The sequence below is a fragment of the Billgrantia montanilacus genome (genome assembly GCF_003336675.1).
Classification (GTDB): Bacteria; Pseudomonadota; Gammaproteobacteria; order Pseudomonadales; family Halomonadaceae; genus Halomonas; species Halomonas montanilacus.
In genome coordinates this window covers 400,070-456,358 of the sequence record NZ_QPII01000002.1, presented here as the reverse complement: position 1 = coordinate 456,358, position 56,289 = coordinate 400,070, and the positions used below count along the sequence as shown (strand labels likewise).

The following is a 56,289-nucleotide window of genomic DNA, read 5'->3' as shown; positions in this document are numbered from 1 at the left end:
CAGGCCGGCATAATATTCGATGACATCGGCACCGGTGACGATATCCACGGCGGCGGTTTCGCTAATCGGCTTGCCGGTATTGCGTGTCTCCAGCTCGGCGATCTCGTCATTACGCTCGCGTAGCAAGGCGACCGCACGGTTGAGGATGCGTCCGCGCTCCATGCCGGTCATGGCCGCCCAGACGCGCTGGCCCTTGCGAGCCGCAGCGACGGCGCTGTCCACATCCGCTTGTGAAGCCTGCTGCACCCTGGCGAGAAGGCTGCCGTCATAGGGGTTATGGACGTCGAAGGCCTCGCCGGAAGTGGCGTCCACCCGGCGGCCGTCGATATAGAGTGTTTCGGTGTCGAGGCTTGCCATGGTTGCTCCTGTCAGGAAACGGGTGTGGATTCGTAGTTGGCCAACAGCTGATTGATGTAGCCATGGGCCAGGCGTCGTGCACCGTCGGCATCCAGCCCTTCCGGCGTCAGGGCGCCGCGCAGCCAGAGGCCGTCGATCGTTGCTGCCAGGCCATGCGCGGCCTGGCGAGCCTTGGCTCGGGGCATGAGACGGCGGAACTGGCTGCAGAGGTTGGAGTAGAGGCGTCGATCGTTGACCTGCTGGAGGCGCTGCAGCTGGGGCTTGTGCATGCTGCTGGCCCAGAATGCCAGCCAGGTCTTGGCCACCGGACCGGAGACCTGGCTGCGGTCGAAGTTGCCGTCGATGATGGCCCCGATATGGGCGCGGGGCGACGCATCGCCCAGAGCGCGACGACGAGCGGCGACGGCATCGCCGAGATCGGTGAGGATCTGTCGCATGGTGGCTTCCAGCAGCCCGTCCTTGCCGCCGAAGTAATGGCTGATGATCCCGGCGGAGACGCCGGCATGCCCGGCGATGCGGATGACCGTCGCATCGGCAAGGCCGACCTCGTCGATGGCCGCCATGGTGGCCTGTATCAGTTGCTGACGCCGAATGGGCTCCATTCCAACCTTGGGCATCAGGCACTCCTTGTATCATGGTGACGACTGCCACCGATGACGTCGTCGGTCGCTGGCGGCACTAGTGAGTATGACTTTCAGCATGCCATTTTTTTATTGAACGTTCAATCAATAAAAAACTCGCGACAACCACAGCTTGCCACCGTTACATGCTTCGGGCATAATTCCGCCCCGTCGACCGGGCATTGGTAATGGCTCGGCACCGGAAGGCTACGTAGCTCAGCTGGTTAGAGCACATCACTCATAATGATGGGGTCCCCTGTTCGAATCAGGGCGTAGCCACCAGAATACCTGAAGGCGCCCGCACGAAGAGCTCGTGCGGGCGCCTTTCGTTGTGCAGAGAAGCGGCCGGGGCGGGGAATCCGCCCTTGACCTGATCGAAGCGATCCGTATACTACGCACCGTGTTCAGGGCCATTCCCCGATAGCTCAGTTGGTAGAGCAAATGACTGTTAATCATTGGGTCGCAGGTTCGAGTCCTGCTCGGGGAGCCAATGAACACGTGCTGATCGCACTAGCATCTGATTGAAGCGCCATTCCTCGATAGCTCAGTTGGTAGAGCAAGTGACTGTTAATCACTGGGTCGCAGGTTCGAGTCCTGCTCGAGGAGCCATCAGCTCCGCAATACGCAGCGCATGTCCCGGCTGCATCAGCATACCCCCGTAGTAAATGCCATTCCCGGATAGCTCAGTTGGTAGAGCAAGTGACTGTTAATCACTGGGTCGCAGGTTCGAGTCCTGCTCCGGGAGCCATTAGGCCTCACCTCCGGCCTGCTTCACCCCATCTCTACGTTTGAACCGCCCCGTTCCTTCTTTCGATGGAGCGCCAATGGACTATGTCTCCTGGTCCGGAGCGGCGAATCGGGCCGGCACCAAAGGCGCCCGGCCCTGCTACCCCACTGCATTCAGTCGAGAGCCTCCTGAAGGCGCTCCAGGCCACGTCGAGCGAGTTGCACGGGGCGCGAGTCACTTATCGTCCATGCGGCCATGGAGCCGTCATACATCGCGACGTTATCGAATCCGGCAACCTCGCTGAGCACGAACCAGTCCGTTGCCGCCCAGTGTCCGGTATTGCAGAAGGTGATGGTGCGAGCATTGCGATCCAGCTCGGCAGTGTTGATACGTGAGGAGAGACCTTCCTTGTCCAGGTAATAGGCACCCGCACGGTCGCCGAAGTGGCTGTGATGGGGAAGGCTCCTGGCGCCGGGTATGGAGCCGGCAGTTCTCACGGCCGGTGATATCGTTTCGCCGGTGAAGTAGTCCGATGGACGGGCATCGACCAACTGGGTCTGGGATTGACGTGCCTGCTCAACCTGCTCGGTCGTGGCGATCAGCTCCTCGCGCAGGGTGGTATGAAACTGTTTGGCTTCAGTGGCGGGAACGGGACCGCTGGCGACGTCGAAGCCTTGTTGCTGCCAGCCGGCGAAGCCTCCATCGAGAATGGCGACTTCGTCATGGCCTAGAATCTTGAAGGTCCAGTAGACGCGTGCCGCGCTGCCGAAATCCGTGGGTCCGGTCCCGGCGGGGACGATCACGACCGTCGTATCGTTGTCGATACCCAGGCTTCCGATCAATTCCTGCAGAGGTTCGATCTCCGGCAACAGGCCCGCTACGTCGTCACGCTCTTCGCGCCAACCATCGTCGGTGTAGCTGCTGTAACGGCTGCCGGGGATGCGGGCGGCCTCGAAGCTTTGGCGATCACCACCATCATCGATGGAGGAGCGAACATCGAGGACGACCAGGTTCTTGTCATTCAGGTGCTGGTCGAGCCACTCGGCCTCGACCAGCGGGGAAATCTCCGAGGCCTGGACCTGCGCCGATAACCACAGAGCACTGAAGGCCAGTACGAGAGTGCGTAACATAAGCTTGACCTCGTTTGTCGGGTTTATCGTGAGCCTATGCCGTCGGCCAGGGAGCGGTAAAGGTTCAATAAGACCGAATACCACCTAGTACAGCACGCTCGGCAATAAGCGACAGCGCATGATCCATGCACTGTCGCGATTTCGGTGAGTATCGCCCCGACACTGCATGTCGGGGCGGAGACTCACTTCTTCCAGGCGTGGCCAGCGAAAGCCTCGTCGAGCTCCGGGTGATTGAGGTGGTTGGAATAGTTGGACAGCGTCTTCACGGCCAGCGCTAGCACGATTTGCAGCACATGCTGCTCCTCGAAGCCGGCGTCAAGGAATGCCTTGACGTCTTCACGGGTCGGCATGCCACGGGTGTCGAACATGACACCAGTGAATTCGCTAAGCGCAGCCAGGCGAGAGTCTGGAATCTCCCGATCCTCACGGATCGCCTCGAGCACGTCGGCGGGCACCTGAGACATTTTCTCTGCCAGCATGCTGTGGGCGGCCATGCAGTAGCTGCAGCCGTTGAGTTGACTGATGGTCAGGAATACCACTTCCTGCTCCGGGGGGGTGAAGCCGGAATCCTCTCGGAAAAGCTCATAGCCGTGCAGGTAGGTGTCAAGGACGCCGGGCGCCTTGGCCATGCCCTTGTACATGTTGGGCACGAACCCCAGCTTGGCGTTGGCCTTCTCGAGCAGTGGCCGTGCCTTGGCATCGGCATTTTCGAGTGTCTGCGGGGGGAGTTGTAGTTGATAGTCGGCAGTCATGTTGAGTCTCCTGTATTCCTGTCATTAGCGTAGGGGACACCGTGGGGTGTCGGCTTATATATGGATCGATCGGTCCATATATGTCGTAAAAAATCACCTCGATCGTTCAGCGTAATGTGTCGAGCAGCAACTCGGCCGCGGCTTCAGTCTGTGCGGGTGCGGCGCCGGACTTGAGCAAGGTGCGCAGGCCGGCCATGCCCAGCGTGAGATAGGTTGCGAGCGCCAGTGCGTCACGATCTGAGGCGATATCGCCTTCGGCCTGTGACCGAACGACGGCTTCGTGGAACAGGGCAGTGATGGCTTGGACGCTGCGTCTGGCCTCGATGGCCGCGATGTCGCCACGTTGGCCAAGCTCACTGGCGGAATTGAAGATCAGACATCCCAGCGCAGCTCGCTCGCTGCCGGACTCCTGAGCCGTCTCCACGAACAGCTCCCGAAGAAAGCCCAAGGCTGAGGGCGACGCTTCCAGCCGGTGGTTGAGCCGATCGATCAGATTGCCGCGATAGCGGCGCAGTGCCTCGAGAAACAGCTGTTCCTTGTTGCCGAAGGCCTGGTACAGACTGCTGCGCGATATTTTCATCGCCTCCAGCAGGTCGCGGGTCGAAGCGCTGTCGTAGCCTCTGGCCCAGAAGACCTGCATGGCGGCGCTCGCGGCCTCGTCGGGGCTGAATGCAATGGGGCGTCCACGTGTCATGCCTTGAATTTAGAACCAATCGGTACATAAATCAAGCCTGGTGAAGTTCATCTTTCGACAAAGAATGCTGTATGGACTGGAGGCAAGCGCCGACAGAGTCATCACGGCAAACCAATAAGGGAGCAGCCTGCGGAAGCGCCGAAAGAGCGGAACAAGCGCGGATGACGGAGCAGTCGAGGCGCCATCGGCAGTTGGAGGCGCCGATAAGAAGCCAGCCGTAAGGGCTGACTTCTCTGCACGATGACATGCCATCGCATGTCTCTTCATGACACTACGGAGGTCATTATCATGACATTACAAGACGAGAAGCGCCGCAGCCTGCTGGGAAGGCTCAGCAAGCAGCTGGGTTATGCAGCCCCGGCACTGGTGCTGGTAGCCAGTGGTGCCACCTTTCAGGCCGTGGCCAGCGAGTCATCAACGGAGCCTACCTACACCAGTGGCGTGGAAGCGCCTCTGATGCTGGCAGAAGCCCATGCCGAAGGCGAAGCGGAAGCCAAAGCCGAGGGGGAGGCGGAAGGCGAAGCTGAGGGAGAAGCGGAAGGTGAAGCTGAGGCCGAAGCAGAAGCCGAGGGTTAATGGAACGTTATATCCCTGAGTGGGTGGTCGGGCCGGCAATCCTGGCGCCGGCCCCGGCTTTCTCACTTGCGATCAACAGGTAAACCGCCATGTCATCCATAATAAATCAGGCATATCCTCCCCAGGCGGGTCTCATTGAAGAGAACCTCCTGGCATTGTCACAGTTGGAGGAATTCGTTGATGCGCTCACGCCGGAGCAGTACCGGCACAACTTTGGCCACGATGGTCGCCATACGCTCGGCAAACACATACGACACATCATCGATCACTATAATGCCTTGCTGAGCAGCCTGGACGATGCTGTGATCGACTACGAAGATCGTCATCGGGATGAACGTCTGGAGCAGTGGCCGCAACAGGCCGCTCATCGTCTGATTGACATCAAGGCTGCACTGACCGCCCTGGTCGGGCACTGTCCGACTGCCTGCTTGAGCCTGAATTATCCCCTTGGCGCTGGCGTGCAGGTGCTGGACACCAGCCTGGCGCGCGAACTCGCTTTCCTGACCAGCCACACTATTCATCACATGGCGATACTTGGCCTGCTTGCCGAGCAGCTCGGTTTCACCTTGCCCGAGGCGTTCGGCGTTCATCCCTCTACGTTGAGGCATTGGCAGCGAGACATCTCTCGCCCTGTCGCCGCATGGCCCGCATGATGGCCCGCATGTGGCGGTCTACCTGGTCTCTGTTGCATTGCTGCTGGTGGTGGGGCCGTAGTTCAGCCTGTAACGGCTGGCAGGGGAGGGCTGCCCTGACTTGCCGTCGGAGAAAACTTTGACGAGGCTGAAGGCTCCTCTCGCAAGCTTATCGCTCCAGGAGAGCATCGACCATGAACAAGATTTTCGCTTTTTTCGGCGTAGCCGCTTTCATGGCCGCCCTTGGCAGTGCTCAGGCCGATGTCGTCGGCAAGGGTATCGAGCAGGTCAGGAGCGATGATGGAATAGATCGCGTCGAGGAGCGTCTACGCACGGCCCTGGACGAGCGAGGCATGGTGTTGGTTACCATGGTGGATCACTCCGCCAACGCTGAGCGAGTCTCGCTGTCCTTGCCTCCTACCCGCATGTTCCTGTTCGGCAACCCCGAAGTGGGGACGCCCATGATGCAATGCCAGGGCAGTCTCGCACTGGACCTGCCCCAGAAGATGTTGCTGCGTGAGGAGGACGGTACGACCTTGATCGAGTGGAACGATCCCCATTACCTGGCTGCACGCCATAACCTAGAACATTGCGACTTGCCCTTGGGACGTGTGGCTGACGCCTTGTCGGGCATCGCCAACCAGGCCGCGGGTGGCTGAACGGCGGGGCAGTTCCACGATCCGTGCTTAGGAGACGGAATCCCCCCTTGATGTGGCTCGCCTGGATAGACGGATACTGCTCCCTTCTATATACGACTTTCGCTGCTTGGCGTCACGAATCGAGGCCAGGTAGGGTGTGATTGCGGCTATCCTCATGGCCAAGGGAGGCGGTGTGCGTCTACCTGGGTCATCTCACGCCTGGAGCGACGATGAAAATTACCCGTTTGAAGACCTGGCAGGTGCCACCACGCTGGCTCTTTCTCAAGATCGAGACCGACGAGGGGGTGTTCGGCTGGGGCGAGCCGGTGGTCGAAGGGCGTGCCGCCACCGTGGAGGCCGCCGTCCATGAATTCGCCGACATGCTGGTGGGTGAAGACCCGCATCGCATCGAGCATCTCTGGAACCGTATGTACCGCGGGGGCTTCTACCGCGGTGGACCGATATTGATGAGCGCCATCGCCGGCATCGACCAGGCGCTCTGGGACCTCAAGGGGCGTGACCTGGGTGTGCCGGTACATCAGTTGCTGGGTGGTGCCTGCAGGGATCGAATGCGTATGTACGCCTGGACCGGAGGCGACCGGCCCAGCGAAGTGGGCAAGGGCGCCCGCGAACTCGTCGACCAGGGCTTCACCGCCTTCAAGATGAACGGCACGGCGGAAATGGCCATCGTCGACTCCCATGCGCGCATCGACGAGGCGGTGGCTCGGGTCGCCGAGGCGCGCCAGGCGGTGGGGCCTGAAGTCGGCATTGCCATCGACTTCCACGGCCGGGTGCATCGACCCATGGCCAAGGCGTTACTCCGGGAACTCGAACCCTTCCACCCGATGTTCGTGGAAGAGCCCGTGCTGCCGGAGCATCTCCCCTGCCTCAAGCAGATCGCCGGTGGGCTCGGCTACCCCATCGCGACGGGAGAGCGGCTGTTCACACGCTATCAGTTCCGCGATCTGCTGGCGGATGGCATGGTCGATATCGTGCAGCCGGATGTCTCCCACTGTGGCGGCATCAGCGAGGCCCTGCGCATCGCCAGCCTGGCCTCCTGCCATGACGTGGCCCTGGCGCCGCACTGCCCGTTGGGGCCGCTGTCCCTGGCTGCATCGCTTCAGGTCGACGCGGTCAGCCACAACGCCTTCATCCAGGAGCAGAGCATGGGCATTCACTACAATCGGGACAATGACGTGCTCGACTACCTCGTCGACAAGTCGGCCTTGGCCATCGAAGAAGGCTGCTGCGCGATTCCCCAGGGGCCTGGGCTCGGCGTGGAGATTGACGAGGCCTTCGTCGAGGAGCGTGCCAAGGTCGGACACCGGTGGCGCAATCCCCTCTGGACCCATGCCGACGGTTCGGTCGCGGAATGGTAGCCGCAATGTCAGGGAGACTGTCATGACCTCGAATCCGCTTCGCTTGCAGCAGGTTCTGGCGGAGTGTCCGCTGGTGGCGATCCTGCGTGGCATACACCCCGACGAGGTGCTGGATGTCGCCGACGTGCTCATCACCAGCGGGCTGCGCCTGATCGAGGTGCCGCTCAACTCGCCGCAGCCCTGGGAGAGCATTGCACGGCTCAAGGCCCACTGCCCCGATGAGGTGCTGGTGGGTGCCGGCACGGTGCTGTCGTCAGCCGATGCGCGGCGCCTGGCGGGTCTCGACGCCGCGCTGCTGGTGACGCCCAACTGCGACCCGGAGGTGATCCGTGCCGGGCGCGAGGCGGGCATGGCCTCGATGATCGGCTGCATGACTCCCACCGAGGCCCTGGCAGCCCAGGGTGCCGGGGCTTGTGCGCTGAAGCTGTTCCCTGCCGCCCATCTGGGGGTCGGTTACTTCAACGACCTGCGTGCCGTGTTGTCGCCCGAGCTGCCGGTACTGGCCGTGGGCGGCATCGATATCCCGAACATGGCGACCTGGCACGCGGCGGGTATCGATGGTTTCGGCCTCGGTGGCAGTCTTTATGCGCCGGGGCGTCCCGTTCAGGAGGTCGAGCGGCGTGCCCTCGCCCTGGTTGCCGAATGGCGACGCCTGCAGGCGAGTGGGGCCAGCCAGTGATGGACGCGTTCGTTGCCGTCGACTGGGGTACCAGCAATTTTCGCGCCTTTCTGGTGGATGCTGTTACCGGGCGATGCCTTGACGAGACACGCTCGAGCTCGGGGCTGCGTAACCTGAGCCACAGTGACTTCCCCGTGTACTGTCGCCAGCAGCTGTCGGACTGGCTCGATGCTGCGGGCGGCCATGACCGCCTGCCGGTTTATCTCGCAGGGATGGTGGGTGCGCGTAGCGGCTGGGCCGAGGCCCCCCAGCCGGCGCTGCCCCTCTCGCTCCAGACCCTGGCCGCGGGGCTGACGTCCGCTCCCGACTTCCCGAATGCCTGGCTGGTGCCGGGGGGCAAGATCGTCACGCCGGACCATGTCGACGTGATGCGTGGCGAAGAGGTGCAAGCCTTCGGGGCGCTCTCGCTGTTGGGCCAGACGGGCGGGCTATGCTGCCTGCCGGGCACCCACAGCAAGTGGGCCAGCCTGCGTGCCGGTGTGATGGAACACTTCACCACGCTGATGACCGGTGAGCTGTTCCATGCCGTGCGCTGCCATACCCTCCCGGGTGAGCCGGTTCCCGAGGATGACCGCTTCGACCTGGAGGGGTTCGAGCGCGGTCTTGTGGCCGCGGAGCATCCCGCCGGGGTGCTGCATGCGCTGTTCGAAGCCAGGAGTCGCCATCTGCACGACGGTCTGGCGGCCGGGCAGGTGGGCAGCTTTTTCTCGGGTGTGCTGATCGGCACCGAATTACTGGCGATGGGCAGCCTGATCGAGTCCCATGGGGAAGTGGTGGTCATCGGCTCGCATACCCTCGGCGAGCGCTATCGCCAGGCGCTTGGCAGCCGCGGAATTCCTGTGCGCGAAGTCGGAAGCGATGCCGCCAGTATTGCCGGCATACAGCTGTTGCATGATATTCACGCCAGGGCGGGCGGCTCGCTCGATCCTGGGCCCCGCCGATAACGAGGTAACCCGATGCAGATGCCCCGCAATCGCTTCAAGCAGCGGCTACTGGCTGGAGAGTGTCAGACCGGCCTATGGCTCGGTCTGTCCCATGCCTATACCGCCGAGATGGCGGCGACAGCCGGATTCGACTGGCTGCTGATCGACGGGGAGCATGCTCCCAATGACCTTCGCAGTCTGCTGGATCAGCTCCGGGCCATTGCCCCCTATGCGTCCCAGCCCATCGTCAGACCCCCGGCGGGGGACCCGGTGTTGATCAAGCAATACCTGGATATTGGTGTCCAGACCCTGCTGGTGCCCATGGTCGAAAGCGCGACACAGGCCACTGAGCTGGTGGCGTCGATGCGCTATCCGCCGGCGGGCTTTCGCGGCGTTGGCCACGTGCTCGGCCGGGCCGCGCGCTGGGGACAGGTGGCGGACTACCTGCAGCATGCCAATCAGGAAATGTGCTTGCTGGTGCAGGTGGAGACTCGCGAAGGGCTGGACAACCTCGATGAGATTGCCGCAACCCCAGGTGTCGATGGCGTCTTCATCGGTCCGGCGGATCTTTCCGCGGCCATGGGACACCTGGGAAACGCCGACCATCCCGAGGTGCGTGCCGTCATCGATGACGCCATCGAGCGGGTGCGTACTGCCGGCAAGGCCGCGGGCATCGTGACCGTGGACGAGGAGGCGGCCCGCCGCTATCTGGCGGCGGGCTGCACCTTCGTCGGGGTCGGCATCGATACACTACTGCTGGTCAATGCGATGCGCAGCCTGGCCGAGCGGTTCGGGACGGAGTGAGCCGGGGCAGGGCGCGTCAGCGAGGCGGCAGCAGCCGGCCAGCGTTCATGACCCCGGCCGGGTCGAATAGTGTCTTGATGCCCTCGACCAGCTCCCGCTCGGCCGGCGAGAGGCGGGCCAGATAGGCGCTCTGCTTGCTGCGCCCGATGCCGTGCTCGGCGCTGATGCTGCCGTTGAATTCGTCGAGCACCTCGAACAGCAGCGCTTCCAGCTCGTGCAGGTGGCGGTACTTCTCCGCTTCGGCCATGTCGACGGGGGGCAGTATGTTGAAGTGCAGGTTGCCATCCCCGACATGACCGTAGGCGATGATCTCGCACTCCGGTGAGACGTGTTGCACGCGCTGAGAGGCGCGCTCGACGAAGGCGGGAATCGCCGAGATCGGCACCGCGATATCGGTTCGCAGATGCTCGCCGCGCAGCCGCTGCCCCTCCAGCATGCTCTCGCGAAACTGCCACAGCTGCCCTGCCTGGGCTTCGCTCGAGGCCAGGGCGCCATCGAGTACGAGCTCGCGCTCCATGCCATCTTCCAGCAGCTGTTCGAGCATGGCGCCGAGATCCACCGGGCCGGTGGCGGCCACTTCCATCAGCACGTACCAGGGGTAGGCGCTGTCCAGCGGGTCGCCTAGCGTCGGTGTCGCCTCCATCGCCAGCTCGATGCAACGCCGCGGTATCAGCTCGAAGGCGGTGAGCAGGTCGCTGCAGCCGCGGCGGGCCAGGCCGTAGAGCGCGATCACGGCCTCCACGGAGGGCAGGCCGAGCAGGGCAGTGCGTGACTGATCGGGCAGGGGGACGAGCTTGAGCACGGCGCCGGTGACGATGCCCAGGGTGCCTTCGCTGCCGAGCAGCAACTGCTGCAGGGCGTAGCCGCGGTTGTCCTTGTGCAGCGACTTGAGGTTGTTCCAGATACGCCCGTCGGGCAGCACCACCTCCAGCCCCAGCACCAGCTGGCGCATCATGCCGTAGCGCAGCACGTTGAGGCCCCCGGCATTGGTGGCGATGTTTCCGCCGATCTGGCAGCTGCCCTGGGCACCCAGCGACAGCGGGAAGTCGCAGTCGTGCTCGGCGGCTGCCTGCTTGACGGTCTCGAGAATACAGCCGGCATCCACGGTCATGGTGAAGTTGACCGGGTCGATCGCCCGGATCTCGTTCATGCGCTCCAGGCTGAGCACGATCTCCTGCCCGCCCTTCTCGGGCAGTGCCCCGCCCACCAGGCCGGTGTGGCCGCCCTGGGGCGACAGGCGCATGCCGTGCTCCCCACACAGGGCGACGACCTCGGCGACGGCGGTGGTCGAGTCGGGGCGAACCACCGCCAGCGGCATGCCCAGCCTGTCACCGGCCCAGTCGCTGACGTAGCGTTCCATCTCCTGCGGGTCCTGTAGCACGCCGGTTTCGCCCAGTCGCTGCACCAGTTTGTCCAGAACGTCGGTTGCTGCGGTCATTGCGGATCCTGAAGGCCGGTTCGAGTGTATGGATGCCAGTGTTTCCCTAAGACTCAGCGGCGGTCAAGATGCTGCATCAGCGCCCGGATGCCATAGGTCCAAGGTGGCAGCTGGTCGCTCCTGCCCACGGGGTTGACCAGCGCCCCCAGCGTCGGAGTGGCGATGGTGACACGGTCGCCCAGGTGATGGGTGAAGCCCTGGCCCTTGCCGTCGCGGTCCTGGATCGGCGAGAACATGGTGCCGAGGAAGAGCATGAAGCCATCGGGGTACTGGTGATGATCGCCGATGGTCTGGCCCACCAGGTCCAGGGGATCGCGACTGATCTCGCGCATGTCGCTCTCGCCCTCGAGCAGGAAGTCGTCCTCCTCGCCTTCGATGCGCAGCGACACTTGGCAGCTGCGGATGCTATCGATATCGAAGCCGTCGTCGAACAGGCGAATGAAGGGACCCAGGGCGCAGGAGGCGTTGTTGTCCTTGGCCTTGCCCAGCAGCAGGGCGCTGCGCCCCTCGATGTCGCGCAGGTTGACGTCGTTGCCGAGGGTGGCACCACGCACCTGGCCACGGCTGTCCACCGCCAGCACGATTTCCGGTTCCGGGTTGTTCCACTGCGAGGCCGGATGCAAGCCCACGGTGGTGCCGAAGCCCACCGAAGAGAGCGGCTGAGCCTTGGTAAATACCTCGGCATCGGGCCCGATGCCGACCTCCATGTACTGGGACCAGGCGCCGCGTGCCTGAAGCGCCTGCTTGAGTGCTATGGCCTCTTGCGAGCCGGGTGCGATGCGTGACAGGTCGGTGCCGATCAGCGCCTGCAATTCGCCACGCAGCTCGCTGGCCCGGTTGGGATCGCCGCCGGCCTGCTCCTCGATCACCCGTTCCAGCAGACTCACGGCGAAGGTCACGCCACAGGCCTTGACGGCCTGGACATCGCAGGGAGCCAGCAGGTAAGGCGCCCGCTGCCTGGCGTCCAGCGAGTTGGCCAGTAGCGCCTCCAGGCTGCACAGCGTCGGGCCTTCCGCGCGCCGCACGACCGCCAGCAGGTCGTCGCGCTCCAGCAGGTCGGCCATGGTAGGGCCGGACTCGGTGATATCGATCACCCGCCCGTCACGCACCGCGACCAGCGCCGGACCAGGCCGTGGCTCATCGAGCCATACGCGTCCGACCAGCAGGGCATTGTCGAGATCATGGGGCAGGCAGTCCTGCGGGGATAAGGGGGGCATGAGTATCTCCGGTTCCGTTGGTCAGGCTGGCGGTTGGCCCACCATCGCCTATCATGGTATTCATTGTCGTGTTGTATGACAGGTATGCCAAGAGGGTCACTTTACCGCAACGCCCTGTTTGGGGTCGATAGGTTCGGGTCGATAGGCAAACTCGACGCAAGGGTGGGGTGATGGGGCTGCCTTGAACAGCAATAATCAGGAGGATGGCATGTTCAACGAGTGGAAAGGTAAGCGGGTACTGATCACCGGTGCAAGCCGAGGTATCGGGGCGGCCGTGGCCAGACAGCTGGGGGAGCTGGGTGCCCGGGTGGCGGTGCACTATCACGCCAGCGCGGATCTCGCCGAGACGGTGGCCCAGGCGGTCCGCGACGCTGGCGGCGAGGCCTTCACCCTGTCGGGCGATGTCAGTCGTTCCAGCCAGGCGCAGCGTCTGGTCGATGAGGCCGCGGAGCGGCTGGGAGGCCTGGACCTGCTGATCAACAACGCCGGCGACATGCTGGGGCGAGTCTCCCTGGACGACATGGATGACGAGCAGTACGACCGCGTGATGGATCTCAACGCGCGTTCGGTGGTCATGGCCAGCCGAGCCGCGCTGCCCCATTTCCGCCGTGCCGGGCGCGGCAATATCATCCATACCACCTCCATCGCCGCGCGCAACGGCGGCGGTCCCGGAGCCGGTCTCTACGCCTCGGCCAAGGGCTTCGTCAGTACCCTGACCCGCAGCATGGCCAAGGAGCTGGCGGGGGAGGGTATCCGGGTCAACGGTGTGGCGCCTGGCACCATCGCCACCGACTTCCACGAGCGTCACTCCAGCGAGGCCCAGATGGCGGCGGCACGCGCGTCGATTCCCATGGGGCGACTGGGCAGCGCCGAGGAGTGCGTGGGTGCCTATGTCTTCCTGGGCACCGATACCATGAGCGGCTATGTCACCGGTCAGGTGATCGAGGTCAACGGCGGACAGCTGATGCCATGACCACGCCCTCTACCTGCTATGCGATCGTCATCACCATGGGGGACCCGGCCGGCATCGGTCCGGAAATCATCTGTCGTGCCGTGGCCGCCATGTCTCCCGCCGAACGTGCCACCACCCTGCTGGTGGGGGATCCCGCCATCTACCGCCGTGCGGCGCGTTCCATCGGCGCTGAGCTTGCCTTCACCCCGCTCGACGAGGCGGGTGAAGCCACTAGCGTGGCCGTGGCCATCGTCGAGGTGCCGGAGGACGTCGAGATACCGGATGGCAGGATCAGCGCCGGCGGGGGTGACATGGCGTTTCGCTGTGTCGAGACAGCGGTCAAGCTGGTGCAGGACGGCCGCGCCCGAGTGATCGTCACCGCACCGCTCAACAAGGCCGCTCTGCACGAGGCCGGTCATCATTACGATGGTCATACCGGTATGCTGGCGGCGCTTACCGGGGCGCCGTCGTCGTTCATGCTGCTGGCCTCCGAGACGCTATCGACACTGCACGTGTCCACCCATGTCTCCTTGCGCGGGGCCATCGAGCGGGTCACCGAGACGCGTATCATCGACACGGTGGAGGCGGGCCATGCGCACCTGGTGGCCATGGGTGTGGCGAAGCCGCGCATCGCCGTGGCCGGGCTCAATCCCCACTGTGGCGAAGGCGGGATCTTCGGTGACGAGGATACCCGGGTCATCGCACCCGCAGTCCACACGCTCAAGGAACGGGGCTACGCGGTCAGCGGCCCGATATCCGCCGATAGCGTGTTTTACCGTGCCTCGAAAGGGGAGTTCGACCTGGTCGTGGCCCAGTACCACGACCAGGGTCATATCCCGGTCAAGCTGATCGCCTTCGACACGACCGTCAATGTCAGCCTCGGGCTGCCGGTGCAGCGCACCTCGGTGGATCACGGCACCGCCTTCGATATTGCCTGGCAGGGCAGGGCGGATGCCACCAACATGGGCTCGGCCATTGCCTACGCGCGTCGGCTGTCGGACGTCGCGGCCGGGGCTGAGTCGCGAGCGTCTCAGCCGTGAGCGTCTCAGCCGTGAGCGGGGCGGCCCATGATGAAGTGGGCGCTGGCAGCACCGGCTGCCGTGTCGCCATCGTGGCCGATGACCTGACCGGCGCACTGGATGCGGCTGCCCCCTTTGCCGCGCGCGGCGCCGATGCGCGGGTGGTGATCGCCCTGGAGGCGCTGGATGACGCCTTGTCCGACTGGGAGGGCACCTGGCCCGAGGTGATCGCGGTGAATACCGAGTCCCGCCATCTTTCTGCCGGCCAGGCCGCCGAGCGGGTGGCACGGGCCACCCGCTGTCTGGCCCGGACGGCGCCCACGACCTGGTTCAAGAAGGTCGACTCCACCCTGCGCGGCCAGGTGGTGGCCGAATGTATTGCCATGCGCGAGGCGACGGGCCACCCGCTGCTGTTGGCACCGGCGGTTCCCGCCCAGGGGCGGCTGGTGCGTGACGCCGCGGTGTGGGTCGACGGCGTGCCGCTAGCGGAGAGCGCCTACCGGTTTGATGCCCGTTCACCTCCTCTCCTGGGTCCGCTGGATCGGGCCTTCGGTGCCGAGGGAATGCGGCTTTTCCACCATGCCGGCCACGGCATGGCGCTGCCGGCAGGCGATTGCGTGGCCGATGCCGAGAGTGACCAGGACCTTGCCATTCTCTACGACACGCTACTCCGGGCGGGAGCGCCGCGCCTACTGGCGGGCGCCGCAGGCCTTGCCACCGCCATGGCTCAGCGCTGCTTCGGGCGACTCCAAGCGTGCCCTCGTCCGCTCGGTAGCATCCGCAGGGTGCTCTATGCGGTGGGCTCGCGTAGTCCCAGGGCAGGCGAACAGCTGGCGGTGCTGTGTGATCAGGCGCCATCCATTCCGGTACTGCAGGCACTTGCGGGGGGCGTGCCCGAGCTGCCCGGGGCCGTGGTGGTGCTGATTCCCGGCGTACCTCCCGCTTCCGGTTTGCAGGAGATTACCGCCGAGGACGTGGCCTATGCCATGGCCGAAGGGGTCGCCGCGGTTACCCGAGCCTGGTCGAACGATGGCGAGGAGCTGCTGTTCCTGACCGGTGGGGATATTGCCATGGCCGCGCTCTCGAGGCTCGGTGTCAGGTCGATTAGCGTGGAAGCGGAATGGTCTCCCGGAGTGGCCCTGGGCTTCCTGGATGGCGATCCGGCCCGCCGGGTGATGACCAAGGCCGGCGGTTTCGGAAAGGCGTCTCTGCTGGCCCGGCTGCATCGGCAGCTTTCGGCCGGCTTGGGTGCTGGCTGACCCGGCGCCGTTGGCGAAAGGTGCTGGCTCCGAGTTGCGCAATGGGCGTGGAGCGGCTAGGTTGGAATTTGATGGTATGACACGTATACAGCAGGATACCAAGCCAAGGCGGTGAGTGCCCGGCACCTCGCTCGAACACGCGAGTCGCCACCATCAACAACCCACACGTAGAACAAACTCAACAGGTCGTGAGGACAACAAGATGAGTCACAAGAGCCAACGCCATCTCAAGCTGGCCCGCATGCTGACCGCCAGCTTACTCGCTGCGGGCATCGGCTTTACCGGCGCCGTACAGGCCCAGCAAAGCCTGCGGTTCGCCCACGTCTACGAAACGTCCGAGCCGTTCCACAAGTGGGCGGAATGGGCCGCCGAGCAGATCGAGGAACGTACCGAAGGGCGTTACACCATGCAGGTGCACCCGGCGTCCTCGTTAGGCAAGGAAGAGGACATCAACGAGGGGCTCGAACTGGGTACCGTGGACGTCATCTATACCGGAACCCAGTTTGCCGGACGCTCCTATGGCCCCATGGGTATCGCCGGTGCCGCCTACATGTTCCGGGATTTCGACCACTGGCAGGCCTATGCCGAGAGCGACCTGTTCCAGGAGATCGCCCAGGGTTACCAGGACCAGACAGGTAACGTGCCGCTCGCCCTCAATTACTATGGCGAGCGCCATGTCACCTCCAATGAACCGGTGAACGAGCCCGCGGACATGCAGGACATGAAGATCCGTGTCCCCAATGCGCCAATGTACATGATGATGCCGCGGGCCGTGGGCGCCAACCCGACCCCCATCGCCTTCGATGAGGTCTACCTGGCCCTGCAGCAGGGCGTGGTGGATGCCCAGGAGAACCCGCTTCCGACGATCCGCGCCAAGGCCTTCCACGAAGTTCAGGACTACATCAACCTGACTGGCCATATCACCGACTCGCTGATCACCATCGTCGGTGGACCACGCTGGAACCAGCTCTCCGAGGAGGACCGCGAGATATTCCGTGAGGTTTTCCAGGAGGCTGCCGAGAACAATACCCGGGATATCCAGCAAGCCGAGGCGGAGCTGGTGGCCTGGTTCGAGGAGCAGGGCAACACCGTCAACGAGGTGGACCGCGAAGCCTTCCGTGAGGCCGTTGTACCCGCACATAACGGCTCAGCCGCCACATGGGATCAGGAAACCTACGATCGCCTGCAGGCCATCGGCCAGTAACCGCTACCCTGTGAGGGGCTTCCGTCGCTCTCGGGCGGAAGCCCTGGAGTCTTGCCATGAGTGAGAAGCGTGAAGATTCCGTGCCGGCTGCCGATCCCCTGATCGACTTCGAGTCGGCCTTTGACGATACCCCCTTTCGCTTGAACGACTATCGCCTGGAAGACCTGGCGACCCTGATCCTGTTCTGGGCGCTCATCCTGGTGGTGTTCGCCCAGTTCTTCAGCCGGTACGTGATGGGAAGCTCCATCGGCTGGACCGAAGAGATCGCCCGCTACCTGCTGATAGGCGTCGGCTTCTTGGGTAGCGTCATGGCCGCGCGCAATGGCAGCCACATCATGGTGGAGTTCTTCTACCACTACATGCCCGCGTGGCAGTCACGCCTGCTCGAACGCCTGGTGGGGGCAGCCAGTCTTGGCTTCTACCTGGCAATGACCTGGGTGACCTATCGCCTGGCGTCACGCACCAACAGCCTGATGGTCTCGGTAGACCTGCCCAAGAGCCTGATCTACTACACCGTCTGTGTCGCCTTCGCGCTGATGGCGATACGCACCGCACAACGGCTGTATCTCAAGTACCGGGACCGTGCTGCATGATGCCCGTGACGAGGTTTCCCTCAATGCCATCCTTATCGAGAGTCTTCGCATGTCCCGACTATCCGTGATGCGCTGGCAAAAGCCGGTCGTATCTCCGCTGCTGGCAACACTGGCCGTGCTGGGCTGCGTAATCCTGCCACTGATGGGCTACCATCTTTCCTTCCTCTTCTTTGCCCTGTTCACCATGCTGGTGCTTGGCGTGCCCATCGCCATCAGCCTTGCCGGTGCCTGCCTGATGTTCGTGCTGATCACCGGTCAGGTGCCTGACATCGTGGTGGCACACCGCATGATCAACGGTATCGACAGCTTCCCGTTGCTGGCCATTCCCTTCTTTATCTTCGCTGGTAGCTTGATGAACAACGGTGGCATCACCGAGCGCATCTTCAACTTCGCCAAGGCGCTGATGGGCTGGATGCGCGGTGGGTTGGGCCACGTCAATGTCGGCGCGAGTATCGTTTTCTCGGGCATGTCGGGAGCGGCGGTAGCCGACGCCGGTGGTCTCGGCATGATCGAGGTCAAGGCCATGAAGGATGCCGGTTACGACGAGGAATTCGCCGTTGGCATCACGGCGGCATCGTCGACCATCGGACCGATCATCCCACCCAGCCTGCCCATGGTGATCTATGGCGTCATGGCCTCGGCCTCGGTGGGGCAGCTGTTCGCCGCTGGCCTGGTGCCAGGCCTGCTGATGGGGGTCATGCTGATGCTGATGATCTTTGTCATCTCCCGTCGCCGAGGTTATACCGCCGATGCACGATTCTCGGTGCGCGTACTGGGACGGACCTTTGGCCGGGCATTCCTGTCGCTGATGACCCCGGTCATCATCGTCGGCGGTATCATCACCGGGGCCTTCACCCCCACCGAGGCGGCCGTGGCTGCGGTGGCCTACGCCTTGCTGCTGGGTGTGGTGGTCTATCGCACCCTGACCTGGCAGAAACTGCTCAAGGTCAGCATGGAGACCATCGAGACCACGGCGGTAATTCTGTTCATCGTCGGCTCAGCGTCGATCTTCGCCTGGATCCTGACCAGCAACCAGGTGACTCAGAATGTCATCGCCCTCATGGGGACCTTCGCCGACAGCAAGCTCGCCGTACTGATGATGGCCAATATCGTGCTCATCATCGTCGGCTGTTTCATGGAGACCATCGCCGCGATCACCATCCTGGTGCCAGTGCTGTTGCCCATGGCCATCGCCGTGGGGGTCGATCCGGTCCACTTCGGTGTGATCATGGTGCTCAACCTGATGATCGGCCTGCTGACACCGCCGGTGGGCATGGTGCTCTACGTGCTCTCGAGGGTCTCCAACGTCAGCTTCGAGCGCTGCATGCGCGGCACCATCCCGTTCCTCATTCCGCTGGTGGTCTGCCTGCTGCTGGTGACCTTCATACCGGCCATCTCCATGTGGCTGCCGACGCTGATTTACCGCTGAGGCTGATCGCCCTCTCTCATCACGACCGAGACCAGAAGCGAGCCGTCCATGAACGACACCCTGCACGATTTCCGCGTCGCCACCGAGGACCTCGAGCGCTTCATGCGCGAGGTGCTGGCGGCCGCCGGCGCCGACCAGGCGTCGGCGGACGCGGCGATCCGGGCGCTGGTCACCGCATCGCGCATGGGCACCGACAGCCATGGCCTGCGCCTGCTGCCCCATTACCTGAAGGCGCTCGAGGGCGGACGCATCAAGGGGGCGCCGAGGATGGTCTTTCATCGCCGCCTTGCGGCCACCGGTTTCCTGGATGCCGACGACGGTCTGGGGCATCTTGCCGGTTACACTGCCATGGAGCACGCCATGGCCATGGCCGGGGAGGCCGGCATGGGGGCGGTGGCGGTGGGCAACTCATCGCATTTCGGGGCGGCGGGGTGCTACGCCCTGGCCGCCGCCGAACGTGGCTACATCGGCATGGCCTTCTGCAACTCCGACCCTTTCGTGCTGCTGCACCAGGGGGCAGCGCCCTTCCACGGTACCAACCCGATCGCCTTTGCGGCGCCGGTGGCGGGTGACGCCCCCTACCTGCTGGATATGGCGACGAGTTCGATCCCCTGGAATCGCGTGCAGCAGTACGGTGCCATCGGTCGTGAGCTGCCCGACCAGGTGGCCGCCGACGCGGTGGGTCGGGTCACCCGCACGCCAGCCGAGGTCGCGGCACTCCTGCCCCTGGGCGGTAGCGATTTCGGCTTCAAGGGGGCGGGGCTGGGGGGAATGGTCGAGGTGTTGAGCTCCGCCCTGGCGGGGATGCAGAACGGCTTTCGCTTATTGCCCATGGGTGGGCCGGACATGGCGACGCCGCGGGGCATCGGCCACTTCTTTCTTGCCATTCAACCGGACGCCTTCGTCGAGGAGGGAACCTTCGCCCGCTGTCTCGCCGACTACCTGGCCGACTTGCGTAGCCGGCCCGCGATAGAGGGCGCCGAAGTCCTGGCATCCGGCGATCGTGAATGGCGCTGTCAGGCGAGGCGGGATGCCCTGGGCATTCCACTCGATGCGGCGAACCGACAGGCCTATGCCGAACTCGCCCGGGAGTACGGCCTTTGCCCGCTGAGCCGAATCGGCTGAACGAAAGCCGGGCAAAATACAGTAAAATAGCGGCAGATAAGCGGCTAACCAGGAGAGAGAGTGCCCATGACCAAATACCGGGTCGAGCGCAAGACGCTGTCCGAACAGGTCGCCGAACAGCTCGAGGCGGAGATTCTCGAGGGGCGGCTGGGCGAGAACGATCAACTCCCCTCCGAGCGGGAGCTGATGGAGCAGTTCGGCGTCGGCCGGCCGGCGGTGCGCGAAGCGCTGTTCCACCTGCAACAGCTTGGCCTGATCGCCATCAACAGCGGCACTCGTGCTCGAGTCATTCGACCCACGGCCGAAGCGGTGATGGCGCGACTCTCCGGAGTGACACGCCAGCTGCTCTCCAAGCCCGACGGCCAGCAATACTTTCAGGAAGCCCGGGCCATGTTCGAGATATCGCTGGCCCGCTATGCGGCCCGTCATGCCAGTGACGAGGATCTCGCCCGGCTTCGCGAGGCCCTTCAGGACAACCGCGATGCCATCGGCGACGAGGCACGCTTCAAGCGTTCCGATAACGATTTTCATGGCGTGCTGGCGAGCATCGGTCGCAATCCGATCTTCGATGCCATTCATGTGGCGCTGTCCGAATGGCTCGACGACCGCCGCGCCCAGGTGCTGCAGCAGAAGGATGAGGACAAGGCGGCGCTCACGGCGCATATCGAGATCGTCGAGTCCATCGAGTCCCGTGACCCCGACGCCGCCGAGGCGGCCATGCGCCGCCATCTGGACCGCCACTACGGTACCTATATGAAGCTCAAGAGGCGCCTGACTCCCGAAGCGGAGTGAAAAGTGACGGACTGAGCGTTTTCCTACAGCGACACGCCGCGTTTCCAGGGTATGAAGTCGTACTGGGCGAGGCCGACCGCACGGGGCTGGTAGCGCCCCGAGGCGGCGTCGATGCACAACTCCAGCAGGCGGTCGGCCAGTGCGTCGATTGGCTCCTCGCCGCGAATGATGGGGCCGGCATCGAAGTCGATGACGTCGCTCATGCGCAGGGCGAGCTCGCTGTTGCTGGCGATCTTGAGCACCGGGGTGACCGGGTTGCCGGTGGGCGTGCCGAGTCCGGTGGTGAACAGGATAAGGTTGGCCCCGGACCCTGCCAGCGCGGTGGTCGACTCCACGTCGTTGCCCGGTGTGCAGAGCAGGTTGAGGCCCTTGCGCATCAGGGGCTCGGTGTAGTCGAGCACGTCGACCACCGGGCTGTCGCCGCCTTTCTTCGCCGCCCCGGCGGACTTCATGGCATCGGTGATCAACCCGTCGCGGATGTTGCCCGGCGAGGGGTTCATGGAGAAATCGGCTCCGACCCGAGCGGCATGCTGCTGGTAGGCATCCATCAGGGCTGCGAAGCGTTCGGCAACCGCATCGTCGGTACAGCGGGCGATCAGCTCATGCTCCACGCCACACAGCTCGGGGAACTCGCTGAGGATGCCGCTGCCGCCCAGGGCCACCAGGCGATCGATGACCGCTCCCACCAGCGGGTTGGCGGACAGCCCCGAGAAGCCATCGGAGCCGCCACACTCCACGCCGATGACCAGCTCGGACAGGGGCGCGGGCCGCCGTTCGACCCGGTTGGCCTCGGCGAGGCCGTCGAAGATGGTGGTCAGGGCCTGGCGAATCAGCGCCTCTTCGCTGATGCTGGCTTGCTGTTCCAGGTAGTGCACCGGGCGCAGGCCCTGGGGGTCGCGCTCGGCCACGGCGCTTCTGAGCATCTCGATCTGCGCCTTCTGGCAGCCCAGGCTCAGCACCGTGGCACCGGCCACGTTGGGGTGGCAGATGTAGCCGGCGAGCAGTTCGCAGAGCGCCTGGGCGTCCGCGTCGGTGCCGCCGCAGCCCAGGGTATGGGTCAGGAATCGCACGCCATCCACGTGGGGGAAAAGCCGCTCACGCGGCGGGGCGACGGGCTCCTCGGAGGCCTGACCGTGGAGCAGCTCCCTGGCCAGCCGCTTGTAGTCGCGGTAGGGGTCTTCACCCAGGGCATCGGCGATACATTGGCGCAGGACCTCGATATTGCGGTTCTCGCAGAAGACCAGCGGCACCACCAGCCACACGTTGGCGGTGCCCACGCGGCCATCCGGGCGGTGGTAGCCGTCGAAGGTGGCGCCCTGGAAACGGGAGACAGCCGGCGCCTGCCAGCTGCCGCGCCTGGCCTGGGGCGAGGTGGTAGCGGTGCTGTGTTCGGTATTCTCGGTGGTGATGGCGCCGCCTCGTGCTATCGGCCGGGTGGCGCGGCCCACGGTGACGCCATACATGATGACGGTGTCGCCGGGCTCGAGGGCCGTGATGGTGAACTTGTGCTTGTGTCGAATGGCCTCGGCAAGGGGGAAGGGCTGGCCATCGTCGTCGATCTCGGTGCCGGCGGGCAGGTCCTTCAAGGCCACGCGCACGTTGTCGGCGGCATGAACGCGCAGGCTGTCCAGGTGGCCGGTGTCACTGGCAATGGTCTGGCTCATGGCTTGGCTCCGATTCAGCGCCGCGGCTCGGCGATGACGGCTTGATGCTGCTCGCCGAGGCCTTCGATGCCCAGGCGCATGCGCTGGCCCGGCTTGAGATAGACCGGCGGCTGCTGGCCCATGCCCACGCCTGGCGGGGTGCCGGTGGAGATGACATCGCCCGGCTGCAGGCTCATGAACCGGCTCAGGTAGCTGATCAGGAAGGGAATGCGGTAGACCATGGTGCGGCTGTTGCCGTCCTGGTAACGATGGCCATCTACCTCCAGCCACATGTCCAACTGGTGGGGGTCGGGCACCTCGTCCGGGGTGACCAGCCATGGGCCCATGGGGCCAAAGGTGTCACAGCCCTTGCCCTTGTCCCAGGTGCCGCTGCGCTCGAGCTGGAATTCCCGTTCGGAGACGTCGTTGATCACGCAATAGCCGGCGACATGTTCCATGGCGTCGGCTTCGTCGATGTAGCGGCCGCCCTTGCCGATCACCACACCGAGTTCCACCTCCCAGTCGGTCTTCTGCGAATCCCGGGGAATGATCACCTCATCGTCGGGGCCACAGATGGCGCTGGTCCACTTGTTGAAGACGACGGGCTCCGGTGGTACCTGGGCGCCGGTTTCGGCCGCATGGTCGGAGTAGTTCAGGCCGATGCAGATGAACTTGCCGACCCCGCCGACGCAGGGGCCAAGGCGAGTGTCGGGTGCCACCGAGGGGAGGCGCGAAACATCGAGCTCGGTCAGCCTGGCGAGACTGTCGCGGCCAAGGCGGGCCCCGGCGAGGTCATCGATATGGGCCGACAGGTCGCGGATCACGCCGTCGTTGTCGAGCAGGCCGGGTTTCTCGTGGCCCTTGGGGCCGAAGCGCAGCAGTTTCATGGGGTGTCCTTGTCTGTCATTCGTTCTCAGATGAGCCAACCACCGTCGATGACCTGGGCGGTGCCGGTGGTATAGGAGGATTCGTCGGCGGCGAGGTAGGTGGCGAGTGCGGCGATTTCATCAGGGGTGCCGAGCCGGCCCAGCGGTTGGCGCCCGATGAATTCGTCGTAGACGCTGGGCTCCTCCCGCTCCTGCTGCATCGCCTGGGCCCGAATGCGCTGGCGCAGCGAGGGGGAGTCCACGGTGCCGGGGCAGATCGCATTGCAGCGAATGCCCTGCCCGATATAGTCGGCGGCTACCGACTTGGTCAGTCCGAGCACCGCCGCCTTGGTGGTGCCGTAGGCGCAGCGGTTGGGCACGCCCTTGAGGCTCGAGGCCACCGAGGCCATGTTGATGATGCTGCCGCCGCCGTGGTCCAGCATCTTGGGAAGCAGGGCCCGTATCATGCGCATCATGGCGGTGACATTGAGCGCCAGCGACAGCTCCCAGTCCTCCTCGGTACCGCTAAGCAGTGAACCGCTGGCCACGTAGCCGGCGCAGTTGAAGAGAATATCCAGGGGGGGCAGCTCGCCGGCTAATGCCTCGATGGCAGCGGCATCCAGCACGTCCAGTCGTCGCGTCTCGACGCCCGGCGTTGAGGAAAGCTCGGCAAGTGAAGCTGCATTGATGTCGGTGGCGATGACCCGGGCGCCCTCAGCGGCGAAACGAAGCGTCGTGGCCCGGCCGATACCCTGGCCGGCAGCGGTGATCAGCGCCGTCTTGTTCTGCAGTCGCATGGGGGCTCCGGAAATCGTTGAGTGGCAGCATATAACCTGTATGACAGGATACTAGCACGACAGTCATTCCGATTATGGCGCAGTTTGCGGGGGTTGCCAAACTCGATGCGGCGTGGCGCTCAAGGAACGAGAAGGGTGGCCGGACTGAAGGGGGGAACGATAGTTGGGGGCGATGCATCGGAAGGGCTCCCTCCGGCATCGGCCGGAGGGAGAGGGTATCAGAAGCGAGAAGCCATGCGGCGCTGGGTGAGTTCGGCGTAGTCGGCGAGAATGGCAGCGGCCTCGGTCACCTGGACACGTTCCACTGGTTCGTCGTCGGCGGCGTCGAGGTCTTCTGTACGGGCATCCACCAGCTCATCGAGAAGGTCGAGGCCCAGGGCTTCGCGGCGCTGGTTTTCCAGCGAGAGCTGCTCGGCGTCCCTTGTCTCGACTTCACGCTGGCGCTGCTCGCGGTCCAGGCTCACGCTGGTATGCTCTTCGCGCAGGCGACGGGCCAAGTCGGCGCGCTGCTCCAGGAAGACGAAGTTGGGGTGGGTCTCGGCACGCTCCCTGTGACGGGAGCGCAGGGTTTCCAGATACTCCCAAGGCTCGCCGTAATGACGATACTGCACCTCCTGAACGGTATCCCACTCCAGCGCATTGTCCAGGCTGCTTTCGCCGATCCGTTCGGGGTCCACCAGGTTGGGGAACAGGATGTCCGGCTCGACGCCGCGGTGCTGGGTGCTCTCCCCGGAGATGCGGTAGAACTTGGCACGGGTGAGCTTGATCTGGCCGTGGCTCAGCTCGCTCAATGTCTGCACGGTACCCTTGCCGAAGGTGGCATTGCCCAGCACCAGGCCGCGGCCGTAGTCCTGGATGGCGCCGGCAAAGATTTCCGAGGCCGATGCCGATAGCCGGTTGACCAGTACCGCCAGCGGACCATCGTAAAGCGTGCCGGCCTCGGTGTCGCCATAGAGGCTGATGCGCCCCCGGGCATCGCGCACCTGTACGGTGGGGCCGCGGTCGATGAACAGCCCAATCAGGGAATTGGCCTCCTGCAGGGCGCCGCCGCCGTTGTTGCGCAGGTCGAGCATGATGCCATCGACACCCTCCTGCTTGAGCCGCTCAACCTCACGGGCAACGTCACGGGTAGTGCTGCGAAACTCTTCCTCGCCGGCCTGCCAGGCATCGAAGTCGACATAGAAGGTGGGTATCTTGATCACGCCGATACGCTGCATGCCGTCGTCACGCTCGACTTCGATGATTTCACCCTTGGCCGCCTGGTCTTCCAGGTCAACGGTGTCGCGGGTGATCTCGACCTCGTGGGAGCGCGTCATGTCCATGGCTTCCGCGGGGACCACTTCCAGGCGCACCACGGTGCCCTTGGGGCCGCGGATGAGGTCCACGACCTCGTCCAGACGCATGCCTATCACGTTGACGACATCTTCTCCGTCCTCCTGGCCGACACCAATGATGCGATCGGCCGGCTCCAGCACGCCGGCACGGTCCGCCGGACCCCCGGGCACCAGGCTCGAGACCTTCACGTATTCGCCATCGGACTGCAGCATGGCGCCGATGCCCTCCAGTGACAGGCGCATCTGGATATCGAAGGATTCGCCCTGGCGGGGAGAAAGGTATTCGGTGTGGGGGTCGATGCTGCTGGTCACCGCGGCCATGAGCAGGCCGAAGACGTCCTCCCCATTGGTCTGGCGAAGCCGAGAGAGTTGACCCTCGTAGCGCTGGCGCAGGTTGGTCTCGACCTGCTCTTCGTCCTGGCCGGTGATGTCGAGGGTGAGGGCGGCGTTCTTGAGACGCTTGCCCCAAAGTTGGTCCAACTCGTCCTGAGTCTCGGCCCAGTTTGCCTCGCGGCGGTCGAGTTCGAGGCGCATATCGGTGTCGTAGCTGTAGCCGAGCCCCTCGTCGATCTTGTCCAGCAGCCACTCGAAGCGCGACTCGGCACGATCGTGATAGCGCTGGTAGAGCTCATAGGCGGGGGCCAGCTCTCCCTCGAAGATCATGTCGTCGATGCGCTCCTCGAGGTGACGAAAGTCCTCGACATCGCTGCCGAGCAGAAACGCTCGCTGTCCGTCGAGCACATCGAGGTAGCGCTCGAACGCTAGCCGCGACCAATCATCGTCGAGGGGGGCGTCGGCATAGTGGCCATAGCGCAGCGACTCGGCTACCTCTACCGCCGCCTGGCGCTGAGCTTCGCTGGGCTGAATCTGCGCCAGCGCCACATTGCCGGTCAGCAATACAAGCGCCAACAGGGTGGCTGAGTGCCGAATAACGGCTAGCAGGCTCATCAATGAAGCACTCCCGGTTTCGTGTAAACTTCCTTCCCTAGACACGCGCAAGGCTTGCGAGTTGCAAAGGACGACACGGTATTGTAGCAGCTGTCTCGTCAACCACAGACCCCCCTGAAGAGGATTCTCATGTCTCAGGAAGCCCGTCTTGAGCGGCTGCTCGACTTTCTGCAGCGCTCGCCCTCTCCCTGGCACGCCGTATCGGTCATGGCCGAGCGACTCGAGGCCGCCGGCTTTCGTCGTCTGGATGAATCACACCCATGGCAGCTGGCGTCCGGAGAGCGGTTCTATGTCACCCGCAACGACTCCTCCATCATTGCCATGCAACTGCCCTGGGAGGGCCTCGACGCCCTGCGCATGATCGGGGCCCATACCGATAGTCCCGGCCTGCGACTCAAGCCCAATGCCGCCCAGACAACCTCGGCAGGCTGGCTGCAACTGGGTGTCGAGCTCTACGGCGGGGCGTTGCTGGCTCCCTGGTTCGACCGTGACCTGGGCCTGGCGGGACGCGTTCATCTGCGCAGGGCCGATGGTCGGCTGGAGGGCCTGCTGCTGCGTGTCGACCGCCCCGTGGCGATCATACCCAGCCTGGCGATTCACCTGGACCGCGAAGCCAACAACGGGCGTGCGCTGAACGCCCAGACCCAGATGGCGCCGGTCTTTCTCCAGGGAGGCGAGAAAGAGGACTTCACCCGGCTGCTGCTGGAGTGGCTCGATGCCCAGCATGGCATCGGGGACGCGGAGATTCTCGACTTCGAGCTGGGGCTCTTCGATACCCAGCCGCCGGCGCGGGTGGGGGTGAAGGGCGAGCTGATCGCCAGTGCCCGGCTCGACAACCTGCTCTCCTGCTTCATCGGCCTGGAGGCGCTGCTCGAGTCGGATGGGGCCCAGGGGGTCGTGCTGGTTTCCAGCGATCACGAGGAGGTCGGCAGCGCCAGCGCCTGCGGGGCCCAGGGGCCCTTCCTGGGGGATGTCCTGCGCCGCGTCAATGCCCAGCTCGGCGAGGTGGGCGGGGCGGGGGAAGCGAAAGACGAGGGCTTCATCCGCTTGATCCAGGCTTCGCGCATGATCTCCTGCGACAACGCCCACGCCCTGCACCCCAACTTCCCAGACAAACACGATGCGGCCCATGGGCCGGCCCTGAACGGCGGACCGGTGATCAAGATCAATGCCAATCAGCGCTATGCCACCACCAGCGCCACCTCGGCGCTGTTCCGCGACCTGTGCCGCGAGGCCGGGGTGCCGGTCCAGGCCTTCGCGACCCGCGCCGACATGGGCTGTGGCAGCACGATCGGGCCGATTACCGCCACCGAGCTAGGCGTGCCGACGCTGGACGTGGGCGTCCCCCAGTGGGCCATGCACTCGATTCGCGAGACCGCCGGCGCCCAGGACGTGGAATACCTGACGCGGGCGCTCGTTGCCTTCTGCAATCGCGCCGAGCTGGCCTGAGCGACGTACGAGAGGCGCTGGGGGCAGGGCGAAGAGGAGGTCCTACGCCAGGGGTGAGAAGCACTGCTTCGAACGGGCTGGCCATGGATGGCCAGCACCGGTCCTGCAAGCGGAGCAGGACGCGAGAGCGAAGCAGGGCGTCGGTAGCGTACAGGGATGTATTTACAGCGCCTCCTCGCAGGCTTGGTCCCGGAGCTCAAATAGCGAGGACACTTGTCATACAAAAACCCGGCGCCAATGGCGCCGGGTTTTTTGAATGCTTGGTGGCTACGCCCTGATTCGAACAGGGGACCCCATCATTATGAGTGATGTGCTCTAACCAGCTGAGCTACGTAGCCATTCAACGGAGGCGAAGTTTACGGACTCGCCTCCGGCAGGTCAAGGTTTGTGGTTACACATTGAAGCGGAAGTGAATCACGTCGCCATCCTTGACCACATACTCCTTGCCTTCCAGGCGCCACTTGCCGGCATCCTTGGCGCCCTGTTCGCCGCCGAGGGTGACGAAGTCGTCATAGGCGACGACCTCGGCGCGGATGAAGCCCTTCTGAAAGTCGGTATGAATCACGCCGGCGGCTTCCGGGGCGGTGGCACCTACCTTGACCGTCCAGGCGCGGACTTCCTTCACCCCGGCGGTGAAGTAGGTCTGCAGGCCGAGCAGACCGTAGCCCGCGCGGATCACCCGGTCGAGCCCCGGCTCTTCCATGCCCATCTCGTCGAGGAACATGGCGCGTTCCTCGTCGTCGAGCTCGGCGATCTCCGCCTCCAGTTGGTTGCACACCGGCACCACCACGGCGTCTTCCTCCGCGGCGATCTCACGCACCACGTCGAGGTAGGGATTGTCCTCGAAGCCGTCCTCGTTGACGTTGGCGATGTACATGGTCGGCTTGAGCGTGAGGAAGCCGAAGCTCTTGAGCTGGCGCTGCTCGTCATCGTCGAGGCCGAAGCTGCGCAGCGGCTGGCCTTCCGCCAGGTGGGGCAGAATGTGTTCCAGGATGGCCTTGGTGGCGATGGCTTCCTTGTCGCCGCCCTTGGCGACACGTACCAGGCGCTGGATGGCCCGCTCCACGGTGTCGAGGTCGGCCAGGGCCAGCTCCATGTTGATGATCTCGATATCGGCCCGTGGGTCGACCTGGTTGGCCACGTGTATGACGTTGTCGTTGTCGAAGCAGCGCACCACATGGGCGATGGCCTGGGTCTCGCGGATGTTGGCCAGGAACTTGTTTCCGAGGCCCTCGCCCTTGGACGCGCCCGCCACCAGGCCGGCGATATCCACGAACTCCATGGTGGTGGGCAGGACCTTCTGCGGCTTGACGATGGCGGCCAGCGCATCGAGGCGTGGGTCCGGCATCGGCACGATGCCGACATTGGGCTCGATGGTGCAGAAGGGGAAGTTCTCGGCATCGATGCCGGACTTGGTCAGGGCGTTGAAGAGGGTGGACTTGCCGACGTTGGGCAGGCCGACGATACCGCAGTTGAAACCCATGATGATGTCCTGAAAGTAATGGCGAAAATGGCGTCGGGGTCAGCCCTTGAAGCTGTGCAGCCGGCTCATGGCGCGGGCCCAGTCGCCGGCGACGGCCAGCGGCAGGGTAGCCAGACATTCACCGATGGCACCGCCGATGGCGCCGAGCTCGGCCTTGCCGGGGCGGCCCAGAACGTAGTGGGTGACCTGGCGTGAATCGCCGGGATGGCCGATGCCGATGCGCAGGCGATGGAAACCCTTGTCGTTACCCAGGGCGCTGATGATATCGCGCAGGCCGTTGTGCCCACCATGGCCACCGCCCTGCTTGTAACGAGCCGCGCCGGGGGGGATGTCCAGCTCGTCATGAGCTACCAGCAGTTCCTCGGGAGCGATCTTGTAGAACTGACACAGGGCCGCCACGGCGGCACCGCTGCGGTTCATGAAGGTCGTGGGTTCGAGCAGGTGCAATTCCTGACCGTCGAGCCTTACCTTGGCATAGAGGCCCAGAAACTTCTTTTCCGGACGCAGCTCGGTACCGGCCTGGCGTGCCAGGATTTCCACCAGCCAGGCGCCGGCATTGTGACGGGTCTCGGCATAGTCGCCACCGGGATTGCCCAGCCCGATGATCGCTTTCACCTGGGGCATGCGGGGTCTCCAAAAAAAACAAGCGCCGTAGCGCTTGGTCGGGTCGGGAAGGGGCCGCCGCAGGGCGGCCCCGACAGGGCCGATTATTCGGCCGCGCCTTCGCCTTCCTCGCCTTCACCTTCCTCGCCTTCGGTATCTTCACCGCGAACCTTGGGCTTGCTGATGGTCAGCACGGCATTGTCGTGGTCGGCGCCGTAGGAGAGCTCGACCAGGGTCACACCGGCCGGCACCTTGAGGTCGGAGAGGTGCAGGGTGGTACCCAGCTCGACCTCGGCGATGTCGACTTCCAGGAAGTCGGGCAGGTCCTTGGGCAGGCAGCTGATCTCGATCTCGTTGGAAAGCACGTGCAGCTCGCCACCGTCGTCCTTGATGCCCTTGGACTTCTCTTCGCCCACGACATGCAGCGGAACGCGAATGGTGATTTCGTGGGTGGCGTCCACGCGCAGGAAGTCGGCATGGGTGACCAGCGGCTTGTACGGGTGACGCTGCAGGTCACGCACGACGACCTGCTGCTTCTTGCCATCGACGACCAGGTTGAGCACCGAGGAGAAGAAGGATTCGTCTTCGATGGCCTTGTAGAAGGCGGCCTTCTCGACGGAGATGGGCTGCGGCGCCTTTTCGCCACCATAGATGATGGCCGGCACCTGGAGGTTCTCACGACGCAGGCGGCGGCTCGCACCTTTCCCCAGGTCGTTGCGAACGCTGGCATTGAGAGTGAAATCGGACATGATGTTGCCTCTTGCTTGAGATAAGGAAATCACGGCAGACCGCGACCTGACCACCGTGTTCCCGAAAGCCCCTTGGGGCACTTTTCCGACGCCCTGTTCTTGCTGAAAGTCGCTGAGACTCAGTGGAACATGGCGCTGACGGATTCTTCATTGCTGACCCGGCGGATCGCCTCGGCGATCAGGCCGGCTACGCTGAGCTGGCGGATCTTGCCGCTGCGTCGAGCCACGTCGGACAGCGGAATGGTATCGGTGACGACCACTTCATCGAGTACCGAGCCGGCGATGTTTTCCACAGCAGGGCCGGAGAGGATCGGGTGGGTGGCGTAGGCGACCACGCGGCGAGCGCCATGGGCCTTGAGCGCTTCACCGGCCTTGCACAGGGTGCCGGCGGTATCGATCATGTCGTCGACCACGACGCAGGTACGGTTCTCGATCTCGCCGATGATGTGCATTACCTGAGCCTGGTTGGCCTGAGGGCGACGCTTGTCGATGATGGCGAGATCGGCATTGAGTTGCTTGGCGATGGCGCGGGCGCGGACCACGCCGCCCACGTCGGGAGACACCACCACCAGGTCGTCGTAGTTCTGGCGCTCGATGTCGTCGAGCAGGATCGGTGAGCCGTAGACGTTGTCCACCGGCACATCGAAGAAACCCTGGATCTGGTCGGCATGCAGGTCCATGGTCATCACCCGATCGACGCCAGCCTTGACCATCATGTCGGCGACCACCTTGGCGGAGATCGGCACGCGGGCGGAGCGGACGCGGCGATCCTGGCGGGCATAGCCGAAGTAGGGCACCACGGCGGTGATCCGTGTGGCGGAAGCCCGGCGCAGGGCGTCTACCATCAGAATCAGCTCGAGCAGGTTGTCGTTGGTCGGCGCGCAGGTGGACTGCAGGATGAAGACGTCCTTGCCACGAACGTTCTCGTTGATCTCGACCGCGATCTCGCCGTCGCTGAACTGCCCAACCGTGGCGTTACCCATGCGGGTGTCCAGACTCTCAGCGATCTTCTGGGCGAGTTCGGGATTGGCATTCCCGGCAAAAACCATCAATTTTGACACGCGCATCCACCTATGCAGTGTTGGGGGGCTCTCGGGACTCATCGGTTCGGCACCTCGTCCGCATCGACCGGCAGTTCGTGACCCTGGCACGATCAGCGGTCCAGAGCAGCATGTAGCGGGGAGAGGTTGAGGCCGCGCGCCGTGAATGCCATGAAGCGGCTGGGCAGGTCGGCCACAATGCGCTTCGCCTCCGCGTCGGTCTCTATCCGAGCGAAGACACAGGCACCGGTTCCCGTCAGCATGGTCGGTGCGCGCCTGCCCAGCCAGTCAAGGGCTTCCGCCACTGGCGGATAAAGTGACCGGACCGTCGGCTCGCAGTCATTGTGCCAACTGGGCGCTCCCCCCTGCAGTGCGCGCGCCATGGTAATCGGGGGGGTATCGCGTGTCAATTGCGCGGCGCCGAACACCGCTGCGGTGGCGACGGCGACTCCGGGGTGGATCACCACGAACCAGGGGGTATCCAGGGTCACCGGTGTCAGTCGTTCGCCAACCCCTTCGGCCCAGGCAGAGTGGCCGCGCACGAAGACCGGCACATCGGCGCCCAGCGCCAGGCCCAGAACGGCCAATCGATCCTCGCCGAGACCCAGGCCCCATAGGCGGTCGAGCCCCAGCAGCGTCGTGGCGGCGTCGGAGCTGCCGCCGCCCAGGCCGCCACCCATGGGCAGGCGCTTGGTCAGGTGGATGTCGGCGCCGAGGCGGCAGCCGGTCTCGGCCTGTAGCAGCCTGGCCGCGCGTACGATGAGGTTTTCTTCGGCACCGATGCCACGCATGGCCGGCGCCAGGGTGACATGGCCATCGTCTCGCCGGGTCAGCTGCAGCGTGTCGCCGTAGTCGAGAAACTGGAACAGCGTCTGCAGCTCATGGTAGCCGTCGGCTCGTCGACCGACAATGTGCAGCATCCGGTTGAGCTTGGCCGGAGCCGGTAGGTTCAGCGTCGCCATCAGGATCAGTCGTCGAGGACGGGGCGCCAGTCGGTGACCACCAAGGTCACACGCAGCTCGCCGTACTCCATGATCATGCGACGCGGCAACCACAGCGACTCGACCAGCGTCCAGTCGCGGTAGTCGATCTCCCAGCCGTCCTGCTCCAGGCGCTGGGGGAAGCCGAGTTCATCGTGATCCATGTGGTATTGGCCGTGCTTCGCAGGCAGGCCGCGAATCCAGTCGGAGAGCGAACTGACCGGCAGGGTCCAGCCCAACTGCTGTTGCAGCAATGCCTCTGGGGTCTCGGCTTCGAACCGTCCCTCGGAAGTGGTGAGAGAAAAGCGGCCTTCGCGACCCTCCAGCGTATTGCGCCCGCTGCCGAAGGGGCCGCTGATGAGGATGCGATAGTAGTGGGGGTGCTGGCTCCAGTCGAGGTTGGCGCTGGTGTTCTCCTGGGGGGTGCGAAGCCCGGCCTTGCCGGCCAGCATCCAGGTGTCGAGGGTCTCGAGGCGTTCCTGCTGGGCCTCCCACTGACCTGATGCACGATCGGAGTCAGGGGCGGGCATGGGAGCGGCGCAGCCAGCCAGCAGCATCAAGGCCAGGCTCGAAAGCAAGAGTCGCAGGGCATTGGCGTGAAGCGTCATGGCAGTGTCTCGTCAGCGGGTGCGTGGCTGGGAAAGGAAAATAACGGTAGCGATCAGGGGGTCAGCTCGGGAATGCGTTCGAGCAGGTCGTCGATTACAGGATGCTCGGCAAAACGTTGCAGTGCCTCGTCGACCAGGGCACGGGCATCGTCCTGGCGATCGAGCGCCCAAAGCACCTCGGCGAGATGGGCGGCGATCTCCTGATCGGGCATGGCGGCATAGGCTCGCTCCAGCCAGGAGAGTGCGCGCTCCGGGTCACCGAGGCGAAAGTGGACCCAGCCAAGGCTATCCATGATGGCGGCATTACCCGGCTCGATCTCATGGGCCCGTTCGATCAGCTCCCGAGCTTCTTCTAGCCGATCCCTGACGTCCAGGTCGGCCAGGGTGTAGCCCAGTGCATTGAGGGCCGTGGCGTTATCCGGGTTGCGTTCGATGATACGCCCCAGGTCGCGATCCATGGCCTCGATGTTTCCATCGGCCCAGGCACGCATGGCGCGCAGATAGAGCAGCGATTCGTCGTTGGGGGTGCGGGCGAGCTCCCGGTCGAGCAGTGCGTCGGCTTCCGCCGCCATCCCGGCCTCGTCCAGCAGCTCGATCTCCAGCATGATCAGGTCGTTGAAGTGGTCTTCGTGGCGCAGCCGCTCGATGCGCAGGAAGGCGCGAGCGTCCAGCAGGCGGTCATCCTCGATCAACATACGAGCGGCACGCAGGCGAGCCCTGAGGAAGTCGTCGCCCGGTGCCACCTGGCGGTAGTAGAGGAGGGCGTTATCGATTTCACCCTCCTGCTCGGCAATGGCACCGAGGAGGTAGAACGCCGCAGGCGGAGGCTCGTCGCCGCTCACCAGGGGTAGCAAGAGGCGGCGGGCGGCCTCGGGCTGCCCCCCCTCCATGAACAGGCTGGCCAGCGTCGTGCGGAGCTCCTGATTGCCTTCGTGTTCCTCGAGCAGTGTGTCGGTGTGCGCCTCGGCGGCAGCCACATTGCCAAGCTGCAGTTCGGTCTGGGCCAGCAGCAGCAGGAATTGCGGATTATCCGGCGAGACGTCGAGGCCGCGCCGGGCGGCGTCCCGAGCCTGAGTGGTATTGCCCTTGTCCAGTGCCAGGCGGGCACGGGTCATCCACAGGGCCGGCAGCTCCGAGTGATCAAGGGCCAGGGTGTTCAGTCGGGCTTCGGCACGCTGTGTCTGCCCTGTGGCGGCCTCGAGTATCGCCATGGCCAGTACCGCATCATGGTGGTGCGGGTGATCGCTGGCGGCGGGGCGATTGAGGTGTTCGTCCATCCGCTCGCGCAGCGGGAGGGGCGGGACCCCGGCATCCAGTGCCAACTCCATGAACAGGGTGAGTTCACCGTGAGCACCCTGGTCGACCAGCAGCAGGCGTTTTTCGAGGGCGCCTACCCAGTCCCCGCGCTGCAGGGCCAGCCCTGCGAGCAATCGAAGAGGCGCCTCGGCGGTGGGCGAGAGCTGGTGCCAGCGTTCTACCGTTTCCTCGAGCAGCACGGGGTCATTGCTGAAGCGGGCCGCCAGGGTGGCGCGTTCAGCCAACTCCGCGGCCTGATAGCGTTCCGCCATTGCCAGGTAGCCACGGGTGGCACGGCGATAGTCGCCGCGTTGACCGGAGAGCTCTGCCACCAGCAGCGTGGCGAAGCTCTCAGCATCCAGGCCCCGTTGGATGGGAGGGGCGGAATCGAACGGGTCGTCATGGACCGGCATCGAGTGTATCAATGGCTTGCCTTGGCAGCCGGCCAGCAGGGCGGCAAGTCCAAGGGGCGCCAGTCCATGGCGAATGAAACGTGTCAGGGTCGGGGGCATGCGTGTCTCGTCCAGGATGCCAGCTGCCAGCATACCGACTCGGGCCCGGTGGGCAAAGGGATCGACGCCACTGTCGTCCTGTGTCAGGGAAACGACACCCCCTTGTCGTACGTCAATTGTCGCCAGGGTGTACATGGCGCCGAAGAGGTAAGGCTGTGGTAGAATGCAGCGCCACCAGCGGTGGATTTTTCTTGTTTCGGTACCGCCTGACGACACCACGCGAAGACGCCTAACGCATGACGCTTCTTGCCCTTGGAATCAACCACAAGACCGCCACCGTCGCGGTACGCGAGCGGGTTGCCTTTACGCCTACCCAGTTGGAGTCGGCGCTCGGGGAGCTGCGCCATGTCCCGCAGGTACGTGAAGCCGCCGTGCTGTCGACATGCAACCGCACCGAGCTGTATTGCGTCACCGAGTCCAGCGGCGAGGGGCTGATTCTCGATTGGCTGAGCCATTTCCATGGGCTGCCGGTGGATGACCTGACCTCGTGCGCCTATCACTACCGCGACAATGAGGCCGCCCGTCATTTGATGCGGGTGGCCGTGGGGCTGGATTCGATGGTGCTGGGCGAGCCGCAGATACTCGGTCAGCTCAAGGAGGCCTACCAGTCGGCGCGTCTGGCCAGTGGGTTGGGTGGCGAGCTGGAACTGCTGTTCCAACATACCTTTTCGGTGGCCAAGCAGGTACGCACACGCACCGGCATCGGTCAGAACCCGGTATCAGTGGCTTACGCAGCGGTGAGCCTGGCCAGTCGGATTTTCGACGATTTCGGGCGTGCTCGGGCACTGCTGATCGGCGCCGGTGAAACCATCGAGCTGGTGGCGCGACATCTGCGCGAGGCGGGTGTGCGCGACATGATCGTCGCCAACCGTACCCGTGAACGTGCCGAGGTGCTGGCCAGGGAGTTCAATGCCGAGGCGATCTCCCTCAACGAGATTCCCGATGCGCTGGTACGTTCGGATATCGTCATCTCGTCTACCGCTGCCCCGCTGCCAATCCTCGGCAAGGGCATGGCCGAAAGGGCGCTCAAGAAGCGCCGGCACCGGCCGATCTTCATGGTCGATATTGCCGTGCCACGGGATATCGAGCCGGAAGTGGGTGAGCTGGACGACGTCTTTCTCTATACCGTGGATGACCTCAACGAGGTCATCCAGGAGAATCGGCGCCATCGCCAGGCTGCGGCAGACCAGGCCGAGTCGCTGATCGAGCATGGTGTCAGCGTCTGGCTCCACGAGCGTCGCATCCGGGGTGGAGGCGAGTTGATTCGACGCTATCGCGATCAGGCCTCGGAATTGCGCCAGCGCTCGGAGCAACAGGCAATGGCGCGGCTGGCTCGTGGCGAGGATCCGGAAGAGGTGATACGCATTCTCGCGCATCAGCTCACCAATCGCCTGCTGCATCAGCCGACGGTCGCCCTGCGTGAAGCCTCGGGAAGCGAGCGTCGCGACCTGTTGACGGCGGCCGAAGCGCTGCTGCTCGACCCCTCATCAACAAAACCCTGACAGGAAACGCCATGAAAGCGACCCTGCGCCAGCGACTCGACTCTTTCGTTGAGCGCTTCGAGGAGCTCGCCGCCCTGCTGGCGGAGCCCGATGTGATTGCCGACCAGCCGCGGTTTCGCGACTACTCCCGGGAATATGCCGAGCTCGAAGCCCTCGTCGATGCCTGGCGCGACTATCGCCTCGTCGAGGCTGAGCTGGAAGATGCCGAGCACCTGGCCGGCGACAGCGATGCCGACATGCGCGAGCTCGCCGAGATGGAGCTGGTGGAGGGGCGGGAGCGTCTGGCGGCACTGGAGATCCGGCTCAAGCAGTTGCTGGTGCCACGGGACCCGGACGACAGCCGCAATGTTTTCCTCGAGGTGCGTGCCGGCACCGGCGGCGACGAGGCCGCACTGTTCGCCGGCGACCTGTTCCGCATGTACTCTCGTTATGCCGAGAAGCGGGGCTGGAAAGTCGAGGTGGTCAGTGCCAGCCACGGCGAGCAGGGTGGCTACAAGGAGATTATCTCGCGAGTAAAGGGCGAGGGGGTCTATGCTCGTCTCAAGTTCGAGTCCGGCGCCCATCGCGTTCAGCGGGTGCCAGCGACGGAGTCCCAGGGCCGCATTCACACCTCCGCCTGTACGGTGGCCATAATGCCCGAAGCCGATACGGTGGGCGATGTGGATATCAATCCAACCGACCTTCGCGTGGATACCTTTCGCTCCAGTGGCGCCGGGGGGCAGCATGTCAATACCACCGATTCGGCGATTCGCCTGACTCACCTGCCCACCGGCGTGGTGGTCGAATGCCAGGAGGAGCGCAGCCAGCACAAGAACCGCGCCAAGGCGATGTCGTTGCTGGCTGCCAGGCTCAAGCAGAGCGCCCAGGACAGCCAGCGACGCGAGCAGGCCGATACACGCCGTTCGCTGGTGGGGTCGGGGGATCGCAGTGAGCGGATACGCACCTACAACTTTCCCCAGGGGCGTTTGACCGACCACCGTATCAACCTCACCCTCTACAAGCTCGGTGAAGTGATGGCCGGCGAACTCGACGAAGTCATCGAGCCGCTGATTCACGAGCACCAGGCCGAGCAGCTGGCAGCGCTGCAGCAGGAGGCCTGATGCATATCGACAGGCTCCTCGGTCGTGCTGCTGAACGGCTGTCAGAGGCCGGCTCGGCTAGTCCGCGGCTGGATGCCGAGGTGCTGCTGGGGCATGTGCTGGGCGTCGACCGGACCTGGCTCTATACCTGGGGCGACAGGGCCGCCTCGGGGTTTGAGCGAGCCCGATTTGAAGCCTTGGTTGCGGCCCGGGCCGAGGGTCATCCCGTTGCTTACCTGATCGGGCAGCGTGAATTCTGGGGGCTGGCTCTTGCCACTTCGCCGCATACCCTGATCCCGCGCCCCGATACCGAAACCCTGGTTGAGATTGCACTGGAACTGGCTACTGCTACAGAGGGACGGTTGCTGGACCTGGGCACGGGGACCGGTGCGATTGCCTTGGCCTTTGCCAGTGAACGCCCCGGCTGGCAGGTAACCGGTATCGACCGCATCGAGGAGGCGGTGGCGCTCGCTGCCACCAATGCCGAGAGATTGAACATTGCCAACGTCCGCTTCCTGGTCAGCGACTGGTTTTCGGCCCTGGCCAATGAATGCTTCGATTTGATCGTCGCCAACCCACCCTACATCGCCGAGAGTGATCCTCACCTCATGCTCGGTGATGTCCGCTTCGAGCCCCTCAGCGCGCTGGTAGCGGGGGAGGATGGTCTGGATGATCTGCGTCGCCTTGTCAAGTCGGCCTTTCCCTATCTGCGACCGGGTGGCTGGCTGGCCATGGAGCATGGGCATGACCAGGCCGAACGCGTTCGCCAACTGCTCCAAGCGGCCGGGTATCTTGACGTCGCCAGTCATCACGACCTGTCGGGTCAGCAGCGAGTGACGCTCGGTCGCATGGCTGGCTAACGTTGAGGGTTCTCCACTGGAGGGGGGGGGCGTGCTGTGGTACACCTATTCAGGAAATATTTCCGATTGGCGTCATGATTCCATGTCTCTACACCCCCAGCGTGCTTCATAACCGCTGATTCTTGGGTGGATCCACCGACGTGGCGACATCATCCATTCACCCTGATCCGGTTTGCCAAAATACGATAATGAAAGCAAAAACCCGCTCGCTCGACCGTATCGATCTCAATATCCTGCGCTGCCTGCAGGAAAATGCTCGCATCTCCTATGTCGACCTGGCCGCCCAGGTCGGGCTCTCCACCACGCCATGCCTGGAGCGCGTCAAGCGCCTCGAGAAGGCTGGCGTCATCCGTGGTTACAAGGCGGTTCTCGACCCCAGGGCCCTCAAGGCCAATCTGCTGGTATTCGTCGAGATAAGCCTGGAAACCCAATCACCAGCGGTATTCGACGAGTTTCGCCGGGCCGTGGCGAGGCTGCCCCAGATCCAGGAGTGTCACCTGGTCTCGGGGCAGTTCGACTATATCCTCAAGTGCCGGATCCCGGAGATGGCAGCCTATCGCCAACTGCTTGGCGACGTGGTGCTGACCTTGCCGGGGGTCAAGGAGTCCAAGAGTTACGTAGTGATGGAAGAGGTAAAGGAGGAGTTCTCCCTCTACGTGCCCGACATCGAGGAGCTTGAAGGCAAGTGATGGTAATGGACGATGGCCAACTGCTGCGTTACAGCCGCCAGATCATGCTGGAGGCGATCGATATCGAAGGGCAGGAGCGGCTGTTGGCATCCCGGGTGCTGGTGGTGGGCGCCGGCGGTCTGGGCTCGCCGGTGGCGCTCTATCTTGCCGCCGCCGGCGTGGGACACCTTACCCTGGCCGATGCCGACAGCGTTGAGCTCTCCAACCTGCAGCGCCAGGTCGCGCACGGCATGAGCGACCTTGATCGCAACAAGGCCGAGTCGGCTCGCGAGTCGGCACTGGCGCTCAATCCCGGCTGCGATATTGCCGTGGTAACGCAGCACCTGGAGGGCGCCGCAATGGACGACGCCGTAGCCGCGGTGGATCTGGTGCTCGATTGTACCGACCGCTTTTCCAGCCGCTATGCCATCAACGCCGCCAGCCGCAAGGCGGGCAAGCCGCTGGTGTCCGGTGCGGCAATTCGCTTCTCGGGCCAGTTGGCGGTGTTCGATCCCCGTGACCCTGCAAGCCCCTGCTATGCCTGCCTTTATCCCCCCGGAGAGGGCGGCGACGAGGAGTTGCGCTGCGCCGAGAATGGCGTCGTCGCTCCCCTGGTGGGGCTGATCGGCTGCTTTCAGGCGCTGGAGGCGGTCAAGCTGCTCAGCGGTGCCGGCACCCCGCATCGGGGGCTCTCTACCTTTGATGGCATGAGCGGCCAGTGGCGGCATTTCCAGGTGCCGCGGGATCCCGCCTGTCCGGTATGCGCCTCGCGCTGAGGATTCGCTCATGGTCGACAGGTCGGGACTGAAGCTGGGCCAGGTCAGCGACTTCGATATTCGGCTGATACGCGTCTTCAAGGCCGTGGTGGAGTGCGGCGGCTTTTCCGCCGCTGAATCGACGCTTGGCATCAGCCGGCCGGCGATCAGTCAGCACATGAGCGACCTCGAGAAACGCCTGGGGCTGAAGCTGTGCCAGCGGGGACGAGGCGGTTTTTCTCTCACCGAGGAGGGGCGCCAGGTCTTCGAGGCGACCCTGACGCTGTTGTCGGCGCTGGAGACCTTTCGTACCGAAGTCAACGGGCTGCATCGCAACCTGCGTGGCGAGCTCAATATCGGCCTGACCGACAACCTGGTCAGCATGCCGCGGATGCATGTGACCGATGCCCTGGCCGACCTCAAGGCACAGGGGCCGGACGTGCGCATCAATATCCACATGGAGGCACCGGACAGTATCGCCCAAGGGGTCCTGGACGCCCGTCTGCACGTGGGCGTCGTCCCCGAGGTCAACCTGCCCGCCAGCGTCGATGCGCGGCCGCTCTATGACGAAACGTTGCGTCTCTTCTGTGCCGATCGTCACCCGCTCTTTCATCTGCGGGACGAGGCGTTGGACGAGACGGTACTGGCCGCGCATGAAGCGGTGCTGCCCGCCTACCCGCTGCCTGAGGCGGCCCGCCAAGCGCATGCCAGGCTGAGGGGTACCGCAACGGCCTCGGACCGTGAAGGCGCGGTGTTTCTCATCTTGACCGGCTGCTATATCGGCTACCTGCCCGATCATCTGGCGGAACCCTGGGTCATGGCGGGGCGCTTGCGTGCGCTCTGCCCCGAAACCTGCACCTACCTCATTCCTCTGGTGACGATCACCCGTCGGGATCGTCGCCCTCACCGGGTACTGGACGTCTTTCTGGCCTCCGTCGGTCGTCATGGCTAGCGGATCGCCGCCGCTCCGGAATCGCTCCTGGCAGCTAGGTCCAGTATGCCAGATTGATGGTGATTTCTTGACAGGCTGCCCTCTGCAGCTCCTCGTGCAATCCAGGTGTTTCTTGCCCTATATTCACTATAAGAGGCCTATATCATGCCGCGCAAGCAGGTGTTGGTGATTGCGCGTTGACGTCGTTCGTTATTGAATACTTGACAGGATCGGCGGGTTTGGTGCCAGACTGGTCGCATGGCTTGCCCGCCAAGGCGGCTCAACAAGAGGCTTGATCAACGCTCATCATGCCGGTTGGCCCCGGCCTCATCAGCGCAAGGACCGGTTTCATGGCTGTTGCCACTACGCTCGACATTCCGACATCCTACTACCGCGATACGGTGGCGGTAGGGCTGGACGCCTGTCCGCCGCTGGAAGGTGACCAGCGGGTCGATGTCTGTGTGATCGGCGGTGGGGTGACCGGCTGCTCGGCGGCATTGCATCTGGCCGAACGGGGCTACTCGGTGCGCCTGCTGGAAGCGCAGGCGATTGGCTACGGCGCCTCGGGGCGCAGCGGCGGCCAGATCCTCCCCGGCCTGGGCACCGATATCGCTACCGTGGAGCAAGCGCTGGGGCTCGAACGGGCCCGCGCCATCTGGGAAATGAGCCGTGAAGCGGTTCGGCTCACGGCGGGGCTCGTCGAACGTTACGCCATTCCCTGCGACCTGGCCTGGGGCTTCCTGCACGCTGCCGTCAAGCCACGCCACGTGCGCGAACTGCAGGCGTTTCAGGAACGCATGGCCCGCGATTACGAATATATGGACATGGCGTGGCTCGAGGGCCCGGCATTGCGTGAGCGGGTGGTGACCGACGCCTATCCCGGTGCCCTTTACGAGGGGGAGGGCGGCCACCTGCATCCGCTGAACTATACGCTGGGGCTGGCGCGTGCCGCCCAGCGTGCCGGTGTGACAATTCACGAAGAGAGTACCGTGCACAACATCCGCCAGGGGCAGCCCGCACGGGTGGAAACCGATAGCGGCAGTGTCACCGCCGACTTCGTGGTGGTGGCCGCCAATGCCTACCTGGGGGGGCTGGTGCCAGAGCTGAAGGGCCGGACGATGCGCGCCGCCAACTACATGGTGGCAACCGCCCCCCTGAGTGAAGCGCAGGCCGCCGCGGTGCTGCCACGCAACGATGCTCTGGCCGATGCCAACTTCGTGCTCGATTACTACCGGCTCTCTGCCGATCGGCGGCTGATCTATGGCGGCGAGGTGAGCTACGATGGCCGTGAGCCTCGCGGTTTGCGCGAGCGAATGGATGCCAAGATCGCACGGCTCTTTCCGGTGTTGGAGGGCGTGGCGATCGACTACCGCTGGGGTGGCGATGTGGCCATTACTCTCAACCGGGCGCCGGATTTCGGCCGCATCGGGCATAACCTTTACTACGCCCAGGGCTATTCCGGGCACGGCATGGCCCTGGCGGGCCTCGCCGGGCGGCTGATGAGCGATGCCATTGCCGACCAGAGCGAGCGATTCGATCTCTTCGCTGCCATGCCGCATCGACGTTTCCCTGGTGGCGACCGGCTGCGCACGCCGCTGCTGTTGCTGGCGACCAGCTTCTACAAACTGCGCGATCGACTATAACCATCAGCCCGAAACGGGGCGAAAATGAGGTTTTCATGAAAGATCTAGAGAGCTGGCTCAAGGAACGGCGCATCACCGAGGTGGAGTGCCTGGTCAGCGACATCACCGGGATTGCCCGAGGCAAGATCACCCCCGTTTCGAAGTTCATGGCAGAGAAGGGTATGCGCTTGCCCGAAAGCGTACTGCTGCAGACCGTGACCGGCGACTATGTCGAGGACGACCTCTACTATTCGCTGCTCGATCCTGCCGACATCGACATGGTGTGCAAACCCGACATCTCGGCCGTTTATCCGGTGCCCTGGGCGTTGGAGCCCACGGCCCAGGTGATTCACGACTGCTACGACAAGATGGGCAATCCCATCGAGCTTTCGTGCCGCAACCAGCTCAAGCGTGTGCTCGCCCTCTATGCCGAAAAGGGCTGGAAGCCGGTGGTGGCACCGGAGATGGAGTTCTATCTCACCAAGCGATGCGAAGATCCCGACCTGCCGCTGCAGCCGCCGATCGGTCGCAGTGGGCGGCAGGAGACCGGCCGGCAATCCTTCTCCATCGATGCGGCCAACGAGTTCGATCCGCTGTTCGAGGACATGTATGACTGGTGCGAGGCCCAGGGGCTGGATATCGATACCCTGATCCATGAAGAAGGGACCGCCCAGATGGAGATCAACTTCCGTCATGGTGACCCGTTGATGCTGGCCGACCAGATATTCCTCTTCAAGCGGACACTGCGGGAAGCGGCGCTCAAGCATGACGTGGCGGCCACCTTCATGGCCAAGCCGATCACCAATGAGCCGGGCAGCGCCATGCATATCCATCAGAGCGTGCTCGATGCCACCACGGGGCGCAGCGTCTTTGCCAACGACGACGGCTCCATGAGCCAGCTGTTCCTGCACCATATCGGTGGGCTGCAACGTTTCATCCCCGAGGCCTTGCCGCTGATGGCACCCAACGTCAACTCCTTCCGCCGTTTCCTGCCGGATACCTCGGCGCCGGTCAATGTCGAATGGGGGGAGGAAAACCGCACCTGCGGACTTCGCGTTCCCGACTCCACGCCACAGAACCGTCGCATCGAGAACCGACTGCCCGGCGCCGATGCCAATGCCTATCTGGCTATTGCCGCCAGTCTGCTGTGCGGTTACCTCGGCATGGAGCAGGGTCTGAACCCGTCGGCGCCGGTGCGGGGACGGGCGTTCGAGCGTCGTAACATGCGCCTGCCCTTTACCCTAGAGCAGGCGCTGGAGCGGATGGAGCACTGTGCGGAGCTGGAGCGTTATATGGGCCACCGTTTCGTGACCGGCTATGTGGCGGTAAAGCGGGTGGAGAACGAGAATTTCAAACAGGTGATCAGTTCCTGGGAAAGGGAGTTCCTGCTGCTCAGCGTATGAAGCGGTGGCGGGATGAAGGGCCCCGGCGTAGGGGATGCCGGGTATCAATGAAACCATGTGAATAACAACAGCGAAGAGGTGTGATGATGTCCCGACAAAGCAAGCTTTCCCTGGCCGTGGCTGCGGCATCCGTGGCGTTGATGACCGGTGCGGCTCATGCCGACGAAGTGCGGGTCTACAACTGGTCGGACTATATCGCCCCCGATACCCTCGAGAAGTTTACCGAGCAGACAGGTATCCGGGTGATCTACGACGTCTACGACAGCAACGAGGTGCTTGACGCCGCCATGCTCTCGGGGCGCTCCGGCTACGATGTGGTAGTGCCGTCCAACCACTACCTGACGCGGCAGGTCAGCGCCGGGGTCTATCAAGAGCTGGATCACGACAAGCTGCCCAACATGGCCAACCTCAACCCGGAGCTGATGGATGACCTGGAGTCCATCGACCCGGGCAGCCGCCACTCAATTCCCTACATGTGGGGCACCAACGGCATCGGCTACAACGTCGAGCGGGTCGAGGCGATTCTCGGCGAGGACGCGCCGGTGGACTCCTGGGCATTGATCTTCGATCCTGAAGTCACCGCCGCGCTGAACGAGGGTGGCTGCGGTATTGCCGTGCTGGACACGGGCGACGATATGCTCTCTGCTGGCATGGCCTACCTGGGCCTCTCGCCACTTTCCAGCGAGTCCGCAGATATCGAAGCGGCGGGTGATCTCATCGCCGCCGTGCGCGACAACATCACCTACTTCCACTCCTCGCGCTATATATCGGACCTGGCCAACGGCGATATCTGCGTGGCGGCCGGCTACTCCGGCGATATCTTCCAGGCCGCCGACCGTGCCGAGGAAGCCGGGCACGACTTCAGCATCGCCTACTCGATCCCCAAGGAGGGCGCGGCGCTGTGGTTCGACATGATGGCGATACCCGCCGACGCACCGAACCCCGACAACGCCCACGCCTTTATCAACTTCATCCTCGAGCCAGAGATCGCAGCCGCGATCACCGAATACGTCGTCTATGCCAACCCCAACGTGGCCGCCAACGAATTTCTCGATCCGGATATTCTCAATGATACCTCCATCTATCCCGACCAGGAGGTAATGGACAATCTCTTTGTACAGGAAGAGAAGCCCCTGGCGGTTCAGCGCGTGCGTACCCGCACCTGGAACCGGGTGAAGTCGGGTATCTGACATGACACGCCGGCCCGCCCGGGCCGGCTCCCTCCGATTGGCTGCCAGGAGACGCTGTGATGCCCCAATCCCAGCCGCATGCCACGGGCCAGGTTCGACGCGCCGAGCCTGTGTCTTCCGAATTTGATTCTGCAGGAACACTGACTTCCGGACAGCCCTCGTCGGCCCCTTCCGCCTCCGGCAGGCCGAGGCCGGCCCCCGGGGAAGCGCTGATGGAGATTCGCCGGGTCAGCAAGCGCTTCGATGGCGCCCTGGCGGTGGACGACGTTTCCCTCTCCATTCGGCGGGGGGAGATATTCGCCCTGCTGGGCGGCTCGGGGTCGGGCAAGTCGACGCTACTGCGCATGTTGGCGGGCTTCGAGAAGCCCAGCGAGGGCGAGATCATCCTGGACGGCGAGGACATCACGTCCATGCCGCCCTATGAGCGGCCGATCAACATGATGTTCCAGTCCTACGCCCTGTTCCCGCATATGAGCGTGGAGCAGAACATCGCCTTCGGTCTCAAGCAGGATCGGCTGAAGAAGGACGAAATCGCCCAGCGCGTGGCGGAAATGCTCAAGCTGGTGCACATGGAGGCGTTTGCCCGGCGCAAGCCGCACCAGCTGTCGGGGGGGCAGCGTCAGCGCGTGGCGCTGGCCCGCTCGCTGGCCAAGCGGCCCAAGTTGCTGCTGCTCGACGAGCCGATGGGAGCACTGGACAAGAAGCTGCGCACCGAGATGCAGCTGGAGGTGGTGCAGATTCTCGAACGGGTCGGCGTCACCTGCATCATGGTCACCCACGACCAGGAGGAGGCCATGACCATGGCCGACAGGGTGGCGATCATGGCGGATGGCTGGATCGCCCAGGTGGGCACCCCCATGGACGTCTATGAGAGCCCGGCGAGCCGCATGGTGGCCGAGTTCGTGGGCACTGTGAACCTCTTCGTCGGTGAGATCGTCGCCGACGAGGCCGACCACTGCATCATCGACAGCCTGGAGCTGGGCCGGCAGATCCGCATCGGCCATGGCGTGAGCACCCAGGCCGACGAGCGCAGTGTCTGGGTTGCGATTCGTCCCGAGAAGACCTGGTTGAGCCGCGAGCGCCCCGCCGGCGACTACAACTGGGCCGCCGGCACGGTAGAGGATATCGCCTACCTGGGTGGCTTCTCGGTGTACTTCGTGCGCACCGAGGGCGGACATCTGGTCAAGGCCAGCATGACCAATACCGAGCGCCGCGGCGACCGGCCGAAGTGGGACGAACCGGTCTACGTCCACTGGGACGAGTTGAGTGCCGTGATCCTCCACGACTGAGACTGCGAATTCTGACGCGCCTTGCTGCAACGAGGCCGTCTCATGGGGAGATTTCCATGTCCAATAATCTGGTTCGCCTGCGACGGCTGTTCAAGCCCCGTCGTGGCTGGGTCATCGCCGTGCCGTTGCTGTGGTTGACGCTGTTCTTCCTGTTGCCCTTTGGTATCGTGCTCAAGATCAGCCTCTCGGAGGCGGCGATCTCGATACCGCCATACAGTGCGATACTCGACTACGGTCATGAGACGCTCAATATCGTCCTCACCTTCAGCAACTACCTCTTCCTGACCACGGATACGCTCTATATCGCGGCCTATTGGGGCTCCGTGAAGATCGCCCTGCTGGCCACGGTACTTTGCCTGCTGCTGGGTTATCCCATGGCCTACGCCATGGCTCGAGCCCCCATGCGCTGGCAGCTGGTACTGCTGCTGCTGGTGATGCTGCCCTCCTGGACCTCGTTTCTGATCCGGGTCTACGCCTGGATGGGTATCCTCAGCAATAACGGGCTGATCAACAACTCGTTGATCTGGCTTGGCTGGATCGACTCGCCGATTCGCATGCTGAATACCAATTTCGCGGTGATCCTGGGTATCGTCTATGCCTACCTGCCGTTCATGGTGCTGCCGCTCTACGCCAATCTCACCCGCCTCGATGGGTCCCTGCTCGAGGCGGCATCAGATCTCGGTTCCAGCAAGCTGAACACCTTCTTCAAGGTGACACTGCCGTTGTCCATGGGCGGTATCGTGGCCGGCTCCATGCTGGTCTTCATTCCTGCCGTGGGGGAGTACGTGATACCCGAACTGCTGGGCGGCCCCAATACCGTGATGATCGGCAAGGTGCTTTGGGAAGAGTTCTTCCACAACCGCGACTGGCCGGTGGCCTCGGCGCTGGCCATGGTGATGCTGGCAATCCTGATCATTCCCATCGCCCTCTTTCACCGTTATCAATCCCGTGAACTGAAGGAGTGAGCCATGCGTAAGCCATCCTTTACCACGGTGATGCTGATCGTCGGCCTGCTGTTCCTCTATCTGCCGATGGTCATCCTGGTGGTCTACTCCTTCAACTCGTCGCGGCTGGTGACGGTATGGGCCGGTTTCTCAGGGCGCTGGTACATCGAGTTGTTCCGTGACCGGCAGATCCTGGCGGCCGTATGGACCAGCCTGCGCATCGCCTTCTTCTCGGCCTCCATGGCGGTGTGCCTGGGAACCCTGGCAGCCTTCGTGATGACGCGCTTCACGCGCTTTCGGGGCAAGACGGTGCTCTCCAGCATGGTGACGGCGCCGCTGGTCATGCCCGAGGTGATCACCGGGTTGTCGCTGTTGCTGCTCTTCGTTCACATGGCGCAGATGGTCGGCTGGCCGGCGGATCGGGGCATGGTCACCATCTGGATCGCCCACACCACTTTCTGTAGCGCCTACGTGGCGGTGGTCGTGGCGTCCAGGCTGCGCGAAGTTGACCTCTCCATCGAGGAGGCGGCCATGGATCTTGGCGCGGGGCCGGTGAAAACCTTCTTTCACATCACATTGCCGGTGATCGCGCCGGCACTGGCGGCGGGCTGGCTGCTGGCCTTCACCCTGTCGCTGGACGACCTGGTGATCGCCAGCTTCGTTTCCGGCCCCGGCGCCACGACCCTGCCCATGGTGGTGTTCTCCTCGGTGCGCCTGGGTGTCTCGCCCAAGATCAATGCGCTGGCCACATTGATCATACTGGCCGTGTCGCTGGCCACCTTCCTTGCCTGGTACTTCATGCGCCGCAATGAGGCCAAGCGGCGACAGGCGATGTTGCAGGATATGACGGCGGGACGATAATTTTTTTATGTGAGGTATCGAGATGACGAGCAGTGCCTGCAGCGAACATGTGGCGTCCTACTATGCGGCGACGGCCAACCCGTCGCCGGCGCGTCCCGCCCTTGCGGGCGACATCGAGTGTGACGTCTGCGTGGTCGGGGCGGGCTTTACCGGCATTTCCGCGGCGCTTCACCTTGCCGAGCAGGGGGTGAAGGTGGTGGTGCTGGAAGCGGCGCGAGTCGGCTTCGGCGCCTCGGGTCGCAACGGCGGGCAGATCGTCAACAGCTACAGCCGCGACATGGACGTGATCGAGGCGAAGTACGGCAGCGAGACCGCCAGGGCGCTGGGCGACATGGCCTTCGAGGGCAACCGCATCATCCGCGAACGCATCGCGCAGTATGCGATTCAGTGTGACCTGAAGGAGGGCAACCTGTTCGCCGCCTGCAACACCAGGCAAATGCAGGGGCTGGTCGAGCACAAGGTGCTCTGGGAGCGTTACGGCCACCATGAGCTGGAGCTGTTGGAAGGCCCGGCATTGAAGCGGGAGGTGAACAGTGACCGCTATGTGGGAGCACTGGTGGATCACTCCGGTGGCCACCTGCACCCGCTCAACCTGGTGCTCGGCGAGGCGGCGGCCTTCGAGGCGCTGGGTGGGGTGATCCACGAGCAGACCCCGGTACTGGAGGTGAAGCACGGCGAACCGGTCGTGCTGCGCACCCCGCAAGGCACGGTCACGGCACAGCGGGTGGTCATGGCCGGCAACGCCTATCTGCAGGGGGTGCTGCCGGAACTGGAGAACAGATCGATGCCCTGCGGCACCCAGATCATCACCACCGAGCCGTTGCCGGTGGCGCTGCGGCGTGAGCTGATACCCAACGACATGGCGGTGGAGGACTGCAACTATCTGCTCGACTACTACCGTTTCACCGGTGAGGGTCGGCTCCTCTATGGCGGGGGCGTCAACTACGGCGGCCAGGATCCGGTGGATATCGCGGCGCTGATCCGGCCCAAGCTGCTGAAGACTTTTCCCTCGCTGGCCGATGTCGGGATCGACTACGCCTGGAGCGGCAATTTCCTGATGACCCTGAATCGCCTGCCGCAGTTCGGGCGGCTCAACGGCAACGTCTTCTATGCCCAGGGCTACTCCGGCCACGGGGTGACCTGCTCCCACCTGGCCGGGCGTCTGGTTGCCGAGGTCATGAGGGGAGCGAGCGAGCGCTTCGATGCCTTCGCCGGCCTGCCGCACCTGCCCTTTCCCGGGGGGCGCCTGATGCGTGTACCCCTCTCTGCCCTCGGCGCCTGGTACTACTCGCTGCGTGATCGGCTGGGGTACTAGGCACTGTCGCCTTTTGCTGACGCCTGGTCAGAAATTGTGAAAGTGGTGCGTGGGAACATCTTTACACTTCGCGACCGCGTATACTGAGTTTCATTCCTCTGGCGGCGCAGGATGCGCCGTCCCTCATCGCATTCGCCGCATATCGCCGGAGCCGACCCTTGCACTTTGTCGGCAAGGCGCCTGTGCGCCACAGAGGAGGTGACAGATGAACAAATCAACCATCGTTGGTACGACACTGGCCGTTTTCGGTCTGGGCGGACTGGCATTTGGCGCCTGGCAGGTCCAGCAGCCCCCCGGGGAGAGCGGCCCTCAGTTTGCCGAGATCGTCGGCATGGAGCGTGTCACGCGTAGCGTCGAGATCCCTCGTGAGGTGTGCGAGGACATCGTGGTCAGTCAGGCTGCGCCGCAGCAGCCGAGCCGTGACCCCAATCGTATCGCCGGTACGGCTGCCGGGGCCGTGGTGGGTGGCCTGTTGGGCAACCAGATCGGGGGCGGCAGTGGCAAGACACTGGCCACGGTTGCCGGTGTGGTGGGCGGCGGCCTGGCGGGGCGCGAAGTGCAGGGCCGCATCGAGGCCAATCAGGCGCCCCAGACCTACACCACCACGCAGCGTCAGTGCCATACGGTAATGGATTCACACCAGGAAACCCTCGGCTACGACGTGACCTGGCGACACGGTGAAATGACCGATGTCTCGCGCCTGGATCATCGGCCCGAGGGCAACCGCGTGCTGCTCGAGGAGGGCCGGCCGCGCTGGGACCTGCCGCTGGCCAGCGACGGCTGAGGCTTGCTGCCAAGTCAGGCCCTTTCAAGCTCCTCTCGATAGCCGCTTTGGCGTAGCGCCCTGACTTCGGTCGGGGCGTTGTCGTCTAGACGTGTCTGAGGTACCACTCGTACTCGAGCTGACTCACCGCCTGCATGGCCTGTGCCCGTTCGGCCCGGCGGTTGGCCACGAAGACGCGGATAAAGTCGTAGCCCAGGGCCTCGCCCAACACCTCGTCCTCCTCCAGCAGGTCCAGGGCCTGCTGCCAGCTGTTGGTCAGGCTGTCTTCCACCTGTTCATAGGCGTTGCCGTTGATCGCTGGCGGTGGGGTCAGCTCCCTGCTCAGGCCGTCATGGAGGGAAGCCAGCAGGGTGGCCAGCAGCAGGTATGGGTTGACGTCGGCGCCGGCCACCCGGTGCTCGATGCGTCGCGCCGCCCGCGGCCCGGAGGGAACGCGCAGAGCCACCGAGCGGTTGTCGAAGCCCCAGGTAGGGGCCATGGGCACATAGAGCCCCGGTTGCAGTCGGCGGTAGGAGTTGAGGTTGGGGGCAAAGAGCGCCATGGAGCTGGGCATGTGCTCCAGCAGGCCGGCCACCGCCTGGTTGAGGAGGGCGCTACCGAGCACTTCCTCGTGCGGCTCGCTAAAGACGTTATTGCCCTCGGTGTCCAGTAGGCTGATATGCACATGGGTGCCATTCCCGGCTTCCAGGCCATAGGGCTTGGCCATGAAGGTGGCCTCGAAGCCGTGGGTCAGCGCCACGCCCTTGATCAGCCGCTTGAGTAGCACGGCGCTGTCGCAGGCCCGAAGGGCATCGTCGCAGTGCACCAGGTTGATCTCGAACTGGCCCGGTGCGCACTCCTTGAGTGCGGTATCCAGCGGCAGGTCCTGGACCCGGGCCGCGGCCTGGATGTCGTCGAGGAAGTCGGCGTACTCGTCGAGCTCCTGGATCGAGTAGAGCTGGCTCTGGGTGGCGCGCTCGCCGCTGCGGGGTGAGCAGGGCGGCTGGATTGCGCCTGAAGGCTTTCGCGCCTGGTCCACCAGGTAGAACTCCAGCTCCAGCGCCACCACCGGGGTCAGGCCCATGGCGGTCAGGCGCTGCAATACCTGGGTGAGAACCTGACGGGGATCGGCGAAGAAGGGCGACTCGTCGAGTTCCACCATGGTCATCAGCAGCTGACCATGGCGGCCGCCGCGCAGCCATGGCACTGGCATCAGGCTGCCGGGAATCGGCCGACAGAGGCGATCGCCGTCACCGGTGGCCAGACCCAGGCCGGTTTCCTCGATGGTATTGCCGTTGATATCCAGGGCGAAGACAGAGGCAGGAAGGGCGATGCCGCTGCTGTAAGCCTTGGCCAGGTTGTCCCGGGGGATGCGCTTGCCGCGGATGACGCCATTGAGGTCGCTGATCAGCAGGTCGAAGCTGTCGATCTCCGGGTGGCGGTCGAGAAAGACCTGGACGTCATCGGTGGGGGTGGAAGACATGGCGCTCACCTATCGGGCTTATGGTCGTTGTTGATGACCTTTATCCTTTCTCGGTGGGTGCGTGTTGTCAAATCCTTTACGATTTTACGATATAATGCTTGTCGGTATTAGACTTATTTCATTAATAAACAGTTATTTGATTGGTTTTGTCTGGATTTATCAGTGAGGTTCTTGGAAAGATAAATCAACAGCGGTATGTTGAATAAACCATAACAACACCTTAGCGACCCCGCGAGGAGCCAGCCATGACGACACGACCCCTGGTGGGTGTGATTGCCTGCCGCCGAGAGGTGGAGGGGCACGCCGCCCAGATGGTGACCGTGAAATACCTGGGCGCCCTCCGTGAGTATGGGCTGAACCCCGTTATCCTGCCGGTGTGGAGCGATCAGGAGAATGACCACGAGGCGGCCCGCGAGCTGCTCTCCCGGGTCGATGGGCTGGTGCTGACCGGCAGCTACTCCAATGTGGAGGCCCATCGCTATGGCGCCAAGCGCGCGCCCCAGAATACCCGGGACGATCGGGATCGCGACGCCGCCGCCCTGACCTGGATCCACGAGGCCCTGGACCTGGCACTGCCGCTATTCGGCATCTGCCGCGGTTTTCAGGAACTCAATGTGGCCTTCGGTGGCAGCCTGCATCAGGCGGTACAGGCGGTGCCCGGGATGCTCGATCACCGCGAGCCCGGCGGCACCGACAAGGCGGCCCAGTATGCACCGGCGCATGAACTGGATATCCGCGCCGACGGTGCCTTGGCGCGCCTGTTCGGTGATACCCGCACGCGGGTCAACTCCTTGCATCAGCAGGGCATTAAGCGCCTGGGCGAGGGGCTGGTGGCCGAGGCCTGGGCCCCGGACGGCCTGATCGAGGCGGTATCGGTGGCGAATGCCGCCTCCTTCGCCCTGGCGGTGCAGTGGCACCCGGAGTGGCAGCCTTGCGAGCATGCCCTCCACGACGCCCTGTTCCGCGGCTTCGCCGAGGCCTGCCGTGCCCACCGGGGCGCTGTTCACCCTCCATCCACCACCCAGCTGGCCTGAGTGCCCCTTTCTGGAGACGTTACCCATGAAGACTCGTGACTATCAGGTGCTGGACCGCGCCCACCATCTGCACCCTTTTACCGATTTCAAGGCGCTGGGTGAGGAAGGCAGCCGCATCATCGAGCGCGCCGAGGGCGTCTATATCCATGACAGCGAGGGTAACTGCATCCTCGACGGTATGGCCGGCCTGTGGTGCGTCAACCTGGGCTATGGACGCCACGAACTGGTCGAAGCCGCCACCGCGCAGCTCGAGCGACTGCCCTACTACAACAACTTCTTCAAGACCACCCACCCGCCGGCGGTGAAGCTGGCCGAAAAACTGGTGCAGTTGGCGCCGGAGCACATCAACCACGTCTTCTTCGTCGGATCGGGGTCCGAGGCCAACGATACTGTGCTGCGCATGGTGCGACGCTACTGGGCCTTGAAGGGCCGGCCGCAGAAGCAGTGGATCATCGGCCGCGAGAACGGCTACCACGGCTCCACCCTGGCTGGCATGAGTCTCGGCGGCATGGACGTCATGCATGGTCAGGGCGGCCCCTGCGTGCCGAACATCGCCCATATCCGCCAGCCCTACTGGTTCGGCGAGGGGCGCGACATGAGTCCCGAGAGCTTCGGTCGCGAGTGCGCCGCGGCCCTGGAGGCGAAGATTCAGGAGCTCGGCGAGGAGAACGTCGCCGCCTTTATCGCCGAGCCTGTTCAGGGCGCCGGTGGCGCCATCATGCCGCCGGAAAGCTACTGGCCGGCGGTCAAGGAGGTGCTGGCCAGGTACGATATCCTGCTGGTGGCCGACGAGGTGATCTGTGGCTTCGGGCGCCTGGGGGAGTGGTTCGGCAGCATCCACTACGACCTCAAGCCGGACCTGATGCCCATCGCCAAGGGACTCTCTTCCGGCTACCTGCCCATCGGCGGTGTGCTGGTGGGGGATCGGGTGGCGGATACCTTGATCGAGGAGGGCGGCGAGTTCTTTCACGGCTTTACCTATTCGGGACACCCCGCCTGTGCCGCCGTGGCGCTGAAGAACCTGGAGCTGATCGAGGCCGAGGGCGTGGTGGACCGGGTCCGCGACGATCTGGGGCCCTACCTGGCCAGGCGCTGGGGCGAGCTGGTCGAGCATCCGCTGGTGGGCGAGGCGCGCTCTCTCGGCCTGATGGGGGCCCTTGAGCTGGTCGACCCCGAGACCGGCGAGCGCTTCGACAAGGTACTCGGCGTCGGCAACCTGTGCCGAGACTTCAGCTTCGCTGGCGGTCTGGTGATGCGCTCGGTGGGTGATACCATGATCATCTCGCCCCCGCTGGTGATCACCCACAACGAAATCGACGAGCTGGTGACCAAGGCCCGGGCCGCCCTTGACGCCACCCTGGCCGATCTTTGCCAACCCGCTACCGAGGAGTCCATCGCATGAGCCAATCCACGAATGAGTCGCCGCGGACCCGTGACGACTGGCACACCCTGGCGGGCTCCCTGTCCCTGGAGACCCGCGCTTTCATCGACGATGTCTTCGTCGATGCCGTGAGCGGCGAGACCTTCACCACCGTCAACCCAGCCACCGGCGAGGTGCTCGCGGAGGTGGCGAGCTGCGATGCAGCCGATGCCGAGGCGGCCGTGACCTCGGCCCGGGCGGCCTTCGCCCGCGGCGGCTGGGCGCGCCTCGCGCCGGCCAAGCGCAAGAAGGCGCTGCAGCGCCTGGCCGACCTGATGGAGGCTAACAAGCACGAACTGGCGCTGCTCGATACCCTGGACATGGGCAAGCCGGTTTCGAGCTCGCTGGGCGACATGGCCGGTGCCATCGCCTGCATCCGCTACCAGGCCGAGTGCATCGACAAGCTCTATGGCGAGGTGGCGCCCACCGGCGAGGACGCCCTGGCACTGGTGCTGCGCGAGCCCCTGGGGGTGGTGGCGGCCATCGTGCCGTGGAATTTCCCGCTGATGATGACCGCCTGGAAGATCGCCCCGGCGCTGGCCGCCGGCAACAGCGTGATCCTGAAGCCTTCGGAGAAGTCGCCGCTTTCCGCGCTGCGGCTGGCGCAACTGGCCCGCGAGGCAGGAATTCCGACGGGAGTGTTTCAGGTGCTGCCGGGGTTCGGCCATACCGTGGGCAAGGCGCTGGCGCTCTCCATGGAGGTCGACTGCCTGACCTTCACCGGTTCCACGGCGGTGGGGAAGCTACTGATGCAGTACGCTGGTGAGTCCAACCTCAAGCGGGTCTACCTGGAGTGCGGCGGCAAGTCGCCCAACATCGTATTTGCCGACTGCAAGGATCTCGACAAGGTGGCGAGCCACGCCGCCGCAGCCATTTTTCACAACCAGGGCGAAGTGTGCATCGCCGGCTCCCGGCTGCTGGTGGAAAACAGCATCCGCGAGGAATTCGTCGAGCGAGTCTTGAAGGCGGCGGAGACCATGCAGCCCGGCGACCCGTTAGACCCCGAGAGTTTCATGGGCGCCATCGTTGACGAGACCCAGCATCGCCGAATCCTCGACTACATCCGCCAGGGCGTGGAAGAGGGCGCACGGCTGCGCACCGGCGGCCAGGCGATCGACGGCCCGGGGCTGTTCATTCCGCCCACGGTGTTCGACGGCGTAACGCCGGCCATGACCATCGGCCGTGAAGAGGTCTTCGGCCCGGTGCTCGCGGTGTTCGGCTTCGACAGCGAGGAGGAGGCCATCACCATGGCAAACGACAGCGTCTACGGCCTGGCCGCGGGGCTGTGGAGCCAGGACATCGACCGCATCATGCGCGTGACCCGGCGGCTGCAGTCGGGCCAGGTGTTCGTCAACAACTGGGCGGGGGGCGACCAGACCACCCCCTTCGGCGGCGTCAAGCAGTCGGGTAACGGTCGCGACAAGTCGCTGCATGCGCAGCAGGAGTACTCCGAGCTCAAGAGCGTCTGGATCAGCCTCGCCCCCTGAGCGAGCCACTCTGTAGGGACTTTTACAGCGACGAGGCCGGCCCCATGGGGCCGGCCTCGCAGTTTCTGGGAACTGCCGCGAAGCTGATCAACCGCCTCTGGCAGCATCACCTCGCAGGAACCGAAGGCCGACAAGCTGTCGCCTCAGCGCGACGGGCCCAGGCGGGGCTGCTGCTGGGTGATGCAGTGGATATTGCCGCCGCCGAGCAGGATCTCACGGGCCGGGACACCGACCACTCGCCTGTCGGGGAACAGTTCCTGAAGAATGGCGTAAGCCTGCTCGTCGCAGGTCGGGTCCAGCAGGGGCATGACCACCACGGAGTTGCCGATATAGAAATTGACGTAGGAGCCTGCCATGCGATCCCCGGGACGGCGCGGGTGGGAACTATCGAGGCGATCGAGGCCGCTGGCCTCATCCTCTTCGATGTACAGCGGAT

Annotated in this window: 53 protein-coding genes and 5 tRNA genes (2 of these 58 only partly in view); 37 read left to right on the top strand and 21 right to left on the bottom strand. The window is 64.2% G+C overall.

The features are described from left to right. Together betB and betI are read right to left on the bottom strand one after the other, a co-directional pair. Positions 1-357, bottom strand: the start of a protein-coding gene (betB, locus tag DU505_RS04770; RefSeq protein WP_114477831.1) for a betaine-aldehyde dehydrogenase. 1,113 nt of this gene lie to the left of the window's left edge; only the first 357 of its 1,470 coding nucleotides appear in the window; the start codon lies at positions 355-357; its stop codon lies beyond the left edge, outside the window. An 11-nt stretch (positions 358-368) separates the two neighbouring features. Then, on the bottom strand, positions 369-974 hold the full coding sequence (gene betI, locus DU505_RS04765) for a transcriptional regulator BetI (RefSeq protein WP_181872728.1): 606 nt from the start codon (positions 972-974) through the stop codon (positions 369-371). 208 nt (positions 975-1,182) lie between these two features. Between betI and DU505_RS04760 the strand changes: the two genes are divergently transcribed. The 4 genes from DU505_RS04760 (at position 1,183) to DU505_RS04745 (ending at position 1,725) form a co-directional block, all read left to right on the top strand. Then, positions 1,183-1,259: transfer RNA gene (locus DU505_RS04760), tRNA-Met, on the top strand. A gap of 132 nt (positions 1,260-1,391) precedes the next feature. Beyond that, a tRNA-Asn gene (locus tag DU505_RS04755) sits at positions 1,392-1,467 on the top strand. Between the two features lie 43 nt (positions 1,468-1,510). Beyond that, positions 1,511-1,586, top strand: a tRNA-Asn gene (locus DU505_RS04750). 63 nt (positions 1,587-1,649) lie between these two features. After that, positions 1,650-1,725: transfer RNA gene (locus DU505_RS04745), tRNA-Asn, on the top strand. A gap of 152 nt (positions 1,726-1,877) precedes the next feature. Here DU505_RS04745 and DU505_RS04740 read toward each other — a convergent pair. The 3 genes from DU505_RS04740 to DU505_RS04730 form a co-directional block, all read right to left on the bottom strand. Continuing rightward, entirely contained in the window at positions 1,878-2,834 is a 957-nt protein-coding gene (locus tag DU505_RS04740) for a sulfurtransferase (RefSeq protein WP_114477830.1), read from the bottom strand. A 182-nt stretch (positions 2,835-3,016) separates the two neighbouring features. Continuing rightward, entirely contained in the window at positions 3,017-3,586 is a 570-nt protein-coding gene (locus DU505_RS04735; protein WP_114477829.1) for a carboxymuconolactone decarboxylase family protein, read from the bottom strand. A gap of 106 nt (positions 3,587-3,692) precedes the next feature. Further along, positions 3,693-4,280: a TetR/AcrR family transcriptional regulator gene (locus DU505_RS04730; RefSeq protein ID WP_114477828.1), complete on the bottom strand. Its 588-nt coding sequence runs from the start codon at positions 4,278-4,280 to the stop codon at positions 3,693-3,695. Between the two features lie 288 nt (positions 4,281-4,568). On the opposite strand from DU505_RS04730, the gene DU505_RS22480 reads away from it, so the two are divergent. The 7 genes from DU505_RS22480 (at position 4,569) to hpaI (ending at position 9,911) form a co-directional block, all read left to right on the top strand. Next, positions 4,569-4,856, top strand: coding sequence for a hypothetical protein (locus DU505_RS22480; RefSeq protein ID WP_181872727.1), 288 nt, complete (start codon positions 4,569-4,571; stop codon positions 4,854-4,856). A gap of 89 nt (positions 4,857-4,945) precedes the next feature. Then, positions 4,946-5,509, top strand: a complete 564-nt coding sequence (locus tag DU505_RS23060; RefSeq protein WP_114477827.1) for a DinB family protein — start codon at positions 4,946-4,948, stop codon at positions 5,507-5,509. A 173-nt stretch (positions 5,510-5,682) separates the two neighbouring features. Beyond that, positions 5,683-6,147 carry a DUF302 domain-containing protein gene (locus tag DU505_RS04715; RefSeq protein ID WP_245947770.1) on the top strand — a complete coding sequence of 155 codons (465 nt, stop codon included), beginning with the start codon at positions 5,683-5,685 and terminating at the stop codon, positions 6,145-6,147. A 209-nt stretch (positions 6,148-6,356) separates the two neighbouring features. Further along, a complete protein-coding gene (gene dgoD / locus DU505_RS04710) occupies positions 6,357-7,505 on the top strand; it encodes a galactonate dehydratase (RefSeq protein ID WP_114477826.1) in 1,149 nt (382 codons plus the stop codon). A gap of 22 nt (positions 7,506-7,527) precedes the next feature. Continuing rightward, positions 7,528-8,184 (top strand): 2-dehydro-3-deoxy-6-phosphogalactonate aldolase, encoded by a 657-nt coding sequence (locus tag DU505_RS04705; protein ID WP_114477825.1) that lies wholly within the window; start codon positions 7,528-7,530, stop codon positions 8,182-8,184. Next, positions 8,148-9,128 (top strand): 2-dehydro-3-deoxygalactonokinase, encoded by a 981-nt coding sequence (locus tag DU505_RS04700; RefSeq protein ID WP_245947769.1) that lies wholly within the window; start codon positions 8,148-8,150, stop codon positions 9,126-9,128. Before DU505_RS04705 ends, DU505_RS04700 begins: the two co-directional genes overlap by 37 nt. 12 nt (positions 9,129-9,140) lie before the next feature. Then, on the top strand, positions 9,141-9,911 hold the full coding sequence (gene hpaI / locus DU505_RS04695) for a 4-hydroxy-2-oxoheptanedioate aldolase (protein ID WP_114477824.1): 771 nt from the start codon (positions 9,141-9,143) through the stop codon (positions 9,909-9,911). A gap of 16 nt (positions 9,912-9,927) precedes the next feature. Here the strand turns inward: hpaI and DU505_RS04690 are convergent, their stop codons facing one another. Both DU505_RS04690 and DU505_RS04685 read right to left on the bottom strand, forming a co-directional pair. Beyond that, positions 9,928-11,349: an FAD-binding oxidoreductase gene (locus DU505_RS04690; protein ID WP_114477823.1), complete on the bottom strand. Its 1,422-nt coding sequence runs from the start codon at positions 11,347-11,349 to the stop codon at positions 9,928-9,930. Between the two features lie 53 nt (positions 11,350-11,402). After that, positions 11,403-12,566, bottom strand: coding sequence for a fumarylacetoacetate hydrolase family protein (locus tag DU505_RS04685; protein WP_114477822.1), 1,164 nt, complete (start codon positions 12,564-12,566; stop codon positions 11,403-11,405). 208 nt (positions 12,567-12,774) lie between these two features. Here DU505_RS04685 and DU505_RS04680 point away from each other — a divergent pair, with 208 nt between their 5' ends. The 8 genes from DU505_RS04680 (at position 12,775) to nanR (ending at position 20,939) form a co-directional block, all read left to right on the top strand. Beyond that, positions 12,775-13,539, top strand: a complete 765-nt coding sequence (locus DU505_RS04680) for an SDR family NAD(P)-dependent oxidoreductase (protein ID WP_114477821.1) — start codon at positions 12,775-12,777, stop codon at positions 13,537-13,539. Beyond that, entirely contained in the window at positions 13,536-14,558 is a 1,023-nt protein-coding gene (gene pdxA / locus DU505_RS04675) for a 4-hydroxythreonine-4-phosphate dehydrogenase PdxA (RefSeq protein WP_114477820.1), read from the top strand. The genes DU505_RS04680 and pdxA overlap by 4 nt, the downstream gene beginning before the upstream one ends. Further along, a complete protein-coding gene (locus DU505_RS04670) occupies positions 14,555-15,796 on the top strand; it encodes a four-carbon acid sugar kinase family protein (protein ID WP_245947768.1) in 1,242 nt (413 codons plus the stop codon). The genes pdxA and DU505_RS04670 overlap by 4 nt, the downstream gene beginning before the upstream one ends. 202 nt (positions 15,797-15,998) lie before the next feature. Beyond that, entirely contained in the window at positions 15,999-17,000 is a 1,002-nt protein-coding gene (locus DU505_RS04665) for a sialic acid TRAP transporter substrate-binding protein SiaP (protein ID WP_114477819.1), read from the top strand. Between the two features lie 56 nt (positions 17,001-17,056). Further along, a complete protein-coding gene (locus DU505_RS04660; protein WP_114477818.1) occupies positions 17,057-17,593 on the top strand; it encodes a TRAP transporter small permease in 537 nt (178 codons plus the stop codon). Positions 17,594-17,642: 49 nt separating this feature from the next. After that, positions 17,643-19,022, top strand: a complete 1,380-nt coding sequence (locus DU505_RS04655) for a TRAP transporter large permease (protein WP_114477965.1) — start codon at positions 17,643-17,645, stop codon at positions 19,020-19,022. A gap of 48 nt (positions 19,023-19,070) precedes the next feature. Next, the gene (locus DU505_RS04650; RefSeq protein ID WP_114477817.1) at positions 19,071-20,147 is read left to right on the top strand and encodes an Ldh family oxidoreductase; all 1,077 of its coding nucleotides are present in this window, start codon (positions 19,071-19,073) and stop codon (positions 20,145-20,147) included. A gap of 66 nt (positions 20,148-20,213) precedes the next feature. After that, positions 20,214-20,939: a transcriptional regulator NanR gene (gene nanR / locus DU505_RS04645; RefSeq protein WP_114477816.1), complete on the top strand. Its 726-nt coding sequence runs from the start codon at positions 20,214-20,216 to the stop codon at positions 20,937-20,939. Positions 20,940-20,962: 23 nt separating this feature from the next. Here the strand turns inward: nanR and DU505_RS04640 are convergent, their stop codons facing one another. The 4 genes from DU505_RS04640 to DU505_RS04625 all read right to left on the bottom strand — a co-directional run bounded on the left by DU505_RS04640 (position 20,963) and on the right by DU505_RS04625 (position 26,527). Next, the gene (locus DU505_RS04640; protein WP_114477815.1) at positions 20,963-22,603 is read right to left on the bottom strand and encodes a UxaA family hydrolase; all 1,641 of its coding nucleotides are present in this window, start codon (positions 22,601-22,603) and stop codon (positions 20,963-20,965) included. A gap of 14 nt (positions 22,604-22,617) precedes the next feature. After that, positions 22,618-23,469, bottom strand: a complete 852-nt coding sequence (locus DU505_RS04635; RefSeq protein ID WP_114477814.1) for a fumarylacetoacetate hydrolase family protein — start codon at positions 23,467-23,469, stop codon at positions 22,618-22,620. A gap of 26 nt (positions 23,470-23,495) precedes the next feature. Continuing rightward, on the bottom strand, positions 23,496-24,245 hold the full coding sequence (locus DU505_RS04630; RefSeq protein WP_114477813.1) for an SDR family oxidoreductase: 750 nt from the start codon (positions 24,243-24,245) through the stop codon (positions 23,496-23,498). A 218-nt stretch (positions 24,246-24,463) separates the two neighbouring features. Then, positions 24,464-26,527 (bottom strand): carboxy terminal-processing peptidase, encoded by a 2,064-nt coding sequence (locus DU505_RS04625; protein ID WP_114477812.1) that lies wholly within the window; start codon positions 26,525-26,527, stop codon positions 24,464-24,466. A gap of 129 nt (positions 26,528-26,656) precedes the next feature. Between DU505_RS04625 and DU505_RS04620 the strand changes: the two genes are divergently transcribed. After that, positions 26,657-27,976: a M18 family aminopeptidase gene (locus tag DU505_RS04620; protein WP_114477811.1), complete on the top strand. Its 1,320-nt coding sequence runs from the start codon at positions 26,657-26,659 to the stop codon at positions 27,974-27,976. A gap of 261 nt (positions 27,977-28,237) precedes the next feature. Here the strand turns inward: DU505_RS04620 and DU505_RS04615 are convergent. From DU505_RS04615 to DU505_RS04580, 8 genes are all read right to left on the bottom strand, one after another. Beyond that, positions 28,238-28,314, bottom strand: a tRNA-Met gene (locus DU505_RS04615). Between the two features lie 53 nt (positions 28,315-28,367). Beyond that, on the bottom strand, positions 28,368-29,459 hold the full coding sequence (gene ychF / locus DU505_RS04610; RefSeq protein ID WP_114477810.1) for a redox-regulated ATPase YchF: 1,092 nt from the start codon (positions 29,457-29,459) through the stop codon (positions 28,368-28,370). A 39-nt stretch (positions 29,460-29,498) separates the two neighbouring features. After that, entirely contained in the window at positions 29,499-30,083 is a 585-nt protein-coding gene (gene pth, locus DU505_RS04605; RefSeq protein ID WP_114477809.1) for an aminoacyl-tRNA hydrolase, read from the bottom strand. 83 nt (positions 30,084-30,166) lie between these two features. Then, positions 30,167-30,811 carry a 50S ribosomal protein L25/general stress protein Ctc gene (locus tag DU505_RS04600; protein ID WP_114477808.1) on the bottom strand — a complete coding sequence of 215 codons (645 nt, stop codon included), beginning with the start codon at positions 30,809-30,811 and terminating at the stop codon, positions 30,167-30,169. A gap of 119 nt (positions 30,812-30,930) precedes the next feature. Then, entirely contained in the window at positions 30,931-31,872 is a 942-nt protein-coding gene (locus DU505_RS04595; RefSeq protein ID WP_181872726.1) for a ribose-phosphate pyrophosphokinase, read from the bottom strand. Positions 31,873-31,964: 92 nt separating this feature from the next. After that, positions 31,965-32,813 carry a 4-(cytidine 5'-diphospho)-2-C-methyl-D-erythritol kinase gene (gene ispE, locus DU505_RS04590; protein WP_114477806.1) on the bottom strand — a complete coding sequence of 283 codons (849 nt, stop codon included), beginning with the start codon at positions 32,811-32,813 and terminating at the stop codon, positions 31,965-31,967. Between the two features lie 5 nt (positions 32,814-32,818). Beyond that, on the bottom strand, positions 32,819-33,439 hold the full coding sequence (gene lolB / locus DU505_RS04585) for a lipoprotein insertase outer membrane protein LolB (protein WP_114477805.1): 621 nt from the start codon (positions 33,437-33,439) through the stop codon (positions 32,819-32,821). A gap of 53 nt (positions 33,440-33,492) precedes the next feature. Beyond that, positions 33,493-35,247 carry a tetratricopeptide repeat protein gene (locus DU505_RS04580; protein WP_114477964.1) on the bottom strand — a complete coding sequence of 585 codons (1,755 nt, stop codon included), beginning with the start codon at positions 35,245-35,247 and terminating at the stop codon, positions 33,493-33,495. 236 nt (positions 35,248-35,483) lie between these two features. Here DU505_RS04580 and hemA point away from each other — a divergent pair, with 236 nt between their 5' ends. From hemA to DU505_RS04510, 14 genes are all read left to right on the top strand, one after another. Next, on the top strand, positions 35,484-36,749 hold the full coding sequence (gene hemA / locus DU505_RS04575; protein ID WP_114477804.1) for a glutamyl-tRNA reductase: 1,266 nt from the start codon (positions 35,484-35,486) through the stop codon (positions 36,747-36,749). A gap of 11 nt (positions 36,750-36,760) precedes the next feature. After that, complete coding sequence (gene prfA / locus DU505_RS04570) at positions 36,761-37,849, top strand: peptide chain release factor 1 (RefSeq protein WP_114477803.1); 1,089 nt, start codon at positions 36,761-36,763, stop codon at positions 37,847-37,849. Next, the gene (prmC, locus tag DU505_RS04565; RefSeq protein WP_114477802.1) at positions 37,849-38,688 is read left to right on the top strand and encodes a peptide chain release factor N(5)-glutamine methyltransferase; all 840 of its coding nucleotides are present in this window, start codon (positions 37,849-37,851) and stop codon (positions 38,686-38,688) included. The genes prfA and prmC overlap by 1 nt, the downstream gene beginning before the upstream one ends. A 188-nt stretch (positions 38,689-38,876) precedes the next feature. Continuing rightward, positions 38,877-39,377: an Lrp/AsnC ligand binding domain-containing protein gene (locus tag DU505_RS04560; RefSeq protein WP_114477801.1), complete on the top strand. Its 501-nt coding sequence runs from the start codon at positions 38,877-38,879 to the stop codon at positions 39,375-39,377. A gap of 5 nt (positions 39,378-39,382) precedes the next feature. After that, positions 39,383-40,132 carry a HesA/MoeB/ThiF family protein gene (locus tag DU505_RS04555; RefSeq protein WP_114477963.1) on the top strand — a complete coding sequence of 250 codons (750 nt, stop codon included), beginning with the start codon at positions 39,383-39,385 and terminating at the stop codon, positions 40,130-40,132. A gap of 10 nt (positions 40,133-40,142) precedes the next feature. After that, positions 40,143-41,063, top strand: coding sequence for a LysR family transcriptional regulator (locus tag DU505_RS04550; protein WP_114477800.1), 921 nt, complete (start codon positions 40,143-40,145; stop codon positions 41,061-41,063). A 329-nt stretch (positions 41,064-41,392) separates the two neighbouring features. After that, positions 41,393-42,685 carry an NAD(P)/FAD-dependent oxidoreductase gene (locus tag DU505_RS04545; protein WP_114477799.1) on the top strand — a complete coding sequence of 431 codons (1,293 nt, stop codon included), beginning with the start codon at positions 41,393-41,395 and terminating at the stop codon, positions 42,683-42,685. 35 nt (positions 42,686-42,720) lie between these two features. Continuing rightward, on the top strand, positions 42,721-44,067 hold the full coding sequence (locus DU505_RS04540) for a glutamine synthetase family protein (RefSeq protein ID WP_114477798.1): 1,347 nt from the start codon (positions 42,721-42,723) through the stop codon (positions 44,065-44,067). Between the two features lie 86 nt (positions 44,068-44,153). Then, on the top strand, positions 44,154-45,257 hold the full coding sequence (locus tag DU505_RS04535; RefSeq protein ID WP_114477962.1) for a polyamine ABC transporter substrate-binding protein: 1,104 nt from the start codon (positions 44,154-44,156) through the stop codon (positions 45,255-45,257). A 212-nt stretch (positions 45,258-45,469) separates the two neighbouring features. Further along, a complete protein-coding gene (locus DU505_RS04530; protein WP_245947767.1) occupies positions 45,470-46,546 on the top strand; it encodes an ABC transporter ATP-binding protein in 1,077 nt (358 codons plus the stop codon). 56 nt (positions 46,547-46,602) lie between these two features. Next, positions 46,603-47,511, top strand: a complete 909-nt coding sequence (locus tag DU505_RS04525; protein ID WP_114477796.1) for an ABC transporter permease subunit — start codon at positions 46,603-46,605, stop codon at positions 47,509-47,511. Between the two features lie 3 nt (positions 47,512-47,514). After that, complete coding sequence (locus DU505_RS04520) at positions 47,515-48,351, top strand: ABC transporter permease subunit (protein WP_114477795.1); 837 nt, start codon at positions 47,515-47,517, stop codon at positions 48,349-48,351. A 22-nt stretch (positions 48,352-48,373) separates the two neighbouring features. Further along, positions 48,374-49,666 (top strand): NAD(P)/FAD-dependent oxidoreductase, encoded by a 1,293-nt coding sequence (locus DU505_RS04515; RefSeq protein ID WP_114477794.1) that lies wholly within the window; start codon positions 48,374-48,376, stop codon positions 49,664-49,666. 205 nt (positions 49,667-49,871) lie between these two features. Next, a complete protein-coding gene (locus DU505_RS04510) occupies positions 49,872-50,450 on the top strand; it encodes a glycine zipper 2TM domain-containing protein (protein ID WP_114477793.1) in 579 nt (192 codons plus the stop codon). An 85-nt stretch (positions 50,451-50,535) separates the two neighbouring features. On the opposite strand, the gene DU505_RS04505 is transcribed toward DU505_RS04510, so the two are convergent. Beyond that, the gene (locus DU505_RS04505) at positions 50,536-51,912 is read right to left on the bottom strand and encodes a glutamine synthetase family protein (RefSeq protein WP_114477792.1); all 1,377 of its coding nucleotides are present in this window, start codon (positions 51,910-51,912) and stop codon (positions 50,536-50,538) included. 245 nt (positions 51,913-52,157) lie between these two features. Between DU505_RS04505 and DU505_RS04500 the strand changes: the two genes are divergently transcribed. The 3 genes from DU505_RS04500 to DU505_RS04490 are packed head-to-tail and all read left to right on the top strand — an operon-like array spanning position 52,158 to position 55,853. After that, positions 52,158-52,946, top strand: a complete 789-nt coding sequence (locus DU505_RS04500) for a gamma-glutamyl-gamma-aminobutyrate hydrolase family protein (protein ID WP_114477791.1) — start codon at positions 52,158-52,160, stop codon at positions 52,944-52,946. A gap of 25 nt (positions 52,947-52,971) precedes the next feature. Further along, positions 52,972-54,348, top strand: a complete 1,377-nt coding sequence (locus DU505_RS04495) for an aspartate aminotransferase family protein (protein WP_114477790.1) — start codon at positions 52,972-52,974, stop codon at positions 54,346-54,348. Beyond that, positions 54,345-55,853: an aldehyde dehydrogenase gene (locus DU505_RS04490; protein WP_114477789.1), complete on the top strand. Its 1,509-nt coding sequence runs from the start codon at positions 54,345-54,347 to the stop codon at positions 55,851-55,853. The genes DU505_RS04495 and DU505_RS04490 overlap by 4 nt, the downstream gene beginning before the upstream one ends. A 143-nt stretch (positions 55,854-55,996) precedes the next feature. On the opposite strand, the gene aguA is transcribed toward DU505_RS04490, so the two are convergent. Then, positions 55,997-56,289, bottom strand: the final stretch of a protein-coding gene (gene aguA / locus DU505_RS04485) for an agmatine deiminase (protein ID WP_245947766.1). The gene runs 832 nt beyond the window's last position; the window shows 293 of its 1,125 coding nt (coding positions 833-1,125); its start codon lies off the right edge, out of view; its stop codon occupies positions 55,997-55,999.

Bases quoted from the DNA above. Each gene is read 5' to 3' on its own strand.
- DU505_RS04700 (WP_245947769.1), top strand. From the start codon at position 8,148: ATGGCGACGCCTGCAGGCGAGTGGGGCCAGCCAGTGATGGACGCGTTC.
- DU505_RS04740 (WP_114477830.1), bottom strand. From the start codon at position 2,834: ATGTTACGCACTCTCGTACTGGCCTTCAGTGCTCTGTGGTTATCGGCG.
- DU505_RS04545 (WP_114477799.1), top strand. From the start codon at position 41,393: ATGGCTGTTGCCACTACGCTCGACATTCCGACATCCTACTACCGCGAT.
- DU505_RS04600 (WP_114477808.1), bottom strand. From the start codon at position 30,811: ATGTCCGATTTCACTCTCAATGCCAGCGTTCGCAACGACCTGGGGAAA.
- ispE (WP_114477806.1), bottom strand. From the start codon at position 32,813: ATGGCGACGCTGAACCTACCGGCTCCGGCCAAGCTCAACCGGATGCTG.
- DU505_RS04490 (WP_114477789.1), top strand. From the start codon at position 54,345: ATGAGCCAATCCACGAATGAGTCGCCGCGGACCCGTGACGACTGGCAC.
- DU505_RS04665 (WP_114477819.1), top strand. From the start codon at position 15,999: ATGAGTCACAAGAGCCAACGCCATCTCAAGCTGGCCCGCATGCTGACC.
- DU505_RS04515 (WP_114477794.1), top strand. From the start codon at position 48,374: ATGACGAGCAGTGCCTGCAGCGAACATGTGGCGTCCTACTATGCGGCG.
- DU505_RS04540 (WP_114477798.1), top strand. From the start codon at position 42,721: ATGAAAGATCTAGAGAGCTGGCTCAAGGAACGGCGCATCACCGAGGTG.
- DU505_RS04635 (WP_114477814.1), bottom strand. From the start codon at position 23,469: ATGAAACTGCTGCGCTTCGGCCCCAAGGGCCACGAGAAACCCGGCCTG.
- DU505_RS04505 (WP_114477792.1), bottom strand. From the start codon at position 51,912: ATGTCTTCCACCCCCACCGATGACGTCCAGGTCTTTCTCGACCGCCAC.
- dgoD (WP_114477826.1), top strand. From the start codon at position 6,357: ATGAAAATTACCCGTTTGAAGACCTGGCAGGTGCCACCACGCTGGCTC.
- DU505_RS04730 (WP_114477828.1), bottom strand. From the start codon at position 4,280: ATGACACGTGGACGCCCCATTGCATTCAGCCCCGACGAGGCCGCGAGC.
- DU505_RS04550 (WP_114477800.1), top strand. From the start codon at position 40,143: ATGGTCGACAGGTCGGGACTGAAGCTGGGCCAGGTCAGCGACTTCGAT.
- DU505_RS04685 (WP_114477822.1), bottom strand. From the start codon at position 12,566: ATGCCCCCCTTATCCCCGCAGGACTGCCTGCCCCATGATCTCGACAAT.
- DU505_RS04510 (WP_114477793.1), top strand. From the start codon at position 49,872: ATGAACAAATCAACCATCGTTGGTACGACACTGGCCGTTTTCGGTCTG.
- DU505_RS04560 (WP_114477801.1), top strand. From the start codon at position 38,877: ATGAAAGCAAAAACCCGCTCGCTCGACCGTATCGATCTCAATATCCTG.
- DU505_RS04735 (WP_114477829.1), bottom strand. From the start codon at position 3,586: ATGACTGCCGACTATCAACTACAACTCCCCCCGCAGACACTCGAAAAT.
- hemA (WP_114477804.1), top strand. From the start codon at position 35,484: ATGACGCTTCTTGCCCTTGGAATCAACCACAAGACCGCCACCGTCGCG.
- prmC (WP_114477802.1), top strand. From the start codon at position 37,849: ATGCATATCGACAGGCTCCTCGGTCGTGCTGCTGAACGGCTGTCAGAG.
- DU505_RS04650 (WP_114477817.1), top strand. From the start codon at position 19,071: ATGAACGACACCCTGCACGATTTCCGCGTCGCCACCGAGGACCTCGAG.
- DU505_RS04520 (WP_114477795.1), top strand. From the start codon at position 47,515: ATGCGTAAGCCATCCTTTACCACGGTGATGCTGATCGTCGGCCTGCTG.
- betI (WP_181872728.1), bottom strand. From the start codon at position 974: ATGCCCAAGGTTGGAATGGAGCCCATTCGGCGTCAGCAACTGATACAG.
- hpaI (WP_114477824.1), top strand. From the start codon at position 9,141: ATGCAGATGCCCCGCAATCGCTTCAAGCAGCGGCTACTGGCTGGAGAG.
- lolB (WP_114477805.1), bottom strand. From the start codon at position 33,439: ATGACGCTTCACGCCAATGCCCTGCGACTCTTGCTTTCGAGCCTGGCC.
- DU505_RS04495 (WP_114477790.1), top strand. From the start codon at position 52,972: ATGAAGACTCGTGACTATCAGGTGCTGGACCGCGCCCACCATCTGCAC.
- DU505_RS04630 (WP_114477813.1), bottom strand. From the start codon at position 24,245: ATGCGACTGCAGAACAAGACGGCGCTGATCACCGCTGCCGGCCAGGGT.
- ychF (WP_114477810.1), bottom strand. From the start codon at position 29,459: ATGGGTTTCAACTGCGGTATCGTCGGCCTGCCCAACGTCGGCAAGTCC.
- DU505_RS04690 (WP_114477823.1), bottom strand. From the start codon at position 11,349: ATGACCGCAGCAACCGACGTTCTGGACAAACTGGTGCAGCGACTGGGC.
- nanR (WP_114477816.1), top strand. From the start codon at position 20,214: ATGACCAAATACCGGGTCGAGCGCAAGACGCTGTCCGAACAGGTCGCC.
- DU505_RS23060 (WP_114477827.1), top strand. From the start codon at position 4,946: ATGTCATCCATAATAAATCAGGCATATCCTCCCCAGGCGGGTCTCATT.
- prfA (WP_114477803.1), top strand. From the start codon at position 36,761: ATGAAAGCGACCCTGCGCCAGCGACTCGACTCTTTCGTTGAGCGCTTC.
- DU505_RS04580 (WP_114477964.1), bottom strand. From the start codon at position 35,247: ATGCCCCCGACCCTGACACGTTTCATTCGCCATGGACTGGCGCCCCTT.
- DU505_RS04525 (WP_114477796.1), top strand. From the start codon at position 46,603: ATGTCCAATAATCTGGTTCGCCTGCGACGGCTGTTCAAGCCCCGTCGT.
- pth (WP_114477809.1), bottom strand. From the start codon at position 30,083: ATGCCCCAGGTGAAAGCGATCATCGGGCTGGGCAATCCCGGTGGCGAC.
- DU505_RS04500 (WP_114477791.1), top strand. From the start codon at position 52,158: ATGACGACACGACCCCTGGTGGGTGTGATTGCCTGCCGCCGAGAGGTG.
- DU505_RS22480 (WP_181872727.1), top strand. From the start codon at position 4,569: ATGACATTACAAGACGAGAAGCGCCGCAGCCTGCTGGGAAGGCTCAGC.
- DU505_RS04620 (WP_114477811.1), top strand. From the start codon at position 26,657: ATGTCTCAGGAAGCCCGTCTTGAGCGGCTGCTCGACTTTCTGCAGCGC.
- DU505_RS04705 (WP_114477825.1), top strand. From the start codon at position 7,528: ATGACCTCGAATCCGCTTCGCTTGCAGCAGGTTCTGGCGGAGTGTCCG.
- DU505_RS04535 (WP_114477962.1), top strand. From the start codon at position 44,154: ATGTCCCGACAAAGCAAGCTTTCCCTGGCCGTGGCTGCGGCATCCGTG.
- DU505_RS04655 (WP_114477965.1), top strand. From the start codon at position 17,643: ATGTCCCGACTATCCGTGATGCGCTGGCAAAAGCCGGTCGTATCTCCG.
- DU505_RS04715 (WP_245947770.1), top strand. From the start codon at position 5,683: ATGAACAAGATTTTCGCTTTTTTCGGCGTAGCCGCTTTCATGGCCGCC.
- DU505_RS04660 (WP_114477818.1), top strand. From the start codon at position 17,057: ATGAGTGAGAAGCGTGAAGATTCCGTGCCGGCTGCCGATCCCCTGATC.
- DU505_RS04625 (WP_114477812.1), bottom strand. From the start codon at position 26,527: ATGAGCCTGCTAGCCGTTATTCGGCACTCAGCCACCCTGTTGGCGCTT.
- DU505_RS04555 (WP_114477963.1), top strand. From the start codon at position 39,383: ATGGACGATGGCCAACTGCTGCGTTACAGCCGCCAGATCATGCTGGAG.
- DU505_RS04680 (WP_114477821.1), top strand. From the start codon at position 12,775: ATGTTCAACGAGTGGAAAGGTAAGCGGGTACTGATCACCGGTGCAAGC.
- DU505_RS04640 (WP_114477815.1), bottom strand. From the start codon at position 22,603: ATGAGCCAGACCATTGCCAGTGACACCGGCCACCTGGACAGCCTGCGC.
- pdxA (WP_114477820.1), top strand. From the start codon at position 13,536: ATGACCACGCCCTCTACCTGCTATGCGATCGTCATCACCATGGGGGAC.
- DU505_RS04530 (WP_245947767.1), top strand. From the start codon at position 45,470: ATGGAGATTCGCCGGGTCAGCAAGCGCTTCGATGGCGCCCTGGCGGTG.